The sequence below is a fragment of the Corynebacterium sp. H130 genome, assembly GCF_037572395.1.
Lineage (GTDB): Bacteria > Actinomycetota > Actinomycetes > Mycobacteriales > Mycobacteriaceae > Corynebacterium.
This window is the reverse complement of the sequence record NZ_JBBHLA010000002.1, coordinates 229,115-283,566: the sequence shown is the minus strand read 5'-3', so window position 1 is coordinate 283,566 and position 54,452 is coordinate 229,115. Positions and strand designations below refer to the sequence as shown.

The following is a 54,452-nucleotide window of genomic DNA, read 5'->3' as shown; positions in this document are numbered from 1 at the left end:
GTGGATCTACAAGGGTGACGTCGTAGGTGGCCGTCGCGAGTCCGAACTCAACGCACCAGCAGAGCGTCGCGGTCGCGGCGACCGTCGCGAGCGTCCACGCCGCGGTGGTCAGCGCCGTCAGCGTGCTGAGCAGAAGCAGGAGGGCTAAGAATGCTTATCCCTAAGCGCGTCAAGTACCGTCGCCAGCACCGTCCACACCGCACCGGTGTGTCCAAGGGCGGCAACCGCGTCACTTTCGGTGATTACGGCATCCAGGCTCTCGAGCCTGCCTACATCACCAACCGTCAGATCGAGTCCGCTCGTATCGCCATCAACCGCCACGTCAAGCGTGGTGGCAAGGTGTGGATCAACATCTTCCCAGACCGTCCACTGACCCAGAAGGCACTCGGTGTGCGTATGGGTTCCGGTAAGGGTGGCGTGGAGAAGTGGGTCGCCAACGTTAAGCCTGGCCGTATCCTCTTCGAAATGTCCTACCCAAATGAGGAGATCGCTTTCGAGGCCCTGCGTCGCGCAGGCCAGAAGCTGCCATGCAAGGTCCGCATCGTTCGTAAGGAGGACCAGTTCTAATGGCATCTGGTATCGCTGCACACGAGCTCCGCGAGCTCAGCGCTGAAGAGCTGACCACCCGTCTGAAGGAAGCCAAGGAAGAGCTGTTCAACCTGCGCTTCCAGATGGCTACCGGCCAGCTGACCAACAACCGCCGTCTGCGCGTGGTCAAGCAGGACATCGCCCGCATCTACACGATCATTCGTGAGCGCGAGCTGGGCCTGTCCGTTGTCCCGGGAGCTGAGGCTTAATCATGAGTGAGGCAACTGTGAACAACACCGCTAAGAAGGAAAAGGGCGCACGTAAGGTTCGTACCGGCTACGTCGTTTCCGACAAGATGAACAAGACCATTGTCGTCGAGTTGGAAGACCGTAAGCAGCACGCACTGTACGGCAAGACCATTCGTACCAACTCGAAGGTCAAGGCTCACGACGAGAACGAGATCGCTGGCATCGGCGACCTCGTCAAGATCGAGGAGACCCGCCCACTGTCTAAGGACAAGCACTTCCGTCTCGTCGAGATCGTCGAGAAGGCTAAGTAAGTCCTACGGAATATGCGGCTAGCCCGCAATTCCATCACAAAAGCCCCAGTCAATTTGGCTGGGGCTTTTTGCTGCGCTTGTCGACGCGCCAAAGGCTGCTTGTCGCTACCAGGAGGACAGCGGTGGGCGCTGTGGCGACTGGGCACCAGCAAGGAAGTCGTCGGGAAGCGTGCCCTCGGTGGCTACCTTCTCGCCGTCCCAACGGAAGGTGAGGGCGCCGGCGTACTTGCCAGGATCGGCATCGTTGTTCTTCCAGTAGTGGTAGTCGATGGTGAGTGAGGAGTCGTCGGCAACGCGGACGGTTTGGAAGTCGTAGCCCCGTTCGAGCGTGGTGCCGATGAACTGTCCTCGGTGGAAGAGCAAGTACTGCTTCTTTCCAGGGGTAGCCTTTGTTACTTCACGAAGCTCTGCGTAGCTGAGGTCTCGGCAGGGATTGAAGTTCGTTTCGCCAGTGAATTCCCAGCGCGTGAAGTCCGATGGTGGCGCGATCTGCTCGATGTAGGTAGCGAAGCCGTCCTCGAATCCCACGCCACAGTTCGGATCGTTGTCCACCGGGGAAGGAATGTTGCCAATTGGTGCTGGAGGCTGAGGTGATGGGATGATTCCGGAGCTGAGGTCTGGGAGGGTGAAGGCCTGAGCAGGGGAGGCAAGTCCCAGTGGGATGAGGGCTGCCAGGCCAATGGCGAAGCGACGAATGGTGCGGGTCATGTTGTCTTCCTTATTCCGTGTGTCCTGGGATGGTGCCGTGCATTTCAACGTGGCCGCCTACGAATTCGTAGGTCACCGGTTCGTGCCAAATGACGTCGGCATTGCTTTGGCCAGGGGTGCCGTACTCGACGGTGACGTAGTTATCGCCGAAGCCTACGATGCGCTGGTAGCCCACGTGGTGGATGGTGCCGGTGCCGAGGTATTGGCCGTAGTGGAACAGCATTAGTTGCTTCGGAGAGGATGCGGTGCCCATTTCCGTCTCGAGCACGACGTAGCTGAGCTCGCGGGTAGGCTCGAAGTTGGACTCCTGCTCGTCGACGATCCAGTCTGCGCCCTCAGCCGGCGCAGGAATGGTGTGGCTGGCTTCAACCACATATGGTGGAACTTCGTTGGCGCCAGCGGAAAGTGGAGATAGTGTTGCGGCTGCGACCGTAACCGAAGCCGCGAAGAGAGATAGCTTATTCACGGGGAAACTCCTTCGTGGGTAGGTGGCGGGGTTGCCATCTGTTTAATCGGTGTGGGCCCTGCCGCGTTGCAGCTAAAATTGCTGCACAAGTGCCAGAAATGGGCCAATTTGTGCGTCGAGCTGGCGCTATCAAGACTGAGACTCGTTTGAGTTATTATTGGAAACTAAATGAAAAATCGCAGCTAGAAGAAAGAATCATGAAGGACCCCACGAGAATCGCGCCGGTGATGTCTGCTCTGCAAGATCTGTGGGAGGCACTGCCGGACATGGAGTTCTCTGACATCCTCAGGCTTTTGGAAAGCGAAGGGTTTGAGAGCCTCGATGATCACGATGCGCTTCAGAAACTGCACGCGCTGAGTGGTCGTTTCCCGCGTACCTTGGGCTATGGTGTGCGATGCGCAACCGTGAGTGGCTGGCTCATCACCATGGATGACAGGAATGTCGCGGTGTGGCGCAGCTCCAAAAACCCAACTGTGCCCGTCGTGTGGCCCTACCAGGAGATCGTGAGCGGACAAGTGGGGTACCCCTTGCACGTTGTAGACACCGAAGATCAGCATCGGCGGTTTGGTCTCATCGAAGCGATCAGACCGGTGGACACCCGCAGCATGAGTATGGACAGCATGCCAACGCTTCACCGCGGGGACATCGGCGATGCAGTTTACTTGTTGACTTCCACCGAGGGGCAGAAGTTGCTCATCGGACGTAGCCTGCAACTTTTCGACGTCGGCCGCCGCGACACGGAATGCACAGTCATGGCGTGGCAAACCGTGTACGCAGCTGCAAAGGGGCAGGATGTGCGCATTGAGCTGGCGAATGGGGCGGGGCAGGTAGCGTACTCTGCAATAGAGGATATTTATCGACTGCGCTGAACAGGGGAACTGGGTGGAACAAGTATCGATCCTGGGCCTGCTCTGGGTGGCAGCTAAATTCTGGATCCTCCCAGCGCTCGTCATTGGTGGGCTGCCGATCCTGCTGGAATCGACGAGAAGAGATGATCCACCACGAAGGCACACGTCTCCCGGAGTGTATTACCTCGGAGCCACACTCATCGGACTGCTGGGTACGGGACTGTTTACATTCCTAGCCGCCCTACAGTCGGAACTTGTGGGTTGGGTTCTCCTCGTAATCGTGATTGTTGGTGCGCTGTGGATTGTGCTCATGAGCAGGAAAAAGACCTGGGATCCTTTTCTTGGCGCGTGGTGCACGCTCAACGGGGTCAGCGCATTCATGTTGGGCTTCAACATTTGGGAACGTCCGCTGGTGAAGGACTACATGTTTCCGGGTATTGAATACGTGGCAGCGTGGGGCTGGATCGGATTACCGCTGATAGCAGTAGCCCTAATCTACTGGCTTTTTTCAACCCAGTGGCGATCTGCAACAGCTCCCGAAACTCCGCGTAGCGATTCCGCACATCAAGCATCGGGGGAGTGATCTCGGCTGCCGATATCTCGGCCACTTCTCGTCGCAAAGCCCGAAGGGTGCCCTGGTTGGGTGGAGCGTGCTGGCATAGCTGGACTCGGTGATCAGCATCAGCCTTCGGGAGCAGGCCAAATAACAATTCCAAATATGACGGCCATATATCGATTGCACTGGCTATGGTGAGCGTATGCACCTGTACGGCGTTATCTCACTTTCGGCAATGGCGTGGCTGGTACCCACCTTGGTTTTCGTTGCCATGCTGTTCTTCCTGGAACCCACCTTTTGGAGTTTCCGCCGACCTCGGAGGTGGTGGTTCTACGTGGTGGCCCTACTGATCGGAGCAACATTAACTGCCGCACTGCCACCACTAGTGGAACGCCTCCACCTTGACGCCCTCGAGGCCTGGCCGATGATTACGGTGCCGATCGCTGCCCTGTGGATCATTCTTTATGGCACCAAGCGCAGTTTCGATCCCTTCTACGGTGCCCTCTGTGTGGTGTCGGGTGCCTGCCTGTTCGTCGCTATCGAAGCGCTCATCAGTGGCCCCGGAGACGGAACGGGACTCTGGAGCATCGGATTCGTATTCGCCTGGTGGTTCCTTGGGGGCCCGCTGGCGGTCATCGCAATCATTCAAACTATGGTCTGGGCGTACCGAAAATGATCGCTGCACTCAAATTCTGGCTTATCCCTGCTATTGCTTCCGGGGTTCTTCCTTGGCTCATGGAACTCAAGCGCGAAAAGAAATTGCCGCACCGCAAAATTCGCCCGCTGTGGTACTACCTCGGGGCGTTAATCCAAGGTCCCGTTGTCGTGGCTTTGGCGATTGCTGCCACTCGAGGTGGTGACAGTACTTTCCCGCTCGTTGCAGGGGCGACGATCGTCCTCGCAACCGTGTGGATCGGCGCGTTTAGTCGCCCTCACAGCTTTGATCCCTACCTCGGTGCGTGGTGTGTTGTCAACGGCATTTGTGCCACATTCACCGTTGCTAACCGGGACTGGGGAGACTTGGCTTGGCTCAGTCACCTGATGGTGTGGTTTTTTATCGGGCTACCGCTTGCGATGGTAGCCCTGGTGGTTGCTGCTATTTTGAACCAGTTGCCAACTGTAATTGCTCCCGAAATTCCGCGTAGCGATTCCGCACATCAAGCATCGGGGGAGTGATCTCGGCTGCCGACATTTCCGCCACTTCTCGTCGCAAAGCGCGGCGGGTGCGCGAGCGGATTCCGGAGCTGATCAGCCCACCAAACACGGCGGTGAGCAGACCAAGAACTATGCCCAGCAAAACGCCACCGAGGATGAGCAGGGTCGGGATCGGCCAGCCTTCGACATCCGGAGTCAGATCTTCGCCGAGCATCGGAACCAAGGCGCCCGGCAGGAATGCCACGAGCAGGTACCAGATGACACCGACGAGTGCCGCCAGCAGAGCCAGCCACTGAATGAACGTGAACACGCCCCACGCCTTGCTTGGCTGTGCAGGAAGGCGCGTGCCGGCTGCTGCGCGGTCAAGTTGCGCAGGAAGCTTCTCGACGACCCCTTCGGTCACATCGTGGAGTTCGTCAGCCCAACGGGCTGGCAGGCCTTCGGAAAGAACCTGGGCGTAGCCCCGCACGCCTTGGTTGGCGACTGCCTTTCGGGAGGCATCCAGTGGCGGCAGAGAGGTGCGGTGCACGCCCACTTCATCGGCTTCTTCCCGCAAACCGAGGCGGCGAAGTGGATCGGGGCGCAGGCGCAGCATCCATGAGGTGAGGAGCCAACCGGTGCTCTGCCCGAGGCGCTTGCGGTAGGCGGCTGCGGTTGCCTGGGAAATGTGGTCGGCGCCGGCGGCTTCTGCTAGCGCTGCATCCATGTCCTTTTTCGCGGAATCAGGGATCTTGGCGAGCTTTTCTGAGCCCAGCATCGAGGTGGTAGCAGAGGCAATGTCGGCCTCAAGGCGTGCGGTTTGAGCCTTGCGCGCGGAGGCAACCTTCGCGATGGCTGCGCGGATGTCATCGATGCCAGCGCCAGTCTTTGCGCTGGTTGCGACAACTTTGACCTTCTTTAAGCCGTCATCGACCAATAGTTGTTCGAGCGAATTCTTGACTGGGCCCAGGTCTTCAGGGCGGAGCTTATCGGACTTATTGAGCACCGCCAGCGTCACTGCGCTGTGTTCGGCGTGCGGGCGAATGAAGTGATCGTGAATTACGGTATCCGCATATTTTTCGGGGTCGGTGACCCACACCAAAACGTCCACTTGGCCGGCAAGACGGGTCGCGATTTCCCTGTTGGAAAGCTCAACGGAGTCAAAGTCCGGCAGATCCAGCAGGATCAACGGGCCCGCGTCCTTGGCAAAGTCGCCCGTGCGGTTACGTCGATCTTCTACCTCGAGCCAGTCCAACAATGCTTCGGAACCTTCTGGGTGCCAAATGGCAGCCAGCGGAGAAGACGTGGTGGGGCGCCTGGCAGCGGTCTTACCCAGATCCTCGCCGACAACGGCGTTGAACAACGACGTCTTGCCGGAACCGGTGGCACCAAAGAAACCTACGACGGTGTGCTCGGCGGACAGCGCACGACGCTCCGCCGCGCTGGCGATCACGCGCTCAATTGGGGCCAACTCTGTCGGGGAATACACGCCCTCCGCGAGCTCGGCGGCCTTTTCTAGCGCTTCCAAGCGCTGCGCGAGCGATGGCTTTGACTTGAACACTTAGGCACCTGCCTTTGCCACTGCGCGCAGCTCGTCGGAGTCGGTTCCAGCATCGAGAATGTCAGTGACATCTCGGTAGCGATCGCGCTCGCTGAGGAACAGAGTCTCGATCCGCTCATCCAGGTCAGCGCGGGCGTTCTTGGCCATCTTGCGTACTGCTTCTTCGCCAAAGATTGTCTCGAGCATCTTTTGTCCCAGCACCGCGGAACCACCAGCGATAGCAAGTTCGCCACCCGTCAGGCCCGCGGTGGAGGCGAAGACGACCAGCATCAACGCGACAGTGGCAACATTCAAACCGAAGGACATCAGACGTGCCTTCATGCGCTTGTCGCCGGCGTTTTCCTGAATGTTGGTGACGAGGCTTTCTTGCCAGTCGCGCACCAACTGGGCCGTAGCTTCGGAAATGTCTGTGCTTGCGTGCGCCAGGGCGGGGCTTGCCGACGCGCGAAGCTCCGGTGCCACGCTGCCGAGATGAGACCAGGAACGAGCAGCTGCGGATTGAGCTGCATCTACGATGACTGCGTGCAGGCCTGCTTCGATCTCCGTCTCTACCTCACGAACTGGGGCAGGCTTGCCGGTGAAGAAACTGCCAATGCGGTCGACAGCGAGCGAGTACCAGCGCTCCATAGTGCGGAATGCGTCCGAGGTGCCGACGTAGTCCTGCCAGCGTTGCAGAACTTCCTTGCGCAACAAATTGCCGTCCTGGGTTGCTGCGATCACTTCATCGCGGCCTCGAAGGTAAGCACCATCGATCGCCTCGTCGATTTGGTCCGCGAACTCTTCTTCTCGTTGCTTGACATCGGCCAGCGCGGCGACCTTCGTGCTGATCTGGGCAAGCACGCCATCCACCGTTTTCAACGCCATCTCGCGGCGGGCAGCTGCATCTCCCGCAATCTCGCCCAAGGTGTTCTTCAGGTCGCCAACCAATTCGGGCGCGAGCAGCCCGGAAAGATGCTCGACATAAGGGACCGTGATGAGCTTTGCATTTCCGAGGCCAGCCTCGGTCATCATGCGCTTGAGGTCATCAGGGACGGTCTTCATGGCTTCCTCGTCCACGCGGTTGAGAACCACGATGACTTCAATGTCGCGGCTGGCCGCATCGTGAAGGAAGTTCCATACCAGCTGGTCCGCATAACGAGCCGGGGTGGTGACGAAGATCCACAAGTCGGCTGCAGCGAGCAGCTGGGAAGCTAGAGCGCGATTGCCGTCGTCGATGGAGTCGAAGTCTGGGGCGTCGAGAAGCGCAAGACCTGGTTGGATGTGCTCGGTGGTGACGGTGCGCAGGGTGGTCGCGGTAGGGTTCGCGCCGGCTTCGCCACGTTCGCGAGCAAGGCCGGGGAGTACCTCGCTGGAGGCGAACCACTCCTCGTCCTGAGGATTCGTGACCAACACCGGCTGCCTGGTAGTGGGGCGAATAGCGCCGGAGAGGCTGACTTGCGAGCCCACGATCGCATTGACCAGTGTGGACTTGCCACTGCCTGTGGAGCCACCGATGACGGCGAGGAGCGGGGCATCGATGTTGGTGAGGCGGGGCAGGACGTAGTCGTCGATTTGCTGAGCAAGAGCTCGCGCCTTGGTTTCGGCCTCCGGCTCGAGGGTGAAGGAAGAAGCAGTCAAAAGGTCGCGGACCTCAGTGACGCTGGAGAGGGAATGCTCGATCATTCCTCTATTGTTTCATTAAATGCTGCGTTCATGTCAGCAGAGTTGAATTCAACCACCGCAGCGACGATTGAGCACAGTAAGGCAAGCAGAGCTGGACTGAACGGGGCCAGCAAGAATACGCCAGATACGATGGACAATGGTTTGGCGATGCTTTTCGTGCTGGAGCGCAGACCCATAGCAATCTGGGTTGCTCCGATGACGATCGGAGCCAACAAAGTCAGCCAAAACCCATCAGACCGTGCGGGGCCCGACAGGTCAATGTAAAAGACGTAGAAAAACGCCTCGTTTGCGAAGATGAGCAGTGCAAAAAGCCATGCCCAGGTGCGCCGGGATTCGTCTTTGCCCCCAAAGCCGGCGACAACTGCAGTGGCCACGGCGCATGCGGTGAGCGCCCATCCTACGACGCAGAGCAGCCCCGTGATGTTGATGACCGGGTCTCCCTTTTCCTCGAAGAGGGTGACCAGGATCCAGCTGGCCCACCCAATCATGCCCGCTAAACTACCGGCAAAGGCAAAGGTGCGGAATACGGGCTTCGGCCCGGCTTTGATTCCCGCTGCTACGACAAATGCGATGCCCACTAGGGAAGTAAAGCTCAGGGCGAGCCACCCGGCCTGCCAGCTCAGCGGAGTGTCGATTTTGGTGCCCAGCATCGCGAGAATCTGGATCGCCACCCCGATGGCCAGCAGTAGTCGATACATTATTCGCCTTCGTCGGAAACCAGCTTCTTGACCAAAGCGATGCGTTCCCGCACCTGCTCCGGAGTGCTCTCAGCGTTCAGGGACAGGCCCACCAAGAACGCAGACAACGGTGCACCAGGGCGTACGGCATTGTGTGCCACATCCTTGGTCAGGTCCAGCAGGTCATCCCGCACGGCCTTAATCAGCTCAGGGTCCGTGCCGAGCGTCTCGGAAACCTTATCCAGAAATTCATCAAGCTTCATTACAGTTCCACCTCTCCTGAATAGACGTTCATCCGGTTGCCCCTTGTAAAGCCAGTTAACAAGAGCCCCGATTCGCGGGCCAGGTCAACGGCAAGGGAAGTTGCCGCGGACACCGCGACTAGACCAGAAAAGCCAGCCAGCACGGCCTTTTGCACCAACTCAAACGAAGCGCGCGAACTCATCACCAGCAGCAGGTTCTCCGCCGGAAGTTTGTCTTCCTGCAGGAGCGCACCGATGACTTTGTCGGCAGCATTGTGGCGGCCCACATCCTCGCGGATCAGTAGAGCTTCTCCTTCGAGAGTGAACGTACCTGCCGCGTGGATGCCTCCGGTGCGTCGAAAAGCTTGTTGGTCTTGCTCCAGCCTGTCAGGCAGGTTCATGAGCAAGCTTGCCGACGGCCGGACCTGGGCAATCTCGTGGCGTTGCCGCTTCACGATCTGATCGATCGACGTCGTGCCACAGACTCCGCAAGCGGAAGTGGTGGTGACGTTGCGAATGAATTCTGGCTGCAAGGGGCCAGTTTTGGTCTGAACGTCGATGACGTTGTAGGTATTTTCCCCATTTGGCCCGGTGGCCCCAGCGCAATAGCGCATGGTGAGGAGATCTGAGGCCTTCGTGATGAGGCCTTCTGCGTGGAGCAGGCCAGTGACCAGCTCAAAATCGTGCCCAGGCGTGCGCATAGTGGTGGTCAGAGCAGTGCCGTTTACCCTGATCTCCAAAGGCTCCTCAACGGCGAGGGTGTCAGCCCGAGTGTCGGTGCTGAGGCCCTCGCCGTTGGAAACAATGCGGGTCACGCGGGCGTTGCGCGTAATCCGTCCCATTTAGACGTTGACGTTTACTTTCTCGACGTCTTCAGCGCGCTTGCCGAGTGGCTCGAGGCGAACAACCACGGACTTGGAGACCGGGGTGCGGGACTCGTCTGCGAAGGAATCGACAGGTACGAGGACGTTGGCCTCTGGGAAGTAGGCCGCAACGCAGTCCTTGGCCGTGGAGTACTCGACCACGCGGAAGTTAGGAGCGCGACGCTCTTCGTCCTTCCATACGGACACGATGTCCACCAGGTCGCCGTCCTTGAGGCCACGCTCGCGACAGTCCTCAGGGTTGACGAAGACCACGCGACGGCCACCTTTGATGCCACGGTAGCGGTCGTTGAGTCCGTAGATGGTGGAGTTGTACTGGTCGTGGGAACGAACCGTGTTGAGCAGCAGGTAGCCCTCTTCCAGTACGAGTGGCTCGAGCTTGTTGACGGATAGGTGAGCCTTGCCGTCTGGGGTGTTGAACACGCGCTCACGTGGGCCGTTAGGCAGCATGAATCCGCCTGGGTCCTTGATGCGACGGTTGAAGTCGTCGAAGCCTGGGATGGTTGCCTCGATGTGATCGCGGATCACGTCGTAGTTGTCAACCATTGGCTGCCAGAAATCGTCGCCGAACAGGCGCTTGCCGATCTCGCAGGTGATCCAGATTTCGGACTTCAGATCAAGGTCAAGGTTGGCCTTGCGGTCGCCGGTGGAAGCATGGACTGCGGATGCGGAGTCTTCCACGGTCACGGACTGTGGGCCGGATGCCTGCATGTCCAGGTCGGTACGAGCCAGAACTGGGAGGATCAGGGACTTCTTGCCTGGCCACAGGTGGGTGCCGTTGAGCTTGGTGTTCAGGTGAACGGTCAGGTTCTGCTTCTCCATGCCGACCTCAGCGCGGGTGGTGTCGCTGACCACGCGCACGTAGTTGCCACCCATGGACATGAAGACCTTGGAGCGACCTTCCCACATTGCCAAGGTTGCATCGACGGTGGAGTAGCCGTGCTCGCGTGGGGTTTCGAAACCGAAGTGGTTCTGCAGTGCGTCGGAGAACTTTTCTGCTGGAGCCTCGGAGATGCCCATGGTGCGGTCACCCTGAACGTTGGAGTGGCCACGCAGTGGGGCGGTGCCGGCGCCTGGCTTACCGATGTTGCCGGTGAGCAGCAGGAAGTTGGTCATCTCGCGGATGGTTGCAACAGCGTTCTTGTGCTGGGTGACACCCAAGGTCCAAGAAACGATTGCGGTGGCAGATTCTTCCACCATGTCAGCGACCTTCATGATCTCAGCCATGGTCAGGCCACAAGACATGAGGGCAGCTTCCTCATCAACGTTCTTGAGGTGCTCGATGGTCTCCTCAACGTTGGAGCAGAACTTGTCAAGGAAGACGTGGTCGATGGCGTCGCGACGGATCAGCTCGCGGTTCAGCAGCTGCATGAAGGCCATGTCGCCGTTCAAGCGGATCTGCAGGTAGACGTCGGCAAGCTTGGAAGCCTTACCCAGCAGGCCACCAGGGGTCTGTGGGTCCTTGAAGCCAAACAGGCCTGCTTCTGGCAATGGGTTGACGGCGATGATCTTGCCGCCGTTCTTCTTGCAGTTCTCCAGCGCCTTCAGCATGCGTGGGTGGTTGGTGCCAGGGTTGGAACCCATGGAGATCACAAGGTCGGTGTTGTAGAAGTCCTCGATGACAACGGAACCCTTGCCGAGGCCCACCGTGGAGCCCAGTGCCTTACCGGTGGAGTCGTGGCACATGTTTGCGCAGTCTGGCAGGTTGTTGGTGCCGAGGCGACGGGCCAGCAGCTGGTACACGTATGCGGACTCGTTGGAGGTACGGCCGGAGGTGTAGAAGATGGCGTCGTTAGGGTTGTCCAGGGTCTTGAGCTCATCGACGATGACGTCGATCGCTTCATCCCAGGAGATTGGGCGGTAGTGGTCGTCGCCCTGCTCGCAGTACATAGGCGTGGTGAGGCGACCCTGGCGACCAAGCCAGTAGTCGGTCTTGTTACGCAGCTCGGAGATGGAGTGCTCAGCAAAAAACTCAGGGCCAACGCGACGGCCGGTGGTCTCTTCTGCGATGGCCTTTGCGCCGTTTTCACAGAATTCAACAACGCCTTGATCCTGCTGTGCAGGGTCTGGCCAAGCACAGCCCGGGCAGTCGACGCCACCGTGGCGGTTCATCTTCCACAGGGACGCAAGGCCGTGTTCTTGCAGGCCATAGGACATGCCGATCAGCGCGCCAGGCAAGCCGACGGCGGAGGTTTCGCGCTTACCCACCTTCGGGTGGTCGAAACGGTTCGCGAGCTCGTTAACCGAGGAAACTTCAGTGCGAGAGTTAGTCATGGGTACTAGTCTATTGATTTCCTCGGAAAATGGAACCTGAGCCTGGTTTGGCCAGGAATTTTGTCGCATTCTGTCGGCGTGTTAGTCTATTCCAGTTGCAAATTCGGATGATATAGATCGTCCGCAACATTGACCGCGTGCGCTCGGGACGGAAATCCGGCGTACATCAAGATTCAACCAGGTCAGGAGACCCTAGTGATTCAGCAAGAATCGCGTCTGAAGGTTGCCGACAACACTGGTGCACGTGAAATCCTGTGCATCCGCGTTCTCGGTGGCTCTACTCGACGCTTTGCTGGCATTGGCGACGTCATCGTCGCTACTGTCAAGGAAGCTGCCCCAGGCGGCAACGTAAAGTCTGGCGACATCGTCAAGGCAGTTGTTGTTCGTGCGAAGAAGGAAACCCGTCGTCCAGACGGCTCTTACATCCGCTTCGACGAGAACGCAGCCGTCATCATCAAGAACGACAACGAGCCACGTGGCACCCGTATCTTCGGCCCAGTCGCTCGCGAGCTTCGTGACAAGAAGTTCATGAAGATCGTTTCTCTCGCACCGGAGGTGATCTAACTTATGAAGATCCATAAGGGCGATAACGTACTCGTCATCTCCGGCCCAGACAAGGGCGCTAAGGGCAAGGTTATCCAGGCTTTCCCTAAGACCAACAAGGTTCTTGTTGAGGGCGTTAACCGCATCAAGAAGCACGTTGCTAACTCCGCACCAGAGCGTGGCGCTGAGTCCGGCGGCATCGTAACTCAGGAAGCTCCAATCCACGTCTCCAACGTGATGGTTCTGGACTCCGACGGAAACCCAACCCGCGTTGGCTACCGTGTAGACGAGAACGGCAAGCGTGTCCGTATTTCTCGCAAGAACGGGAAGGACATCTAAAATGAGCGAAAACTACACCCCTCGTCTCAAGACCCGTTACCGCGAAGAGATCCGTACCAAGCTCAACGAAGAGTTCAAGTACGACAACGTTATGCAGATCCCAGGCCTGACCAAGATCGTGGTCAACATGGGTGTCGGCGACGCTGCTCGTGACTCCAAGCTCATCAACGGCGCTCTCGAGGACCTCACCGCAATCACCGGCCAGAAGCCAGAGCTTCGCCGTGCAAAGAAGTCCATCGCTAACTTCAAGCTCCGTGAAGGCATGCCAATCGGCGCCCGCGTTACCCTGCGTGGCGACCGTATGTGGGAATTCCTCGACCGTCTCCTGACTGTCGCTCTCCCACGTATTCGTGACTTCCGTGGTCTCTCTGACCAGCAGTTCGATGGCCACGGCAACTACACCTTCGGCCTCACCGAGCAGACCATGTTCTACGAAATCGACGTGGACAAGGTTGACCGCCCACGCGGTATGGACATCACCCTGGTGACCACTGCTACCAACAACGACGAAGGCCGCGCCCTGCTGCGCGAGCTGGGCTTCCCATTCAAGAAGCCAGGCCAGGCAGAGCACTAATTCTTTGCTTGTAGAACCCGGTTCTTCCAATTTGGAAGGGCCGGGCTTTTGCATGTTTAGGGCTGGGGTTGGCAGGGGATTTGCCCTAGTCGAAAAAATTCCTCCGGTCTGGCGTGGAGTTTTCCCTGTTCAAGGGGCCTCTGGGCGGGAGGAATCTGTTTGCGGTTGCAAGATTCCTCCGGGGAGGGCTTTGTATTCGCCAGGGGTGGGGGAAATTGCCTTAAACGGGAAAGTTCCTCCGGGCTAATGGTTAGAAACACCAGGAACTAGCCCGTCTAACCCGGAGATATCTGTTCATGGTCGCAAGTTCCTCCGGGCTCAGTCCTCGTACTGGGCTCGCTTGCGACGCTCAGAGTCAAAGCACTCGTCAATGACCCATTTGTACTCCCGGACAAGGTAGGGATGATATTCCTGCAGGTAGCGCTCGCCATGAATGGCAGTAGCGAAAAGGGGATGGGAAGTTCTCAAATTGGCTAGCTGGCGACTCAAAGAATAACCAGGGCCTGAAATTACGCCCGGGATTCCTACCAGCTCAAGCAGGGGATTCTGGGAGGCTTTCCACTGAGCATCGGTCACTGTCTTGAGGGGCTGAAAAAGCGGATAGAACAGCACGACCCACACCAACCAACCCAACGCCATCCCGGACAGGGACTCTGGGTTGAGGTTCAACCATTCGGTGCTCACTGTGAATGCGATGAGTAGCCACAGGGGTAAGAAGACAAGAAAGCTCAAGATACCTATGCCTTGACTGAATGCTAGGCAAATTCCCACTCGGCCAGGGACTTTGTGTGCAGACCGGTACCACAGTCCACAGCGCTCAAGCTCACCAACAGCTGCTGATACATCCGGGTTCCTCCTGGGCGTCCACTCAATGCCGTCAGCGTTTCCCTGGGAAAGGATCCGGCGGACAGTAGCTGTTTGAGGGCTTTTCATCAACATGACCCACAGAAGATTCGCTCGCCCACCACAGAGTATGGCTGTGGCCTCGGGAGATAGCTGCACTGCAGCGGGAGGAATGCGATTTTGTTTCTCCCAGGCACCGCGGGCAACGTGGAGCAATAGCATTGATGCTGCCGTGGCGAGTAGGTACCCAGTCAGGATGATGAGGGAAAGGGCGGTCAGCGGATTGTTGGTCATTAGACTGACCGGTTCTTGTCGGCACGAAGGGTTTCTTCGTACATCCAGTGGTGTACTGAGGCTAAATGAGGATAGTGCTGGGCGAGGAACTGAGGACCATAAATCGCGGCTTTGAATGCTTCAGCGGAGGTTGGTCCGAACTCGTTCCGCATGCGCTGAGCAAAATGGAAGCCACTGCCAGTCAACGATCCTTCGATATGTAAACAGGGAAGGGTTTTCCGTTGCTGCTGGATAGTTGTTTCAAAGCGAAAGATTACGAACAAAGAGGCTATGGACATCGTCATGGCAAGGAAGGCAAATACTGCCGCTGTGTCCTTAGAGCTTTCAATGTCGAGTTCGGGCCGGGCCCATTGATAGGCGCTGAAACCAGTCAGCAGAGTTATCAACACTGCACAGGTGCAATACGCGATGATGCCGTTTCGAAATTGTTTGTGCGCAGCTGCCAACGCAGGGCTGACAGAAGAAGAGCTCGTCGCCCACAACTTCGCAGCTTCCAGTTCTTGGAGAGCGTGGTCGAGGTCGGGGAATCTGTCGCGTCGCCACTCAAATGAGTCTGCGTTGCGGATGCGGGCAAGGTGAATAATGGCAGCCGCCATTGGTGCTGGTCGGTATTGTGATTGTAGATACAGAGACAATGCAATGACATGGCTTCTGCCTCCGGAGAGGATCGCAACTGCTAGCGGTGAGAGCGTCGGGGTGGCGAAGTATTGGCGACCGACTCGGTACTCTTCCTGCCAAGCCTTGTGGATCTTGTAGATAGCATGTGCTGAAAAAATTGCGCTTGCTAAGAAAACTGCCCACGCAATGGCGGTTGCAACGAATACCATGTGTTCTCCTACATGCTCAGCGAAGTTTGACTCAATTGTCTAATGGCGTGGGATGGCCAATTGTTCCAAATGAAAAGGAAACGCCATTAACCGCCCGTTAGGGGTAAACAACGTTTTCTTTCACAATTTATCTACCAATGTGAGCCAGCTCTCTCTAGTGTGTGTTGCAAGACACATTCCGAAAGAAGGAGAGCCTCATGGTTTACACAATTCCGCACTTTATTGGCGGCAAGAAGGTCGAAGGCAACCTCGGCAACACTGCAGACGTAATGAACCCATCCACCGGTCAGGTGCAAGGTCAGGTGCCCCTCGCGAGCACCGAGGAAGTGAACCAGGTTATCGCGAACGCACAAGAGGCCCAAAAGGGTTGGGCAAAGACGAACCCGCAGAAGCGCATCCGCATCATCATGAAGTGGATTGCCCTGATCAACGAGAACATCGACGAGATCGCTCGCACCCTGTCTCTCGAGCACGGCAAGACTTTCGAGGATGCTAAGGGCGACATCATCCGCGGTACCGACGTGCTGGAGTTCTCCTTGGGTGCGCCGCATCTCCTCAAGGGTGAATACACCACCTCCGCGGGCACCGGCATCGATGTCTACTCGATGCGCCAGCCACTCGGCGTGGTTGCGGGCATCACCCCGTTCAACTTCCCGGCGATGATTCCGCTGTGGAAAGCTGGTCCTGCTCTGGCCTGTGGTAACGCCTTCGTGCTCAAGCCTTCCGAGCGTGATCCATCCGTACCTATCCGACTGGCCGAGCTGTTCATTGAGGCTGGCGGCCCGGCGGGTGTGTTCAACGTGGTGCACGGTGACAAGACCGCGGTCGATGCCATCCTCGACTCCGAGGTCATCAAGGCTGTCGGTTTCGTTGGTTCCACCCCGATCGCTCAGTACATCTACGAGCGCTGCGCCGCTACCGGCAAACGCGCCCAGTGCTTCGGCGGCGCAAAGAACCATGCGCTCATCCTCCCCGATGCGGACATGGACCAGGTGGTGGATGCCATCATCGGCGCCGCATACGGCTCTGCCGGTGAGCGTTGCATGGCTATCTCCGTAGCCGTACCAGTGGGGGAGGAGACCGCCAACGAGTTGCGCAAGAAGCTCGAAGAGCGCATCCCATCTCTCAAGGTTGGCCACTGCCTGGACCCGAAGGCTGACTACGGCCCGGTCGTCGCGCAGTCCGCGCTGGATCGCATCAAGTCCTTGATTGACGAAGGTGAAAAGGCAGGCGCAGAACTCGTCATCGATGGCCGCGCGAAGGGCGCCACCGACCCCGAGTTCGAGGGTGACTCCCTGGAAGGCGGCTACTTCATCGCCCCAACACTGTTTGACCACGTCACCCCGGACATGAGCATCTACACCGAGGAAATCTTCGGTCCGGTTCTCACTATCGTGCGTGCGGAGAACTTCGAGGAAGCCATCAAGCTGCCTAACGAGCACGTGTACGGCAACGGCGTCGCGATCTTCACCCGCAACGGCGCAGCTGCTCGCGAGTTCGCCGAGCGCGTCCAGGTCGGCATGGTCGGCGTGAATGTCCCAATCCCGGTTCCAATCGCGTACCACACCTTCGGCGGCTGGAAGGCCTCCGGCTTCGGCGACCTCAACCAGCACGGCCCGGACTCCTTCCGCTTCTACACCAAGACCAAGACCGTCACCTCCCGCTGGCCGTCCGGCGCCGCCACCGGCGCAGACTTCTCGATGCCACAGATGGACTAAGGAGAAACAATGACCACCATTGCATTCATCGGACTCGGCAACATGGGTGGCCCAATGGCCGCCAACCTCGTCAAGGCGGGGCACACCGTCCGTGGCTTCGACGTCATGGAGGAAGCAAAGACTAAGGCCCGCGAAAACGGAATCGATGTGCAGGAAACTGCTGCTCAGGCGGTTGAAGGGGCAGACGTCATCATCACGATGCTCCCCAATGGCAAACTCGTCGACTCCGTGATGGCGGAGGTTCTACCGTCGGTAAGCGAAAACGCCCTCTTCATTGACAGCTCGACCATCGCTGTCGCTGAGGCGCGCGCAGCGGCTGACAAGGTTGCGCCCCACCGATTCCTCGATGCCCCGGTGTCCGGCGGCATCGTTGGTGCGCAGGCCGGCACCCTCGCGTTCATGGTCGGCGGTGAAAGCAGCGTGTTCGAAGCTGCCCGCCCGCTTTTCGACGCCATGGGCCGCTGCGCCACCCACTGCGGTGATGTCGGGGCAGGTCAGGCGGTGAAGATCTGCAACAACATGATCCTCGGTGTTCACCAGATCGCACTGGCGGAGGCGATGGTGCTCGGCGAGAGGTTGGGCCTGGACCCGCAGGCATTCTTCGATGTCGTGTCCAATTCCACTGGCGCGAGCTGGGCGCTGACCACAAACTGCCCTGTGCCGGGGCCGGTCCCGAATTCGCCGGCCAACAATGATTTCAAGCCTGGTTTTGCGAACGCGCTCATGAACAAGGACTTGAATCTGGCGAAGGCTGCGCTGGAAGAAACCGGCACGTCAGCAGTACTTGGCCAGGCAGCCGCGGCCTTCTACCAGGAAACCGTGGATGCGGGATTCGGGGACAAGGACTGCTCCTACGTTATTGAGCTGGTCCGTGACCGTTAAGAATCTGCTGGACTAGGTCGGCGTAATAGTCGGCGAGTGCGTCGGGTGGGAAATTCTGGAAGTCCGTATCTCCCACCCGGCGCATCAAAGATAGTCCCGTCAGTAGGGCCATGGCAGCCTGGGCTCGTAGCTTCGGCTCGGGCTCAGGGTGCGGTGCTTCCTCCTGGATGCGCCGCTCGAGTACTGACAAAATGTCGCGCTTGACTGCCTCACCAATTGCGCTGAGGGAGGTATCCGAGCCGTCCGTCACGGTCATCGTTCGAATGATCGAATAATGCGCAGTGGTCGGGGCCGAAAGCGTTTCCTTGATGCTGGTGTGCCCAAGCTGGTCGAAGGGGCCGTCGAAAAGAGCCTCTGCGCTGGTGGAGAAGTCGACGGTCTGTTGGAAGAGATTCTCCTTGGACTGGAAATGCTTGATGATCAGCGGTGCACTGACCCCGGCTGCCTCGGCGATTTCCTTCAGCGACACCTGCGCAAATGTCCGCTCGCTGAACAGCTGGCGGGAACATTCCAAAATCCTTGTTCGTGTATCGCTCATTGTGATCCTTTTTTGTTAAGAATCGGAGCCCCTCATGGTCATTCCTATGATTGGCATCTTCTTGTCGCTCATCGTACTCATTGTGTTGGCGTATCGGGGCCACTCTGTAGTTATCGCTGCGCCCATCGCGGCGCTGCTGGCGACTGCGTTGTCCGGTGCGCCGCTTCTGGCCACGTACACGCAGATCTTCATGCCGGCGCTGGGGAAATTCATCACTAACTACTTCCCGCTGTTCCTGACCGGCGCGATCTTTGGCCGGTTGATGACGGTTTCTGGTCTCGCACATGACCTAGCTCAGGGTATTTCCAAAGCCTTCGGCCCCAAACGCGCGATGGCGTCCACGGTTTTGGCCACTGCACTCCTTACATATGGTGGCGTGAGCGCATGGGTGGTCGCCTTCACGATCGTCCCGATCGCAACAGCATTGTTCCAGGAAGCAGAGATTCCGAAGCGCCTGATGCCGGCAGCCATTGCTTTCGGCACTATTACCTTTGCCATCGCCGCACTGCCGGGTAGCCCGCAGGTACACAACGTCATCCCGACCAAGTACTTTGGCACGACTTCCTACGCAGCTCCCGTTCTTGGACTGGCAGGCACGGCGATGATGCTGGTCATGGGCATGATCTGGTTGGAGTACCGTGTCCGGTCCCTGCACAAAGCGGGAGAGTTCTACGCTCCGGTGGACGGCTCTACTGATGGGGCTGCGGCCCTGAAGGAATTAGAAGATGCCGAGGGCGGGCATTCAGTGGTGCCAGCGCACCGCGGTCCAGGAAACGTTGCAGTCCGTGGCCTGCTCGGATTCATTCCGATCGCCGTAGTGGTGGCGATGAACTATGCCTTCATCTACGTGATCTCCAAGCAGATGGACTTTTCCTATCTCGCCGACAAGAAATTCGGTGGAGTGAAGCTCGAATCGGTCCTCGGCACCTGGTCAGTCACGGTTGCGCTCGCCACGGCAATCATCGTCATCTTCCTCATGCGACCAGGCCTCTTCGGGGTCTTCATCGAAGGCCTCGGTGACGGCGCCAAATCCGCTATCCTCCCCGTCTTCACCACCGCGTCCGAAGTGGGTTACGGTGCCGTGATCGGCTCGCTCGCCGCATTCACCGTGCTTCGCGACGGCGTGTTCTCTATCGCCGACAATGCACTCATCGTCGGGGTTGTCTCCACAGGCGTGATCGCGGGCATCACGGGATCATCGGCGGGTGGCCTATCCATGACCCTCGAAACGTTCGGCGCAGACCTAGCGCGCATGGCTGCTGAACAGGGCATATCGATGGAGTCCATGCACCGAATCATGGCTATGGCGTCGGTAAGCTTCGACTCCTTGCCGCACAACGGTGCGGTGCTCACCATGCTGCTGGTCTGCGGTATGACGCACAAGCAGTCCTACAAGGACGTCGCTGTGGTGACCGTTGTGATTCCGATCGTCACCGTGGCGACGCTGCTGGTGGGGACGGCTGTCTTTTAGCCGATCCAGCACCTAATCCATTGAGTGTGAGGCGCGCCAGGCTCGCCGTTCGGATCTGGGATCGTCGTGCAGCCGCCATCCATACCCATGATTCGGGACGACGTCTGAATAAGCATCATGGAAGACGTGTAGCCAACGGATGGAACTTGCAGGTCAATTGTCTGGGAGGCATGAGCAGTGGCCGGTGTCATTAGAAAGGCGCAGGTGGCAGCGGAGGCCAGGAACTTCTTCATTTGGAATCCTTTGATAGGTGGGAGTTAGTTTCCTCGTCGAAGTTAATCGAAATAAATTCCTGCTAGAAGGGGTGTGACTGAACTGTTTTCTTGTTGTGCCTTTCTCGTGAACAGCTTCTAATAGGAAGCATGAAAAAGATTGCTGGGCTGCTCATTGCACTTTGCATGGTTTTCAGTGTGGTGTCCTGCGGATTCGGGCCAAGCAACAAACGGGTCAACGCGCTCATTGCGGAACTGGAGCAATGGGCAGGACAGTACTCAGAACTCCAGAACGTAGAGTTTCGAAATCCAAAGTCATACCGGAACCACGACTACATCACTGCCAGCATCGAGGCAGATGAAATGAGTCCAGAACAGTTTGTAAGAGCTCTTTCCTTGATGTCGGAAGCCAAGCAAATTGTTCAAAGGCGGAAGGTTACTGATCTGGAGGCCTTCATAAAAGCAGAAGTTGAAGGCACGGAGCTGGAGCTTTCTGGAGTGGCTGGTGACTATGAAAAGAGCGCGCAGCGGACTGTAGCTGCACTGTCGCCAGAACTCGAACGGCTCCACGTCGATGGATCGAATGTGTACCTTACGCTTCGGGCAGGCATTGAAAATCTGACAATCTTCGACAGCCAGGCCCTTGCCGGACTGGCTGCTGGTTATCCTCGCCGGGCCGGGGCGAGCTCAGGACAGAATTTCAGTGTCAAGATTCGAGACCGCAATTTGTTTGCACCCACCCTCGAAGAACTGAAGGGCCACTGGAGAGCAGACCGATTGCTATCAAAGCACTTGGAGGTTGCGGAACTATACAGTGTGAAATACGCAGGCTCGAAAATTAGCCAGATCTCGTTTCGATGTCTTCCAAATTCTGCCTGCGACACCCCACACGCCCTAATGAAGCTGGAGGGAATCAGAAATTTCTTAGTCGGAAACAACATGTCCGTGACTGAGAATTTCGAGGTCATAGTTAACAGGCAAGGAATGAGCCAGCTCGTATTCCATTGGAACGGTTCTCAAATAGGGAGGATTGAGGGCCTAGATTCGCATCGTGGCAAGGAATACTGATCCTCATGAGTGGTCGGGCCTAGTGGTTTTTGGCTGGAGCCCGGAGGAAGTTGAGGACGGGTGAAGATTTCCCCGGGTTTCCCAAAGGTTTTCCCTGCAAGCAAATCTGCTATCCGGGAGGAATTTGTCTATGGCGCCAAAATTCCTCCGGCTAGCCCGGGCGATGGTCTTCCTGGGGGTTCATCGGTGGTGATTAGGCTAGTGGTCCTGGCTGGGCCCGGAGGAAGTTGAGGACGGGTGAAGATTTCCCCGGGTTTCCCAAAGGTTTTCCCTGCAAGCAAATCTGCTATCCGGGAGGAATTTGTCTATGGCTCCAAAATTCCTCCGGCTAGCCCGGGTGATGGTCTTCCTGGGGGTTCATCGGTAGTGATTAGGCTAGTGGTCTTGGCTGGGGCCCGGAGGAAGTTGAGGACGGGTGAAGATTTCCCCGGGTTTCCCAAAGGTTTTCCCTGCAAGTTGATCTGCTACCTCGGGGAAATCTTACGAGTGGGGCAAGTTCCCCCGGTCCTTCCCGAAAATCTACGAAGGACCTCGCAAATCTTCGACCTCGTAAAGCTTCTGGATCCATGCCAACGCGGTTGCCCCAAACGCCGGGTCCACTTTCAGTACGTATTCGCCGCCATACAGTGCAGCATTGACCGCCGGCTCGAACTGGGGAACCTCGCGAAGCTGGTCTACCAGGGCGAGTGCCAGTGGGGAAGTGGTGCCGGCGACCGCGAAGGCGTGATTGTGCACCTTTCCAAATACCCATCGCTTGGTTTGTCGGGAGGGTCCGGCAAAGAGATATCCGAATAGGGCGGCGAACGCCAGAACACGGCCCACAACTGTTAGTTCGCCTGCTTTTCCATCCAAGAGCCAGTCCGCGACGACCACTGCATCACCAATTACTGAGGTGAATAGGGATGCGAAACCGACGCCGACAGCAGCAAATGCGAGGCCGCGCAATCCTTTAGTAGCTGGACTCGGGTCGGCAGATTTCTGCCACAGGCCCTTGGCCTCCAAAACATCCGCGGTTTCTTGAAGCAGAGGACAGTTGCGACTGAAATATACAGAGTCAATGCTCGCACCCCGCTCGACAATGTTGAGCAGCTCGGCCTGACTCCTACCCAAAACCTCACCACCTCGATGGACTGCAAACATGCCATCTGTTTGCACAGTGAGCGCCCCGGCGTCGCGCAATTGCACAAACTGAGCCCACACATAGTTGTCGAAACCACCGGCCAAGAACCCGAGCTCCGGCGGCTCCACAGCGGGAAAACCAGCAACGCGCGCCTTTTCGACGGCCGACTCCCACGCATCCCGTCCCGTTGCGGATGCGTAAAACATGAATCCGATACAAACGAGGAGGAGAAAGTTGGCTGCTGCGACGAAAATATAAAAAGCCATGGCGCGCTTCTTTTCCCAAGGTGAGCTGTGCTTTTCATGCTACTCCGCAAGGCTGCAAATGTGCTCGGCGAAGCGGCCGTCGATAAGCGTGCGCAGCTATTTTGTTTCGGGCGGTGGATGCGGTAGTGTTGCTGGCTGGACTTGAATCTTCGAGTGCCACCTTGTACATTTTCCCTACTTTGTTGTAGGCCCCCCGCCCAATGCGTCCAGCATATTTTTAAGGCAGCGAGCTCCCTAACTATTGAGTGAGGTGAGCGGCAGTGGCCGGTAGAAATGCTGATAACGCCGGGTGGGTAAGGGAACCGCAACGAGAAAGGTTCTAGGTCACCTATGACCATGACTGACCCTATTGCAGACATGCTGTCGCGCGTGCGCAACGCTAACCATGCGTACCACGACTCCGTGTCTATGCCTTCTTCTAAGTTGAAGGTAAACATTGCCGAAATCCTCAAGCAGGAAGGCTACATCGCCAACTACGCCGTCTCCGAGGAGAAGGTTGGCAAGACCCTCAAGCTGGACCTGAAGTACGGTCCTTCCCGTGAGCGTTCCATCTCTGGTGTTCGTCGCGTGTCCAAGCCGGGCCTGCGCGTTTACGCCAAGGCAAACAACCTGCCAGAGGTTCTGGGCGGCCTGGGCGTGGCTATCATCTCCACGTCTCAGGGTCTCCTGACCGACCGTCAGGCTACCGAGAAGGGTGTAGGCGGAGAAGTTCTCGCCTACGTCTGGTAAGGGAGGATTGACACATGTCGCGTATTGGTAAGAACCCTATCGCTATTCCTTCTGGCGTTGAGACCAAGATCAACGGCCAGAACGTTGAGGTAAAGGGCCCTAAGGGCACCCTGTCCGTCGACGTTCCAGCACCGATCACCGTTGCTGTTGAAGATGGCCAGATCGTTGTCTCCCGTCCGGACGACAACCGCAAGAACCGCGCTCTGCACGGTCTCTCCCGCTCCCTGGTGAACAACCTGGTAGAGGGCGTTACCAAGGGCTACACCATCAAGATGGAAATCTTCGGTGTTGGTTACCGTGTACAGCTCAAGGGCAAGGACCTCGAGTTCTCCCTGGGCTACTCCCACCCAGTTCTGATCGAAGCTCCTGAAGGCATCAAGTTCGCTGTTGATGGCAACACGAAGCTCTCGATCGAGGGTATTGACAAGCAGAAGGTCGGACAGATCGCTGCAATCATCCGTCGTTTGCGTAAGGATGACCCATACAAGGGTAAGGGCATCCGCTACGAGGGTGAGCAGGTCCGCCGCAAGGTCGGAAAGACGGGTAAGTAATGAGCAACGAAAGCACTGCAAACAAGCGCCTGCCAATTGGCAAGGACATCTCCACGCGTCGTCGTCAGGCTCGTGCCCGCCGTCACTTCCGCATCCGCAAGAACCTGCGTGGCACCGCAGAAATGCCACGTCTCGTCGTTCACCGCACTTCTCGCCACATGCACGTGCAGATCATCGACGACCTCGCTGGTCGTACCCTGGCTGCCGCTTCCACCATGGAAGATGCAATCCGCGCATTCGAGGGCGACAAGAAGGCTCGTGGCGCCGAGGTTGGCAAGCTCATCGCTGAGCGCGCTAAGGCTGCTGGTATCGAGGCTGTGGTCTTCGACCGCGGTGGCTACCAGTACCACGGTCGCGTCGCCGCTCTGGCTGACGCCGCACGTGAAGGTGGTCTGAAGTTCTAATGATCACCGCAACCATGAACATCAACGGAAGGATCGCGTAATGCCGGGACGTGAACGGCGTAACGGCGGACGCTCCGCCGACGAAAACAACAACAACGAGCGCAACGAGCGCCGCGGTCGCGGCCGTGATCGTGACGATCGCCGCAACCAGCAGCAGGACGAGCGTTCTCAGTACATCGAGCGCGTTGTAACCATCAACCGCGTGTCCAAGGTCGTTAAGGGTGGTCGTCGCTTCAGCTTCACCGCTCTCGTCATCGTTGGCGACGGCCAGGGCATGGTCGGCGTTGGCTACGGCAAGGCTAAGGAAGTTCCAGCAGCAATCCAGAAGGGTGCAGAAGAGGCTCGCAAGAACTTCTTCCGCGTACCAATGGTTGCCGGCACCATCACCCACCCAGTTCAGGGTGAGGCTGCAGCAGGCATCGTGATGCTTCGCCCAGCAGCTCCTGGTACCGGTGTTATCGCTGGTGGCGCTGCACGTCCAGTTCTGGAATGTGCAGGCGTTCAGGACGTTCTGTCCAAGTCTCTCGGCTCTGACAACGCCATCAACGTTGTGCACGCAACCGTTGACGCGCTCAAGCAGCTGGTTCGCCCTGAAGAGGTCGCTGCCCGTCGTGGCAAGACCCTCGAAGAGGTCACCCCAGCCCGTATCCTGCGCGCTCGCGCAGCACAGGAGGCTTAAACCATGGCGCTTAAGATCACTCAGGTTAAGGGCATCGTTGGTGCCAAGCAGAACCAGAAGGACTCGATGCAGACCCTCGGCCTTCGTAAGATCCACCAGTCCGTCGTACGCCCTGACAATCCTCAGGTTCGCGGTCTGATCAACGTGGTTCGTCACTTGGTCGTCGTCGAAGAAGTATCGGGGGAGTAGGTAAACAATGAGCGAACCAATTAAGCTCCACGATTTGCGCCCAGCACCGGGCTCAAACAAGGCTAAGACCCGCGTTGGCCGCGGTGAAGCGTCCAAGGGTAAGACTGCAGGTCGCGGTACCAAGGGTACCAAGGCTCGCAAGCAGGTCTCTGCTGCATTCGAAGGTGGCCAGATGCCACTGCAGATGCGTCTGCCAAAGCTGAAGGGCTTCAAGAACCCTAACCGCGTCGTTTTCCAGGTGGTTAACGTTGCGGATCTGGAGAAGGCCTTCCCTAAGGGCGGCGAAGTCGCAATTGCTGACATCGTCGCAGCTGGCCTGGCTCGCAAGAACCAGCCAGTGAAGATCCTGGGCAACGGCGACCTGGGCGTTAAGCTCAACGTCACCGCAACCAAGTTCTCCAAGTCTGCCAAGGAAAAGATCGAAGCCGCTGGCGGCTCAGTCACCGAGGCCTAAGACTTAACTCGCATTAAAAGCCCGTCCCTTTAAACAAGGGGCGGGCTTTTCGCATGCTGTCAACCCTGCGGACACAGCAGCGACCTAAAACTGTGGATAACTCCAGTTGTCCACAAGCAGCGCAGAAAAGTGCTTTCGAAACAATTGCGTGTGTGTTCTTCTCTTGGCATATCCCAAGCGAAAGGACCAAATCATGAGTGAAAGCATCAAACAGCGAATCCGAAAACTTCTAGTTCAAGCCGAAGATCAAGTCGGTACTCCCGAAGGGGACGCCTTTCAGGCAAAGGCCTTTGACCTCATGGCGCGATATGGCATGACAATGCGTGATATCCCCTGTGACGACTCCTGCCACGAACTCCGAATTGAGTTCACCGGTCACTACTCCGATATGCAGGCCTATCTACTAGCCAATATCGCGAGTGCACTAAGTTGCGTCACCATTGCCATCGGCCGGTCTCGCAGTACCAAGGTGTCGGAAATGATGGTATTTGGCCTGCCACATCACCTTGAGCGGGTCGAGTTCCTCTTCCAATTACTCAATCTCTCCATGCTCAGCGCCGCCCGCAACGTGAATCGACAATTTAGCGTGGTCACCGCCCGTCGCTCCTTCATGATGGGCTTCGCCTGGGGAGTCGCACAGCGGTTAGCGACGGCGGAGCAGAACATTGCCCAAGAGTATGCAGTGGCGCTTGTCGACGACCTATCCCACGCACACTCTGCCCGTGAAGAATACGAACAGCGCAACAACATGAGAGCACAGCGGAAGCGAAGTTCCTATGGAATTGATCCAGAAGCGGTAGCAGCAGGAGAGTCTGCCGCGCATGGGGTGGACATTGGTCAATCGCGACTCCGTAGCCGGAAAGCACTGTTCTAGCACTGCGTCCAACGTCCCTTTGATAAATGTATAAGTGAGCGGATAATGGGAGGTAGGAGAGGAAAAGGAGGAAAGACAATGTTGCGTCGAAAAGCAACGGCCTCGGTTATTGCCGGGGTGCTGGCGATGACACTCGGTGTGGTTCCTGCTAACGCCGACATCGCCACGGAAGGTGAAAACCTTCGGATAATGTATGAAGAAGAGCGAATGGCTCATGATCTATATGTGGCGCTCGCCGACATGTGGGGGCCACAGAAGTTCTCCAACATCGCGCGGGCGGAAACTCGCCACCAAAACATCATGGGGGCGCAGCTAGATCGGATCGGAGTCGCCCGACCCGATGGTCAAACGCCCGGTGAGTATGAGTTTGAGGAACTGAACAAGCTCTACGCGGACTGGCTTGCGCGAGGCGGTGAATCTCAGCAAGCGGCCTTTGAAGTAGGTGCAGAGCTGGAACGCCGCGATATTGCAGATCTGCAAAAGGTTAAGGGCGAAACCGATGATCCACAGCTCATCGGGGCGTGCGACAAGCTCATCGCGGGCTCGGAGCGTCACCTTGCCGCTTTTGAAGGAAAGCAGGGTGACCGGCCAGGCAAGAAGATGAAGCAAGGGAAAGGAGAGCGAAAGGGGCGTATGGAGCGTTCCAATTGTGTCAACGGATGACGGGCAAACCGTCGAGTTGACTGGCAGGGCAAGTAATCTTCCCCAGGAATTTCTTAACTTGGCATTACCTGGTAAAGTTGCCGTGTTGTATCTCTATCGTGTGTAACACGCGCGCGAACCCACGAACTTTAGATTACCGCGCCCTGCCACTGCTTCCTTTAGAAGCGGGGAGGGTGCCAGGAGGATATGTGTCCGCCCTTATCTCAGCGTTTAAGGACGTCGATCTTCGTAAGAAGATCCTCTTCACTCTTGCAATGATTATCCTGTACCGCATCGGTGCACAGATTCCATCGCCGGGTGTGGATTACTCATCAATCGCCGGACGTCTGCGTCAGCTGACCCAGGATCAGGGCAGTGTCTACTCGCTCATCAACCTGTTCTCCGGTGGCGCGCTCTTGCAGCTGTCGATCTTCGCCATCGGCATCATGCCGTACATTACGGCGTCGATTATCGTGCAGTTGCTCACTGTTGTGATTCCACACTTTGAGGAGCTGAAGAAGGAAGGCCAGTCCGGCCAGACCAAGATGACGCAGTACACGCGTTACCTCACGGTTGGTTTGGCACTGCTGCAGTCTTCCGGCATTGTGGCCTTGGCTGACCGCCAGCAGCTGCTCGGCCAAGGTGTTGAGGTGCTGAAGGCTGACCGCAACATCTTCGATCTGATCATCCTCGTTGTCACCATGACCGCAGGCGCTGTGCTGGTCATGTGGATCGGCGAGCTTATGACGGACCGTGGCATCGGCAACGGCATGTCCCTACTGATCTTTGCTGGCATTGCGACCCGCCTCCCAGCAGACGGAATGAACATCTACCGCTCCTCCGGCGTGATGACCTTCTCCCTCGTCTTGGTTGCAGTTGTGATCCTGGTCGTGGGCGTCATCTTCATTGAGCAGGGCCAGCGCCGTATCCCGGTGCAGTACGCAAAGCGTATGGTTGGTCGCCGTCAGTACGGCGGTACTTCCACCTACCTGCCACTGAAGGTCAACCAGGCCGGCGTTATCCCGGTGATCTTCGCGTCCTCCCTGATGTACGTTCCAGTGCTGATTACGCAGATCATCAACTCCAGCTCTCCAACGGTTCCGGACAACTGGTGGCAGCGCAACGTTATTCAGTACCTGCAGGCACCATCCTCCTGGCAGTACATCGTTGGCTACTTCGCGCTCATCATCTTCTTCTCCTACTTCTACGTTTCGGTTCAGTACGATCCGAACGAGCAAGCGGACAATATGAAGAAGTACGGTGGCTTTATTCCGGGTATTCGTCCGGGTCGTCCGACCGCCGAGTACCTTGGATATGTGATGAACCGCCTTCTGTTCGTTGGTTCCCTGTACCTGGGTATCATCGCGGTTCTTCCAAACATCATGATGGATCTTGGCGTGAGCTCCGGCGCTGCAAATGCAACGCCATTCGGTGGCACTGCCATCCTGATTCTCGTGTCTGTTGCACTGACCACGGTGAAGCAGATCGAAAGCCAGCTCCTCCAAAGCAACTACGAAGGATTCCTTAAATGAGACTCGTACTCCTCGGCCCTCCGGGCGCAGGCAAGGGCACCCAAGCCGCAATTCTCTCCGAGAAGCTGGGTATCCCACACATCTCCACCGGCGACCTGTTCCGTGCCAACATTGGCCAGGGCACTCCACTCGGTGTAGAGGCAAAGTCTTACATCGATGCCGGCAAGCTCGTTCCAACCGACGTCACCGCACGCATGGTTGAAGACCGTTTGAGCCAGGACGATGCCAAGGATGGCTTCCTCCTCGATGGCTTCCCACGCACCGTGGAGCAGGCCGACATCCTGGAAGAGCTTCTTGCCAAGACCGGCGACAAGCTCGACGGCGTCGTCAACTTCAAGGTATCCGAGGACGTCGTTGTTGAGCGCATGCTGGCCCGCGGCCGTGCAGACGACAACGAGGAAACCATCCGCACCCGCCTTGGCGTCTACCGCGACGAGACTGCACCACTGATCGACCACTACGGCGACCAGATCATCACCATCGAGGCAGAGGGCTCTGTTGAGGACATCAACGCCCGCACGATGGAAGCACTCGGAAAGTAAAACTTTTCCGCACCAAGAACCGGCTGACGATACCTCGCAGCCGGTTTTGCACTTTTAAGAGGAACAATGGGATTTCGCAAAAAGAACAAAGTCATCGCCGCCAAGACCCCAGGCGAGCTGGACGCCATGCAAGCTGCCGGTGAAATTGTGGGCCGCACGCTCCAAGCCGTAAAGGCGGCTGCGAAGCCGGGCATGAGCACACTCGAATTGGATGCCATCGCTGAGCAGACGATTCGAGAAGCGGGCGCCATCCCAACCTTCCTTGGCTACAACGGTTTCCCGGGCTCCATTTGCGCGTCCGTCAATGACGTGATCGTCCACGGGATCCCAAACAAGGAAACAGTTCTCCAAGAAGGCGACCTCGTCTCCATCGACTGTGGCGCCACGTTTGACGGCTGGGTCGGTGACTCGGCTTGGTCCTTCGGCATTGGTGAGCTTGACGAGGACGTCGACAAGCTCAACCGAGCCACCGAATGGGTGCTCATGGAGGGCCTGAAAGCCATGCAACCAGGCAACCGTCTCACCGACGTCTCCCACGCGCTCGAGGTGGCGACGCGGAAAGCCGAGCAGCTTTTCGACGTGCACCTCGGCATTGTCGACGGCTATGGCGGGCACGGCATCGGCCGTAGCATGCACGAGGACCCTTACCTGGCTAACGAGGGCAAGCCAGGTCGCGGACCGATCATCCAGGAAGGCTCTGTTTTGGCGATTGAGCCAATGCTGACGCTGGGTACCGAAGATTCTGCAGTGCTGGAAGATGACTGGACTGTCGTGACTCTTGATGGTTCCTTTGCTGCGCACTGGGAGCACACTGTGGCCGCTACCGCTGGTGGTCCACGAATCTTGACGCCTCGCAAGTAAACTCCCTGGCTATTTTTAGAACAGTTGCATATAATCCGCATTCGTGGCGAAAACGAATTCTGGCAACGGGGCAGTGATGGTAGCTGGCTACCTCACCGCGGGATCTATCCTGCTTACCAGTCTTTTTGGCATGAATTCCCCGGAGCCAGAACCAGCACAAATCGTTACGGTTGCGGAAGATGCAGTCACGAGCGTTGCTCCGCCACCTACTACACAGGCGACCCCGGAGCCGGAGTATCACAAGTGCCCACCAACAGCGAGGGCATGCGTTGACATCAGCGCGAAGAAATCATGGCTGCAAAAAGACGGGGTAGTGGACTATGGCCCCGTCTCCATCAATACCGGGCAACCGGGGTGGGAAACTCCCCCCGGTGAATTCCACGTAATGAGGCACGTCAAAGATGAGGTGTCCTACGAATTTGGTCTCGAACCAATGCCGTGGTCGACCTACTTTAGCCCGAAGGGAATTGCCTTCCACGAAGGCGATTTGGCTGAAATGTCGCATGGGTGCGTGCACCTAAGCCCTCAAGACGCAGAGCACTACTTCAATACCCTGAAAGTGCTCGACAACGTAGTGATTTTTACTTAAAAGTACAGCTACTTTTCCTCAAAAGTAGCTGTAAATGTGGGAAATGCCTTATACTGCTGAACCATGAGTAAGCACCGTAAGCCATCCGCCTTTAAGCGTCGCGCCTCGATCGCTGCTTCTGCTGCCGTTGCCGCAGTTGCAGTCATGAGCCAGCCAGCGCTTGCGGCTACCAACGGATCCTCCGAATTCCAGGCTGGTTCTAGCGACTTCGCCGCAGAGGCCGCATGGAACGCACGCAACGCTGTCTACAATTCCACTGCTGGTCTGCCACCAGCGCAGCGCGACGCGCTGCGCAAGGCAGCCGATGACAATCTGCGATTCCACTTCCCAGGCCTGCTTGAGTCCAAGCTGCCTGCGCCAGCGCCTGCGCCGGCACCAGCTCCAGAGCCAGCACCTGCGCCGACACCAGCTCCTGAAATCGATCGTGGCTCCTGCCCGCCTCAGGCTCGCGCTTGCCTCGACAAGGCAGGCAACCGCGCATGGCTACAGCACGGTGGCGAGATCACCTACGGCCCTGTACCTGTATCCCACGGCGCCCCAGGCTGGGAGACCCCGAGCGGTACGTTCTACGTCACCCGCAAGGTCAAGGACGAGATCTCTTACGAGTTCAACAATGCGCCAATGCCGAACTCTGTGTACTTCACCAATAACGGCATCGCATTCCACGCTGGACGCATTGACTGGCTGTCTCATGGCTGCGTCCACCTGCAGTACGATGACTCCGCTGCGTTCTTCAACGACCTGCAGCTCGGCGAAATGGTTTACGTTTACTAGAAACGTGTCGCTAAAGCACTTAAGACCGCTCCCTGTGGTAGGGGGCGGTCTTGCTTTTTCTGTGCACTAGCCGGTAGTCTTATCCGTTGGTGTGCGTACACGTGCGTGCACCCGCCGATGCACAACACGCAACGGTGACATCTACCAGGCATTTTGTACTTGGGAATGCCAGGGAAAGTGGAGGATATGGCTAAAGAAGGCGCTATTGAGGTTGAAGGCAAGATCATCGAGCCTTTGCCGAATGCAATGTTCCGTGTCGAGCTCGACAACGGGCACAAGGTACTTGCTCACATCTCGGGCAAGATGCGTCAGCACTACATCCGTATTCTCCCTGAGGATCGCGTCGTTGTGGAGCTGTCTCCTTACGACCTGACCCGCGGTCGCATTGTCTACCGCTACAAGTAAATAATTCATTCGCCTTCACATTCCAGGCGCTGAGCACTTAGCAGCGCTTCTCTTACCTCTGGCTACGGTGGCCGGAGCCCTGTGATTGCGTAGCCCACTATCCGGCCTCTCCGTCCGGGTGAAGCGCTATGAGACAGGGATGAATGTGGAGAAAACCACCGCAACAACCGGAAAGGCACGTACCACTATGGCACGTCTAGCTGGTGTTGACCTCCCTCGCAACAAGCGCATGGAAGTCGCACTTACCTACATCTACGGCATCGGCCCAGCCCGTGCTGCCAAGCTGCTCGAAGAGACCGGCATCTCTCCTGACCTGCGCACCGACAACCTCACCGACGAGCAGATCGCTGCTCTTCGTGACGTTATCGAAGCAACCTGGAAGGTTGAGGGTGACCTCCGCCGCCAGGTCGCAGCCGACATTCGTCGCAAGATCGAAATCGGCTCCTACCAGGGTCTGCGCCACCGTCGTGGCCTGCCTGTTCGTGGTCAGCGCACCAAGACCAACGCTCGTACGCGTAAGGGTCCTAAGAAGACGATCGCCGGAAAGAAGAAGTAAAAAATGCCTCCTAAAGCACGCTCTGGCGCGCGCCGCACTGGCCGTCGCGTCGTAAAGAAGAATGTGGCGCAGGGCGCCGCATACATCAAGTCCACTTTTAACAACACCATCGTGTCCATCACGGACCCTAACGGTGCTGTCATCTCTTGGGCATCCTCCGGCCACGTCGGATTCAAGGGTTCCCGTAAGTCCACCCCATTCGCCGCACAGCTGGCTGCAGAGTCCGCTGCTCGCAAGGCAATGGAGCACGGCATGAAGAAGGTTGACGTCTACGTCAAGGGCCCAGGCTCCGGTCGCGAGACTGCCATCCGTTCCCTGTCCACCGCGGGTCTCGAGGTCGGTTCCATCACCGACGTCACCCCACAGCCACACAATGGCTGCCGTCCGCCTAAGCGCCGTCGCGTTTAATCAGGGAAAGGAAGAGTAACAACAATGGCTCGTTATACCGGCCCTGTAACCCGTAAGTCCCGCCGCCTCCGTGTCGACCTCGTCGGCGGAGACATGGCTTTTGAGCGTCGCCCATACCCTCCAGGACAGGCTGGCCGCGCTCGCATCAAGGAGTCTGAGTACCTCCTCCAGCTGCAGGAGAAGCAGAAGGCTCGCTTCACCTACGGCGTCATGGAGAAGCAGTTCCGTCGCTACTACGCTGAGGCTAACCGTCGCCCAGGCAAGACCGGTGACAACCTGGTCATCATGCTTGAGGCTCGCCTCGACAACGTTATCTACCGCGCAGGCCTCGCACGCACCCGTCGTCAGGCTCGCCAGCTTGTCTCCCACGGTCACTTCACCGTGAACGGCAAGAAGGTAAACGTTCCTTCCTTCCAGGTTTCTCAGTACGACATCATCGATGTTCGTGAGAAGTCTCGCAAGATGATCTGGTTCGAAGAGGCTCAGGACAACCTCGTCGACGCAGTCGTGCCAGCATGGCTGCAGGTCGTTCCGTCCACCCTGCGCATTCTCGTGCACCAGCTGCCAGAGCGCGCTCAGATCGACGTTCCAATCAACGAACAGCTGATCGTCGAGTTCTACTCGAAGTAATCCGACCTTTCGCCACGTACACTTGTGGCGAAAGATCACAAAGTCAAAGATTTTGCCTACAGGCGTCAAATAGCGGGCGTCACACAAGGAGAAGTTCATGCTCATTTCACAGCGTCCAACGCTTACCGAGGAATACGTCGACGAGGCTCGTTCTCGCTTCATCATCGAGCCACTCGAGCCAGGTTTCGGCTACACCCTGGGTAACTCGCTGCGTCGTACCCTGCTGTCCTCCATTCCGGGTGCAGCAGTCACCAGCGTCAAGATCGACGGTGTGCTCCACGAGTTCACCACGATCAACGGTGTCAAGGAAGATGTTTCCGACATCATCCTGAACATCAAGGGCATTGTGCTGTCCTCTGACTCTGACGAGCCAGTGGTCATGTACCTGAGCAAGACCGGCGAAGGCGTTGTCACCGCTGGTGACATCCAGCCTCCAGCTGGTGTGGAGATTCACAACCCGGATCTGCACATCGCTACCCTCAACGAGCAGGGTCGCCTGGACATCGAACTCGTTGTTGAGCGTGGCCGCGGCTACGTCCCAGCAACCCTGAACGCTGGCGGTGGCGAGATCGGTCGCATCCCTGTTGACCAGATCTACTCCCCAGTGCTCAAGGTCAGCTACAAGGTGGAAGCTACTCGTGTTGAGCAGCGCACCGACTTTGACAAGCTGATCATCGATGTTGAGACCAAGAACTCCATCACCGCGCGTGACGCACTCGCATCCGCAGGCAAGACTCTGGTTGAACTGTTCGGTCTCGCTCGCGAGCTGAACACCGCAGCCGAAGGCATCGAGATCGGGCCATCCCCACAGGAGACCCAGCACATCGCCGCCTACGGCATGGCAATTGAGGACCTGAACTTCTCCGTTCGTTCCTACAACTGCCTGAAGCGTCAGGAAATCCACACCGTTGGTGAGCTCGCAGAGTGCACCGAATCGGACCTGCTGGATATCCGCAACTTCGGCCAGAAGTCCATCAACGAGGTCAAGATCAAGCTCGCAGGGCTTGGCCTGACCCTCAAGGATGCGCCTGAAGACTTCGACCCAACCCAGATCGAAGGCTACGACGCTGAGACCGGCGAATTCATCGACTTTGATCCGGAAGATTCTGAGTAAAACGCCCTAGGGCTCTTTTCCCAAAGAGCCTGCGCTCACTTACCTGTACACGAGGAGTACATCAATGCCTACCCCTAAGAAGGGCGCCCGTCTCGGCGGTTCGGCTACCAACCAGCGGAAGATTCTGTCCAACCTGGCTGCTCAGCTGATCGAGCACGGCGCAATTAAGACCACCGATGCCAAGGCAAAGGTTCTGCGTCCATACGTAGAGAAGATCATCACCAAGGCTAAGTCCGGCACCGTTGCAGATCGTCGCAACGTTGCTGCACTGATCCCGAACAAGGACGTTGTTGCGTACCTGTTCAACGAGCTTGCTCCAAAGTTCGAGAACCGCGCTGGTGGCTACACCCGCATCATCAAGATCGAGAACCGTCGCGGCGACAACGCTCCGATGTCTCAGATCTCCCTCGTTCTCGAGGAGACCGTCTCCGCAGAGGCAACCCGCGCCACCCGCGCAGCTGCTTCCAAGAAGGCTGAAGAAGAGACCGCTGTAGTCGAAGAGGCTCCGGAGGTTGAGGCTGACGAGGCTACCGACGCAGCTGCTGAGGCAGAGGCAAAGGAAGCTGAAGCTGAGGAGAAGGCTGAAGAAGCCAAGGACGAGAAGTAAATTCTCTCGTTAACGAAAAGACCCATCTGGACTGCCAGGTGGGTCTTTTTCGCGCGCAACTATAAACTGTGAACATTATGGCCACAATCAGAATTCGACTCGACATCGCCTACGACGGCACCAAATTCCACGGCTGGGCTCGCCAGGAAGGTGACATACGCACCGTCCAGCAGTCGATCGAAGACGTGCTTAGCATGGTGCTGCGCCAGGAGATCCAGCTAACCGTGGCGGGACGCACTGACGCCGGTGTCCACGCACGTGGCCAGGTCGCTCACTTCGATGTGGAAGAGTCGGCATTCGATCAGCGCACCATCGACGGGGATCCGGGCCGGCTGGTTCGTCGACTAGCCCGCTTGCTGCCGGATGACATCCGGGTTAGCGACTGCCGCGAGGTACCGAAAGACTTTGACGCGCGGTTTTCCGCACTCCGGCGCCACTACATTTACCGAATTAGCAACGACCCAGCCGGGGTGCTGCCCACTCGCGCAATGGACACGGCGCACTGGGCTAAGCCGGTGGACATCGCGAAGATGCAGCAGGCTGCGGATCAGCTTGTCGGCCTGCACGACTTCGCCGCCCTGTGCAAATACAAGCCAAACGCGACCACTGTTCGGGACCTTGAGCGGTTTGAGTGGATCGACGCCTCGACTCCCGATGAACCGAGGCTGTACGAAGCTCACGTGACCGCTGATGCCTTCTGCTGGTCGATGGTGCGCTCGCTCGTCGGCGCCTGCCTGGCAGTGGGGGAGGGAAGGCGCCCGACGGAATTCGCTGGAAAACTGCTGCACCTGAAGGAGCGGTGTTCCGAGGTGCCCGTCGCACCAGCTAACGGCCTGTCTTTGGTGGGAGTTGACTACCCATCAGATGATCAGTTGGCGGCGCGAGCTGAGGCTACCCGAGGGATGCGAGTGCTAGATACTTCCATCTAGGCGCGCCATGGCCCCCAGCCGTCGCTCGTAGCCTATGCTTATTGGGTCTATTGGGCTCGATTTTAAGGTGGTCGCTACATGGGGATGGTCAGCGCGGCAGCACTTGCCGTTGCAGTGTTTACCGTACCTGGATTGATCGTTGCTTGGCTGTCGGGAGCCCGTGGCCAATGGGCGATCGCAGCGTCCGTCCCAGCCACGTTCGGCATCTACGGCCTTGCCGGTTGGCTCTTCGGACTCACCGACATCCGCTTCGGCGTCACGACCGTCGCCTGGTTCACCGCTGGCATAGCGCTCCTCGCCATCATCTGGAACGCCGCATTTTTTGCTTTGCGACGCCGCAAGCGCCGCCGCTCCGAATCCCTAGCGGAGCCAGTGGAAGACGGTGAAGACGTTGGCGTGGCGAAGCCCGTCGAGAAGCGTTGGCGGGATAGCACCCTCCTTGACCCAAGCTGGTTGATCCCAGGTGCGGGCATGGCGGCTGGTATCGCCTACCTCATGACTCGTTCCCTGGATCTGCTGAGGCGAGCCTCCCAAGGCATTAACAACATCTTCCAGGGCTGGGATGTGCACTGGCACGCGTCAGTGGTGCGCCTTGCCATGGACGAGGGACTGGTGTCTTCCACTCGCATGGGCGAGCTGCAGAATACCGAGACTCAAGCCAAGATGTACTACCCAACGGCGTGGCACGCAGGTGCCGCTCTGCTGGGCGACCTGGGGAACATGTCGCCGATCGCGGCCACTAACCTGACTGGACTGATCGTTCCGGCGATTGCCTTCCCGATTTCTGCTGGCCTCATTGCGTACCGGCTCATCGGTAAGCAGGGACTGACGGGACAGCTTGCTGCGGCTCTGGCCCCGATGATCGTGGGTGGCCTGCCGGTGCTGTACTGGATCGGTTTGTACGTTGGCGCCTGGCCATACGTGGCAGCCATCGCGGTGAGTGGCATTGTGCTGGCGCTGTTCATGTCCATTCCGCATGAGCCGATTCGATGCTTCCTCGCAGCGCTGGCGTTCATTGGCATGGTGCAGCTGCATCCTTCCTCGGCAACCGTTGTCGTTATTGCCTTGGCGCTGTGGTGGCTGCTGTACCTGCTGTGGGTTCCAAGCCGCAAGCCTGAAAGCATCAAGGGGCACTTCGGTTGGCGACTCCGTGATGTCGGCATTCTCGGCGCGACCGGACTTGTCGGTGTGCTGGCTTTGCTCCCACAGATCCTCAGTGGCGCGGAGCAAAGCGAAGAGGTCAAGTCCTTCACCGCAACTGAAGATCTGTCGCTGAACGAGGCCATCCAAAACGCCATTTTCATGCGTACCCGCCACACGGAATCCTTCCACCTCAACGTGGAGACCTGGGTCTGGATCGCAGCGGCCGGCGCAATTCTGTTGCTACTGTGGCGACGCAACCTGTGGGCGCCACTATTCTGGGCGTTCAACGTTGCTGTCACCGCCAATGCGTTGCACCCCATGTCCGAGCCGTGGGGCAAGTGGTACGAGACCGTCGGCGCGCTGCACTACAACACCGCGCACCGCTTGGTGATGCCGGCCGCCATGTTCGTTGCGGCAGGAGCGGCCGTAGCCATCGCTATCCTGATCAGGCTGCTCACCGGTGGCCCGCTGAAGAAGTACGTTGCGGTCACCAGCTCCCTCGCGGTCGTGGCGACGGCTGGCGCTGGCTACGTCATTCACAACCAAGTTCGTGATGGCCTCGAGCGCGGTTCTGCCTGGGCAATTAACTCCGGACGCGATGGTCGCCTGGTGAACGAGCGTGACCTCAAGGCCTTCGATTGGCTGGCGAAACAGCCAAAGGCCTACGAAGGCAACGTCTTCTCCAACCCGGACGAAGGCTCCGGTTGGATGTACGCCTACAACCAGCTGCCTGCCCTGTACAAGCACTACCTCTGGCCAACCACCACCGTGGAATCGGACACCAATAGCCTGTTCTTCCACCCGATGCGCCTCGGCCAGGGCAACTTCGACAACGCTGACGAGGTGAACCGCGTGGATGAAGCCGCCCGCAACCTGGGCGTGAAGTACATCTACATTTCGCCACCGAACTTCTGGGCCTTCCAGTGGATCCGCCCTGACTTTGAGACCGGCCTGATCACCACCCCTGGTGTGACACCGGTGTACAAGGATCACCAGGTGATTATTTACGCCGTGAACGCAGAATTCACGGACGAGGAGATCATGAAGATGCGCGAGCCAGGCAACTCGCCGGAAGAGCTGCCACCGCTGCGCACCAAGGCAGAGGTTGCTGCCACGATGAATCCAGAGATGAATTCGAAGCTCGTGGAACAGATCATGGACGGCACCATCAGCTACGAAGAGTCGCAGCAGCCGTACATCCACCGCCCAAGTGTTCCGAACCGTGGCCGCGACTCCCACTTCGAGTGGCTGGTAGAGCGCGACAAGATCAAGGAAATGGGCGAAGAAGGCGTGAAGACCGGCGACTCCCTAGCCGCGGAGCAACAAGAGGGGCAGCGTCAGTAGCGCTGCGTCTTTGCGCCACGCCGGGTACTCTGTGGGGCACAGCATGCATTCGGGGGATTGCATGAACCATTTCCAGGGGGACATTCATGGGTTCTGTGCTCACGTCAACTACCAAGGCCCAGGTCAGCGGCCATAAGTTTCTCGCCCGCCGCGTCGAACATGGCGTGGTGCTTGGCGACGTCAGAATGATTTCCGATCCCTTGGGAGCCCGCCGGCGTGCTGTGCTCTTTGGGCTGATCGGAACCGCAATCATTTCCGCAGGAGCCGGACTCCTGGCGGTGTTTTCTCCCGCGACTGATCCGGGAGATGCGAGCATCATTCAATTGGACAGTGGCGCGTTGTATGTGCGGTTGGAGCAGGGAGAGTCTGCTGTGTTGCATCCGGTGGCGAATGAGGCGTCGGCGCGCCTCATTGTCGGTAAACCGGAGAAGGCTGCGAAGGCCTCGCCCGCGGTGCTGAATGGGCGGACTCGAGGGGTGCCCGTCGGTATCACGGATGCTCCGGGAATCATTGCCACCCATCCGCAGCCGGAGCACCAGTGGCACGCGGTACACGATAGCGATGGGGTCATGATTGTTGCTGGCCAGGCCCCGGAGACGCTGTCGCTAGGGCAGGGAATTCTTGCTCGGGTCGACGGGCGCCTGTGGGTGATTACTGCCGTCGGCAGGGCGGAGCTGCCACCTGAAGACGATGCGCTTGGACGCAGCATTCGTCGTAGGTTGGGGATCACAGTGGATACGCCGGTGTGGGAGCCTCCGGCGAGATTGCTGTCAGCCGTCGTTGAGCTGCCTCCGTATCGCGCAGTAAGCGGGAAGGTCCTGGACACCGGTGAGGAGTACTGGCTCGAACACGAAGGGGCGCTGAGCCCATTGAGTGAGCTGCAGGCGCAGATCGCTGGGGATATTGGGGTGCCGGTGATTAAAGCTCCAGCGCGGGAGGTTAATGAGTTCCCTGTTGCAGTCCGTCACGTGCCTGAATTGCCATTTGAGGCCGTGGAGTGGCAAGTACCCGACCGGGTCTGGGTATTGGACAGTGGCAAGGTTGCTGTGGGCGGGGATACGCCCGCTGGTATCGATGTTCAAGGTGCTGCCGTCGCGGAGCGCTATGCAGGGCCGAGCGAAGGCGCGATCGGAGTGGATACCGGGCACGGCTTGGTGGTGGTCACGGACTACGGCGCCGTGCATCGCCTTGGCAGCGCTGAGGATGCGGAGGCTTTGGGAATCATCTCGCCCCAGCGCGCTTCTTGGCCGATTCTCTCCCTGCTACCGGAGGGAAAGGAGCTGTCCAGAAAACAGGCCCTTAACGCCCAGTAGCCCTGCGTCGCGCACTCGCTCCGAGCGTGATCAGGGCAGCGAAGCAACCCATCGCAACGAGAAGAATGTCCCCGGATTCGTGCTGGATCCGAGTAGATCGGGGAGCAGGCGCGCTCACCGCAACATGATGCACTGGCGTTGCGCCGCCAAGCTGGGCTAAGGCTTCCTCCGGGTTGATATGGCCGGTGCCAGGACTCGCGGCCGCAGTGATGCGCGTGCGCAGGCTGGCAGCGGAATCGTTGGGGTAGCGCTGCTTCACGAGCGCGGCAATCCCCGACACCACGGGCGCTGCAAAACTCGTTCCGGTAAAAGGACGAGTACCTTGCGGGGTCGACATCGCCGACGCGAAGCCTTCCCCAGAAGGACTTAGCGCGACCGGGACGGTACCAGGTGCGGACAGCATGGGCTTGTCGACGGCCAAGGAATAACTCGCCAGTTCATGAGAGTTTTCCGATGCCGACACTGCCAGAACCGTCGGCGATGCTGCTGGGTAGGAGACAGAATGCGCATCGCATGATGAACCGATATTGCCTGCAGCAGCCACCACCACAATTCCTTGGCCTTCTGCGCGAATCAATGCCTCGTCGAGCACAGCGGTATCCAGTGATTCCGCGACATCCCTTGGGACGCAGGAAGCTAGGGACACGTTGATCACGTGGGCGCCTAGGTCGATGGCGCGGTGAATGGCGTCGGCAAGCGTTGCCATCGTGCCGGCAGTTTCATCAGGCCTGTGTGGGGAGCGCAGCACGGAACTGGTTTGGCGGATCGCAATGATTTCCGCATCCGGGGCGACCCCGATGAAGGGATCTCGATAGTCGGGAGCCGGGCGGGCTGCGATAATGCCGGCGACGATGGTGCCGTGGCCATCGCAATCCTGTAATGACTTGTCCGCGCCTTGTCCCATGATGAAATCCGCGCCAGGGTGAACCGTTCCAAGGCGTGGGTGGGGTGCAACGCCGGTGTCAATAACAGCTACTTTGATGCCGGCGCCAGTAGCGAAGCGGTGGCTCATGACAAGACTAGGATCAGTTGTCCCGCCAGGAGCCGGTGTTTGGATTGGGGAGAGGCACGGCTGGGAAGAGTCCTGGGCGTGAGCGGGCATGGCCAGTCCGCAACTTGCACTCAAGATGAGCAAGGAGAAAGTGAGCGCGCGTTTCATGGGTTAGAGGCTCCGGATGGCGTCGAAAAGCCCAGCTAAATGGGCGGCGAGCGGCAGGGCGGTGGCCAGGGCGAGTGCTTCCAGCTTTTCCAACCAGTTGAGCGTGGTCGGCGGGAGATGCCGCACCTGTGCTGCCCATAGCGGAGCTGATACCGCGATAGCCCCAGCTAACAGCGAGACGAGAACGCCTCCCGCACCTGCGCTCAGGCCAGCGATGCTGGCGCCGAGAACCCCTGCGCACGTCCACACCCACAAGCCCCACATTGCGCCTGTGCTGCGGTGGCGCGCAGCATGCATGGCGATGGCCATGGAGTTCGCGACGCACAACGCGGTAGTAAAACCGGGCTGCGCTGCATGTATGCCCTGGTAAATGAGGGCGACTGAAGCGCAAAGCCCAATGCCGATGCACAGGCCGTCCAGCAGCGAGGTAGCGCGCACAGCTTTGGCGTCCGGATCGGAAATCGTGTGGTCAGCTACCTTGAGATCCTGGCCCGCGGCAGGAAGCGGGGGAACGCTCAAACCAGCCAAAGTAGTGGCAAGATTCGGTGCGAGCAGCAAGAACACACAGGCGACAAAGATTAAGACGGCTGCAGCGTTGAGCTGGGTGCGCACGATGAGCAACGCGACTGCGAACACGGTGGCCAGCACGCTGGCGCTTCCGACCCCGGCCACGCAGGCCCACGACAGACCAGTCACCCATGTGAGGAACGCGAACACACCGATGAGCGCGCTGAGGGATGCGAGAAGTATCCAACCTCGCTGAGCCCAATCCGTTGGAATCGTGGGGCCCGCTACGAGCATCCACACGCTCGTGCCAGCCATCACCGAACTGCCCACAGCCAGCACATTTTTCGCCAACACTTCGCCGGGGGCGGTGAAACGAAGCCAGGCTGTCACAGCGATCAGACCCAATGCGAGCAGAAGAAACAGGGCAAAGTGCGGAACGTTCGGTAGTCCAGATCGGCCAGCCAACAAAGTGAGAGCAGCTAGCCCAACCACTGTGGACGCCGCCGCCAAGCCGCGCGCGTCCAGTTCGGAGCCGAGGTCGCTGAGTGCTTCTGCGGAGTTTTTGCTTATCGACGGCGCAGCTTCCTCCACCGGGGTGAAGAAGATGATGTCTCCGTGAGACACCCCGCTTAAAGACAGTGGCTCAGACATCGAGATGTCAGTTCCACCCGCGGTACGAGCCTGCCATGGAACAGAAATGATCGGGGCTCCGGCTGCCTCCTCTAGTTCTTCCAGGGCGTCGGCAAGCGAGGCCGCCGCCGGCACGCAGACATCTGCACTGGTGGAGCCCTGTTTCAAAGCGGAATCACCAGCATTGAAGCTGACGGTGATGCGAAGTGAATGAGCTAATTGCTGAAAAGACGTGGTCAAAATTCTTCCCCCTTCGCGAGCGCCCGGCCAACCCCCTTGGCCTCAACGGCGTCGCAATTGTGACTGCGGACACCGTCAGCATGACCTAAACTGTGCTCCGTGTCCACTCGAAAACCTCGGGGGAGGGGAGTTGGACAACACAAACAACTACAGGGGGAAATATGACACTTGCGTCCTTGGACGTGGACTCTCGAGCCACGACTGCATCGGGAGACATCATCGTTGCACCGCTCGCGACAGCAGAACGCGAGGTAGCTCCGCCCATTCCAACCGGGACTCTCAACGCGGAAAAGGTTCCGCCAGCTGCAAAACCTCAGCCGGTCCCGCTGCTGAGGATCCTCATGCCGGTGATGATGCTGGTCATCGTGGGAGGAATGTTGGCGCTCATGCTCACGGTTGGCGGCCCACCGCACCCTATGGTTCTCATGTTCCCGGTGATGATCTTGTTGAGCATGGCCACCATGTTTTCTGGGCCTCCCGGCGATGACATCGACGAAACTCGGCGCACCTACCTTCGCCACCTGGGAGCTCTGCGCGACACAGCACTGGCTAATGCTAAACAGCAGCGCAGTGCCGAAATCCACAAGCATCCAGATCCTGCGCACCTCATCAGCTTCGTCGGCAGCCACAGAATGTGGGAACGGCACGGCGACGCGCCAGATGTGCTTGAGGTACGCATCGGCACAGGAACCACGGCCCTGTGCACACCGGTCGTCGTTGCCGATTCCGGAGCACCAGAGGACCTGGACCCGGTGTGCGCCGTCGCGCTGCGCCACACCGTGAAATCCATCGGCTCGGTTCCAGAAATGCCCATCGCTGTACAACTCCAGGCCTTCAGATATGTGAGCCTTGGCGGGCCGTTTGCCGAGGATATGGCCCGTGCGCTGCTCCTCCAGCTCGCCTTCCACCACGGTACAGACACTGTCGGGATCGAGGTACGAGGTCGTAGCATGCCCTGGACGAAGTGGTTACCCCACACCCGAGACGTCTCCGAGGCGCAGCACCAGATACTTTTCGTCTGCGATGATGCGATAGACATCAGCCGGGAGCTAGACGACTCACGATGGACAACCATCATCGGCATCGGCGTTCCAGAAGCAAGCGAGCTAGGGGAGTTGGCGCTTAGCGAAGGCCTAGCATTGACCATCAGCGCCGATGGTAGCCACACCATCACTGTGCACACCGAAGGCGGGCTCGAAGACATCGGCACCGCCGACACAATGACCGCCACAGCTGCGGAGCAGTGTGCGCGTCGGATGACCGCTTATCGACGCCCCAAGCAAGGCTCACGAAAGAACCTGGATTTCCTCGGGCTGCACGGAATAGCGGATGTGGCGTCGATAAGCCCTGCGCAGCTGTGGTCGCACCCTAGGCAGCTCACCCAACAACTCAACGTGCCCATCGGGGTGAGCGAGTCGGGCGAGCCGGTGATGCTGGATATCAAGGAGGCGGCGCATGGTGGCGTTGGCCCACACGGGCTGTGCATCGGCGCAACGGGATCGGGAAAATCAGAGACACTTAGAACGTTTGTTCTATCCTTGGCGCTGACGCATTCGCCAGATGATCTCAATTTTGTGCTGGTCGACTTCAAGGGTGGCGCCACGTTCCTGGGGTTGGAGAATCTTCCGCATACTTCTGCGGTGATCACGAACCTGGCGGAGGAAGCAAGCCTGGTGGAACGCATGCATGATGCGATTAGCGGTGAACTGAATCGCCGTCAGGAGGCGCTGCGCGCGGCAGGCAACTTTGCCAATGTTTTGGAATATCGGCAGGCGAGAGCCACGACGATGCCTCATCTGCCACCGATGCCGTCACTAGTGATCGTCCTCGATGAGTTCTCCGAACTCCTTGGGCAGCATCCGGATTTTGCTGACTTGTTCGTTGCGGTTGGACGCCTGGGGCGCTCGCTGCACATGCACCTGTTGCTGGCGAGCCAACGCCTGGAAGAAGGAAGGCTGCGGGGACTCGATTCGCATTTGTCTTATCGCATCGGACTAAAGACATTTTCTCCTTCGGAATCTCGCCAGGTACTGGGGATCGTGGACGCGTATCATCTGCCATCCCAGCCCGGCGCGGGCTTCCTGAAGACTGATGCAGCCGATGTGACCAGATTTCAGGCCAGCTACGTCTCTGGGCCGGTGCCGGTGGTGGTGCAGGAGCACAGTCAGCAGATGACTGGGGTGAGGTTGTTTGAGTCTTGGGATGTGGAAGACGCCGAGGCTGTGCGCTATGAGATGGATGATTCGCGCACTGTCCTGGAATCCGTGGCGGGCATCATCATGGACGCTGGCACCTTGGGGCGCTATCAAGCTCACCAATTGTGGTTGCCACCCTTGCCAGATGAGTTGCCACTAGCAGGTGTTGCCGATCAAGTTGGGCCCAACTGCGCCGCGATCGGCATGGTGGATCGCCCGTTCATTCAACGCCAGGACCCCTATGTTGTTGATTTAAGCGCGGGCGCAGGCCACGTCATTGTGTGTGGTGGCCCTCGATCGGGAAAGACAAATGCGCTGCGCACCTTGGTGTTGTCCCTAGCTGCGACGCACTCGACCGATGACGTGCGCTTTTACGTTCTCGATTTGGCGGGTCAAGAATTGTGCGCCCTGGAGGCGGTGCCCCACGTGGCCGGTGTGGCACACAAGGGGCAGACGGAGAAGGTGCGCCGGATCGTGGACGAGGTGGCTTCGCTGGTGGAGCAGCCAGAAGCCCGCCACACCTATCTCATCGTTGACGGCTGGCACACCATCACGGCCGACTTTGAGGACCTGTATGATTCCTTCGTCGCCATCGCCGCCGATGGTCTTGCTTCTCGGGTTCATCTGATGATCAGCACCCCGCGGTGGACACAAGTGCGCCCGGCGATCCGTGACTTGCTGGGCACCCGCATTGAACTGAAGTTGGGTGAGGCGATGGATTCGGTGGTGGATAGGAAAGCGCAGCAGAAACTGCCGGATAAACCGGGTCGAGGCCTGTCCTCAGATGGCGAGTCGATCCTGATCGCACGGTCAACAAACCAGGATGTTGGTCACGTCATTGTGGCGTCGCAGCGCGCCGGGATGCAGCCGGTTCCTCGTTTGAAGGAGCTGCCCGCACGTCTCACCCTTGGCGAGGTCGGCCAGTGCCCGGGAATACCGCTCGGCATCGGCGGCCCTACTTTGGGCGCGTTCGGTTGGGAGCCGGAACGCTCGCCACATCTGCTGTGCATCGGCGGTCAGGGCGCCGGTAAGTCCACCCTCATCCGCACCGTGGCAGCTGGAATTGTGGCGCGAGGTCGGGAGCAGGCACGACTGGTGGTCGTCGATCCGCGGCGCAGCCACCTCGATGCGTTTCCCACAGACATGGTGGCAGCCTACGGTGCCACGGCGGACAGCATCAGCTCAGCGCTCGCCAGCACCGCGATCACCCTGCGCGGCAGACTGCCCGGACCGGATGTCACCGCAGAGCAGCTGAGAAGTCGGTCGTGGTGGGAGGGCCCGGACATCTTTGTGCTTATCGACGACGCAGAGCTGATATCCGATGTGGCAGTGCAGCCTCTGGTGGAGCTCATCCCGCATGCGCGAGACATTGGGCTGCATATTGTGCTGACTCGTAAGGCCGGTGGCATCGGGCGGGCGCTATATGCCCAGTTCATGGCGGCAATTAAGGACAATTCGCCGAGCGTGCTGTTGCTCGATGCGGATGCTGACGAAGGCCGGATTCTTGGCATGAAGCCGATGAAGCAGATTCCGGGTCGAGGGCTGTGGCAGGTGGCAGGAACCACCATTGGAACGTGTCATGTTGCTTCTGGTTGTGGGGAGGAACGATGAAGCTGATCAAGGTGGAAATCCTGGAAAGCGCCACCATTTTTGACGCGGGGGAGCAGATCCACCGGTTTGATCTTCCGGCCTCGGGGATTCTAGCGGGCTGGGCAGTGGCTGCGGTGATAGATCAAATCAAGGTCATCGCCGATGGTGAGTGGCCTGAGGTTGAAGTTGCTGTCATTGGACCTGATCGGGCGGTCGAAGTGATTACGCGGACGCTGCTGAACAAGGGAGTGGCGGCTTACAACGCGGAGGAGGCAGCCGAGGACGTCGGCAAGCCTGCGCCCATGCCACTGCTTCGACGACCGACGCGGGGCAAGACGAAGACCGCGATGCCTGTCCCGACCATGTTTCACGTTGCGATTGCAGCGGTGATCGTGACGGTGCTGGCTTTGAGCTGGTGGGGGATCGATTCTGCACCGAGCACTGCCGCCAGTCCCGAACGCAGTCTGCCGCCGAGTTCGTCAGCAGCTCCCACGCCGACCTCCAGCAGCGTGGTGGTGGAGTACGACCGGGTGCGACTCGAACTGCCCGTTGGTTTCACGATGGCGCCACGCGAAGACGGGCTGTTGGTCGCGACGGGCAAGGACCCTGAACTGCGCATCATTGTGGCTGTGGATCCTGTCTATGGTGTGGATGCGACGGCGATTAGGACGGAGATCGCGGCAATGGTCGCTGAGGATCCTGCGCTGGCGGAGCAACCCGATCGCAAGCTGCGACCGAGCGAACCCACCATTGAGTACCTTGAGCAGCCAGGGGATGGCTCCCAAGTGCATTGGGTGGCCTGGGTGAACAAGGACCATCAGTTCAGCGTGGGATGCCACACCAAGTCGGCCACCTCGCTGTCGCATCGAGCTGCGTGCCGCATGGCGGTAGAAACTTTGGACTTTTCCTAAAGAATTTTTGGAACCGATGGAACCTTTTGGGGCACTTTCGGAGTCTAAACATAATGAGGGGCAAAAATTTTTCGCTCCCTCAGACATCATTTTCACTCTCGGGGAGGACAACAATGACGCAAATCTTCAGGACTGAAGCCGACGTAATGGTGGCGGCCGCCGGCCGCGTCGAAACCACCAACACCGAGGTGCAGGGCGAGCTGACCCGCCTGCGTGGCGTGGTCGACGGCCTGCGCGGAGTCTGGACTGGTGAAGCTCAGACGAGCTTCGACGGCCTGATGGGACGCTGGAATACGTCGGCAAGCGAGCTGCAGGAAGCGCTCCTGGCCATCGCCGACAACATCCGCGCCAACGCCAAGAACTTTGAAGGAATGGAGGCACAGAACGCCGACTCCTTCAAGACCATCGACTCTCAGGGCCTCGCGCTCTAACCACAAGACAACAGGGGGACCACAATGCAATCCGTAATCAAGTACCAGTTCGGCGACATCGAAGCCGCCGCCACCGACATCAACACCACCGCCGGCCGCATCAACGGGCTTCTCGACGACCTAAAGACCGGCCTTCAGCCAATGGTCGCATCGTGGGAAGGTGAATCGGCTCAGGCCTACAACGAGGCCCAGGCAAAGTGGGACAAGGCTGCAGCCGAGCTCAACATGATCCTGGAGACCATCTCCAAGACCGTGCGCGATGGCAACAACCGCATGGGTGAAATCAACCGCATGGCCGCCACCAGCTGGGGCTAACGCTAGTTAAGTAAACAAAACGGGGTCTACAAATCGCGTCGACGTCGCTGGCAATACAACTCGTTGTGGAAGGCGGGTGCTGGTGGAGGTCGACGCGATTTTTGTTTTCGGCAGGTCATGGCTTATTGTTGGTTGTCTGTGTGTGTCGCCCATTGGGCAACGCTGATTCGGGTCCCCACCGGCCGCCGAGTTTCTAAGTGTTTGGCACACGCGTGATTGGCTGGCAGTTCTAGACAGACTTATAAGGAGTCATTTTGTCTACTTTTCACCCAAAGAGCGGTGACGTAACCCGCAAGTGGTACGTTATCGACGCCACTGACGTGGTGCTGGGTCGCCTGGCAGTTACCGCTGCTGACCTGCTCCGCGGCAAGCGCAAGCCATACTTTGCGCCAAACGTTGACTGCGGTGACCACGTCATCATCATCAACGCCGACAAGGTTCACATTTCCGCTAACAAGCGCAACACCGAGTTCCGCTACCGTCACTCTGGGTACCCAGGTGGCCTGACGACTCTTTCCCTGGGTCGCTCCATGGAACTGCACCCAGAGCGCGTTGTCTTCGAGGCAATCGAGGGCATGATGCCGCACAACAAGCTGACCCGTGCGTCCGTTAAGAAGCTGCACGTGTTCGCCGGCTCCGAGCACCCATACGCTGCTCAGAAGCCTGAGACCTTCGAGATCAAGCAGGTGGCACAGTAATGACCGAACAGAACGTAACCGAAAACGCTGAGCTCCAGGCTGACGCTGCAGACATCGCTGCTGCAACCGCTGCTACCGAAGAGTTCACCAACACCATCGGCGACATCGTTGCTCCTGAGGCTTCCGAAGAGGCTGCCCCAGCTGCTCCAATCGAGTTCGACGGCCCAATCCAGACCGTTGGTCGCCGTAAGCGCGCCATCGTTCGCGTTCGCATGGTGCCAGGCACCGGCGAGTTCAAGTGCAACGGCCGCACCCTGGAAGAGTACTTCCCGAACAAGCTGCACCAGCAGCTGATCAAGGCTCCACTGGTCCTGATCGACCGTGAGGGTCAGTTCGACATCGTCGCTAACCTCACCGGTGGCGGCCCAACCGGCCAGGCTGGCGCAATGCGTCTCGCAATCGCTCGTGCTCTGAACAAGTACAACCCAGCCGACCGCCCAGCCCTCAAGAAGGCAGGCTTCCTTACCCGTGACGCTCGTGCAGTCGAGCGCAAGAAGGCTGGTCTCCACAAGGCACGTCGCGCACCTCAGTACTCCAAGCGTTAATCGCAGTTGTACTTGGTGGCTTTCGCGCCATCTGCTTCACAAAACCGCCCTGTTCACCTTTTGGTGGGCAGGGCGGTTTTGCTGTGGGAAGACTGGTATCAAACGATTGACGAGGCTTGGATCAGATGCCCGTTGTCACGCGAAAGCCAAAGATGCCAAATGCGACAAACATGATGACGATATCAATCCATGGTGCGAGGAAGGCGAGGAGCGCTATCGTAACCTGCCGATTTTTGAGCAGGACAATCACGCCTAATATGCCGAGGATTGCAGCCGAGACAGCGCGGAACATGTTGTCTGCCTGAAACTCGTCCGCCGAAACGAGCGCAGCAACGATAAATGCGCCTACCAGCGTGATTCGGCTCAAGATATCGATTCGATTTGTCATTACGAGCTAGCTCCCTAGATCAGTTTTCCTGAGCAGACGGACGGAGGATTGTCGACTCGACAGTGGTCCTTTGCCCAGCCGATAGCTCTCTTCATAGCGTGTAGGTATGCAATATCGTCTCATGAATATGCTCCTGAATTTGAGTCCAGTTCGCGTTGAGTAGCCTCGACTAGTGCTTGGTCGCACCCCTTCTTGGCTTCGTTGTCGGCTGCGTTTCGGAGGCAAATGTCATGATTCATGCAAGCTTCATCGGCCGGCTTGCCTACCTGAGGCGGTCCAGGCTGTGAGTTGTTTGGTCCGCAGTAGCGCCACTTATTCATGAAGCCATCCAAACTCCTTGATTGGGAACCGGAACTGAAGCCGTTGATGTATTCACCGGAGCGAATGGCGGTTTCTGACGCATGGTCTTCTTGAGCGGCTGCAATGTCAAATTTCAAGACGTCGTTGCTGTCTCGATAGGTATATCTGTCGATCTCCGCATCCAGGTTTGAGGGGGTCGATTCAGTATTGGGCATGGTTGTAGCCGGGAATTCTTGTGCAATTGCGTCCAGTCCGAAAGTGGAAGTCGTTGTCAAGAGCGCAAGAGATAGCAAAGCATTCCGCAAGTATTGAGGTTTCTTTGGGGGTAGTCCCATAATGAAGACCTTTTTGTGTCGGGAGGTGCTGGCGTTAGTGATTATAATTATCAATTTGAGTGGTGGGGTCCTTGTGGTCAGAGTATTGGGAAATCGTTTTCCTCTTGTGATACTGCCCTGTTTGCCTTTGAATTGTGACTGTTTGATTGAGGGGCATTAGTGATGGGGCTCCTTGAGGTGGGTGGGTCTATGCAACGTTGTCGTGTGTTTTCGGCAGATGAAGAGAAGTGGCTTGTGGCAAGTTGTGTATCGCAAGGTGATGGCGTCTCAAGTGGCCGTTTCTTCTTTCGGGCGGTGTCTCTCTTGCAGTGATTGCTAACCCGAACAAGCTGCACCAGCAGCTGATCAAGGCTCCACTGGTCCTGATCGACCGTGAGGGTCAGTTCGACATCGTCGCTAACCTCACCGGTGGCGGCCCAACCGGCCAGGCTGGCGCAATGCGTCTCGCAATCGCTCGTGCTCTGAACAAGTACAACCCAGCCGACCGCCCAGCCCTCAAGAAGGCAGGCTTCCTTACCCGCGACGCTCGTGCAGTCGAGCGCAAGAAGGCCGGTCTCCACAAGGCACGTCGCGCACCTCAGTACTCCAAGCGTTAATCACTTATCGCTTCGCGCACAAGCTGCTTCCACATTGTGTGGTGGCGGCTTTGCCGTTTCTTAGGGCGCCGAATCCGGATGCGGTGATCGTCAGCCGGGTGTTCGAGACTGCCTAAGCAGGCTGGGCCATAATGCCGGCCGGGCGACGAAGAAAGGAGTGTTCGCGGTTCTCCACCCAACTTTGCAACAGCACAGCAGCGCGACGGACGGGCCAGCATTGTGGAGACGACCACCAGCGCCGAGGAAAAGGCCGGTGCCGATTGCGGAGCCAATGGCGATCATGCGAAGCTGGCGCGGGCTCAGACCCTGCTCCAAGCCTTCCATTTCGGCGCTAAACGGGTCGTGTGTCGCGGTCATGAGAGACATCCTTAGCTACGTGTCCACAAAATGTGCTTTTCCAGTAGTCCTGCTAATTGCTCATTACGTAGCCTTAACCTGCGATTTATTCAGTTCCTTAACAAACCATTTGAATTGTGGGTGCAGGCGAGTTGTCGATGATTTGTCACCACCGCACGTTGCATAATGAAAGTTATGACTCGACTTTTTGGTACGGACGGCGTACGCGGACTCGCGAATGAAACTCTGACGGTAAATCTGGCTCTTCGTCTGGGGCAGGCAGCAGCCGAAGTTCTGACGAGGGAAAACCGTACGTCTAAGCGACGCCCAACCGCAGTGGTCGGCCGTGACCCGCGCGTCTCCGGCGAAATGCTCGCAGCAGCACTGTCTGCTGGCATGGCGTCCCGTGGTGTCGACGTGTTGCGTGTTGGCGTGCTGCCAACCCCTGCGGTTGCTTTCCTTACCGACGACTACGGCGCCGACATGGGCGTCATGATCTCCGCCAGCCACAACCCAATGCCAGACAACGGCATTAAGTTCTTCGCTGCCGGTGGACACAAGCTTGCCGACGAAGTCGAAGACGAAATCGAGCGCGTCATGAACTCCATGGAAGATCAGGGCCCAACCGGACACGGGGTTGGCCGTGTGATCGAGGAAGCACCTGATGCCCAGGAGCGCTACCTGAACCACCTCGGCCAGGCCTTCAAGACTGATCTCTCCGGCATCAAGGTCGTGGTGGACTGCGCCAACGGCGCCGCCTCTGAGGTCGCTCCACTGGCATATGCCGCAGCTGGCGCTGAGGTCGTGGCAATCCACAATGCACCCAATGCGTACAACATCAATGAGGATTGCGGTTCCACCCACATTGAGCAGATCCAGAAGGCCGTCGTGAAGCATGGCGCTGACCTCGGCCTGTCCCACGACGGTGACGCTGACCGTTGCCTCGCTGTTGATGCTGAAGGCAACGTGGTTGACGGTGACCAGATCATGGCGATCCTGGCTATCGCGATGAAGGAGGGCGGCGCGCTGCGCAAGAACACCCTCGTTGCGACTGTCATGTCCAACCTCGGACTCATGCTGGCCATGAAGGAAGCAGGCATCGAGGTCAAGACCACCAAGGTCGGCGACCGCTACGTGCTTGAGGAGCTACGCGAGTCCGACCTGTCCCTCGGCGGCGAGCAGTCCGGTCACGTGGTCATCCCTGACTACGGCACCACCGGCGACGGCACCCTGACCGGCCTGGCGATCATGTCCCGCATGGCGGAAACTGGCCTGTCTCTGAAGGTCCTTTCCCAGGCGATGACGGTCCTGCCTCAGAAGCTCATCAACGTGCCTGTCACCGACAAGCGCATCATCATGGATGACGTCCGCGTCCTCGCCGCCATTGAAGCCGCCGAAGACGAGCTCGGCGAAACCGGCCGCGTCCTGCTGCGACCATCTGGCACGGAAGAAATCTTCCGCGTCATGGTCGAGGCTGCCGATGCCGACACCGCCGTAAGAATCGCAGGTCAGCTCGCTGCAGTGGTAGCTGCCGTATAAATTTTTCGCCAAAAGGGAACCTTTTGCCCCCTTTTGACAGTCAAAACTATTGAAGGGGTTTTTACTCCTGACTGTCTACAAAGGGGGATTTTTCATGTTCAATTTGGACATCGACACCGCGCTCAGCAGGGGGCTTTTGCGCGAGCTTGTCGACGACACCGAAGCCGAAATCACTCGGCACCACACCATTTCCGCAGGATTTGACTCCGCAGCTGCCGGTCGCGATTTTCATGCCTATGGTGCAGCTCTTGACCACGTCTTTCAGGCACTTCATCAGCGCAATCTGACGCTAATGCAGCGGGCAGTGAGCGTATCGTCCGCCGCTCATGATGACGTCAACCGCATCGAGGCTGCCGACCAGGCTACGCATGGCCTGCTGAACGCGGTGAAGGAGCAGGCGTGGGAAAGCTAAAAGGGAAGAGCAAGGGGAAGTCCCCTTCGCCAGCAGGGAAAGACAACGCCTTCGACAAAGCGAAGGAGCTGTACCGCGATGCTGTCGATGCGCTGTCTAGCGTGGCAGGCGGTGACTGGCTGGGGCCAAAGCATTCTCCGGAGAAGGTTGCCGACGCATTGGACAGCACCAAGGGGATCAACACCGATGGGCTCCGGAAGACATCTAAAGACATTGCCGATTCGGGGCGTCCAACTTCCCTGAAGGAAAAGGGGCTCTTTGAGAAGGCATCCACCGCGCTGCTGGGCGTAGTGGGTGGTTTCATCGCGGATCAACTTCTGGAGAAGGCGTGGGAATGGTGGCGCAGCGACGAAAAATCCCAGGAATTCGGCAAAGACGTATCCGATGCGGCAGACAACATTGACTCCGCACAGGAAGATGCGGGCGAGCAAGCCCGCGAGATGTGTTCGAAGACGAAAGACGAGGTAGATGGGCTCGCTGCGCTCCTTGCGATAATAGACAAGACGGAGTTTCCAGCGCAGTATCAGGCGGTGCTGGAAGCTGCCGATCGCTTGATCAATGAATGTGGTTCTGGAGTCATCGACTTAGCTTCCGCCCGCGATGACTGTGTATGTGCGCACTACGATTGCCTCATCGAACGAGGTACTGAGATTTGCGAGGAACCAGTCTCCGAGTTGCCGAAAGCTTGCCAAACCACGCCACAGTGCGTGGAGCCTGCGCCGGCACCGCAGTGCCCACCGGCATCGCCACCGCCCACTGTTGGGCCTCCTGCGCCAGCTCCAGCACCACCCCCGGCACCAGCACCGACGCCACCTCCACAACCAGCACCCGGGACACCGCAAGCGCCCGTGCCAGTGGAACCTGCAACTAAGGAATGTCCGCCCGAAAAACCTGCTCCACCAGCTCCAAAGGAATGCCCACCAGAAAAGCCTGATGTACCAGCGCCGAAAAAGTGCCCGCCAGAGAAACCTCCCGTAACAGAACCTGTGACCGTCGAGCCGGAAAAGCCGTGCGAGGACAAGGACTTCGAGATCATCGGAGAAGCAAAACCCGCAGAAGATTGCTCCTCTGGGATCGTCACGATCATCGGCATTGGGGTTGCCATCGCCATCATCGGCGCCCTGATTACCGCAGCAGAAGAATTCCTGACCCCGCCGGAAGTTCCTGCTCCGGAACCGCCGCCGGAGCCTACTCCAGTCGAGCCTCCTCCGCCTCCAAAGCAAGTGGTTCCTGAACCATCACCGGTAGAGCCACCACCTCCACCG

The 54,452-nt window shown here is 58.4% G+C and carries 64 protein-coding genes and 1 pseudogene (2 of these 65 running past the window's edge); 47 read left to right on the top strand and 18 right to left on the bottom strand.

The window, feature by feature from the left end; genetic code table 11:
- The 4 genes in view from rpsC to rpsQ are tightly spaced (at most 2 nt apart) and all read left to right on the top strand, a layout consistent with a single transcriptional unit that may run on beyond the window.
- Positions 1 to 148 carry the final stretch of a 30S ribosomal protein S3 gene (gene rpsC, locus WG939_RS04960; RefSeq protein WP_339983300.1) on the top strand. It extends 599 nt beyond the left edge of the window, so 148 of the gene's 747 nt are visible here — the last part of the coding sequence; its start codon lies off the left edge, out of view; its stop codon occupies positions 146 to 148.
- Between the two features lie 2 nt (positions 149 to 150).
- Positions 151 to 567 (top strand): 50S ribosomal protein L16, encoded by a 417-nt coding sequence (gene rplP, locus WG939_RS04955; RefSeq protein WP_339983298.1) that lies wholly within the window; start codon positions 151 to 153, stop codon positions 565 to 567.
- A complete protein-coding gene (gene rpmC / locus WG939_RS04950) occupies positions 567 to 797 on the top strand; it encodes a 50S ribosomal protein L29 (protein WP_339983296.1) in 231 nt (76 codons plus the stop codon). Before rplP ends, rpmC begins: the two co-directional genes overlap by 1 nt.
- Before the next feature lie 2 nt (positions 798 to 799).
- Positions 800 to 1,087 (top strand): 30S ribosomal protein S17, encoded by a 288-nt coding sequence (gene rpsQ / locus WG939_RS04945; RefSeq protein WP_339983294.1) that lies wholly within the window; start codon positions 800 to 802, stop codon positions 1,085 to 1,087.
- A 105-nt stretch (positions 1,088 to 1,192) separates the two neighbouring features.
- On the opposite strand, the gene WG939_RS04940 is transcribed toward rpsQ, so the two are convergent.
- Both WG939_RS04940 and WG939_RS04935 read right to left on the bottom strand, forming a co-directional pair.
- On the bottom strand, positions 1,193 to 1,795 hold the full coding sequence (locus tag WG939_RS04940) for an LppP/LprE family lipoprotein (RefSeq protein WP_339983292.1): 603 nt from the start codon (positions 1,793 to 1,795) through the stop codon (positions 1,193 to 1,195).
- A 10-nt stretch (positions 1,796 to 1,805) separates the two neighbouring features.
- On the bottom strand, positions 1,806 to 2,261 hold the full coding sequence (locus tag WG939_RS04935; protein WP_339983290.1) for an LppP/LprE family lipoprotein: 456 nt from the start codon (positions 2,259 to 2,261) through the stop codon (positions 1,806 to 1,808).
- A 197-nt stretch (positions 2,262 to 2,458) separates the two neighbouring features.
- Here WG939_RS04935 and WG939_RS04930 point away from each other — a divergent pair, with 197 nt between their 5' ends.
- The 4 genes from WG939_RS04930 to WG939_RS04915 all read left to right on the top strand — a co-directional run bounded on the left by WG939_RS04930 (position 2,459) and on the right by WG939_RS04915 (position 4,841).
- A complete protein-coding gene (locus WG939_RS04930) occupies positions 2,459 to 3,130 on the top strand; it encodes a hypothetical protein (RefSeq protein WP_339983288.1) in 672 nt (223 codons plus the stop codon).
- A 13-nt stretch (positions 3,131 to 3,143) separates the two neighbouring features.
- Positions 3,144 to 3,692 carry a hypothetical protein gene (locus tag WG939_RS04925; protein ID WP_339983286.1) on the top strand — a complete coding sequence of 183 codons (549 nt, stop codon included), beginning with the start codon at positions 3,144 to 3,146 and terminating at the stop codon, positions 3,690 to 3,692.
- Between the two features lie 175 nt (positions 3,693 to 3,867).
- Positions 3,868 to 4,341 (top strand): hypothetical protein, encoded by a 474-nt coding sequence (locus tag WG939_RS04920; RefSeq protein WP_339983284.1) that lies wholly within the window; start codon positions 3,868 to 3,870, stop codon positions 4,339 to 4,341.
- Positions 4,338 to 4,841: a hypothetical protein gene (locus tag WG939_RS04915; protein WP_339983282.1), complete on the top strand. Its 504-nt coding sequence runs from the start codon at positions 4,338 to 4,340 to the stop codon at positions 4,839 to 4,841. Before WG939_RS04920 ends, WG939_RS04915 begins: the two co-directional genes overlap by 4 nt.
- Here WG939_RS04915 and WG939_RS04910 read toward each other — a convergent pair.
- From WG939_RS04910 to WG939_RS04885, 6 genes are read right to left on the bottom strand one after another with little or no spacing between them, the layout of a single operon-like run.
- Positions 4,762 to 6,360 carry a GTPase family protein gene (locus WG939_RS04910; RefSeq protein ID WP_339983280.1) on the bottom strand — a complete coding sequence of 533 codons (1,599 nt, stop codon included), beginning with the start codon at positions 6,358 to 6,360 and terminating at the stop codon, positions 4,762 to 4,764. The two genes, WG939_RS04915 and WG939_RS04910, sit on opposite strands and share 80 nt — an antisense overlap.
- Positions 6,361 to 8,022, bottom strand: a complete 1,662-nt coding sequence (locus WG939_RS04905; protein ID WP_339983278.1) for a dynamin family protein — start codon at positions 8,020 to 8,022, stop codon at positions 6,361 to 6,363.
- A complete protein-coding gene (locus tag WG939_RS04900) occupies positions 8,019 to 8,720 on the bottom strand; it encodes a hypothetical protein (protein WP_339983276.1) in 702 nt (233 codons plus the stop codon). Before WG939_RS04900 ends, WG939_RS04905 begins: the two co-directional genes overlap by 4 nt.
- Positions 8,720 to 8,962 carry a DUF6457 domain-containing protein gene (locus tag WG939_RS04895; RefSeq protein ID WP_339983274.1) on the bottom strand — a complete coding sequence of 81 codons (243 nt, stop codon included), beginning with the start codon at positions 8,960 to 8,962 and terminating at the stop codon, positions 8,720 to 8,722. Before WG939_RS04895 ends, WG939_RS04900 begins: the two co-directional genes overlap by 1 nt.
- Complete coding sequence (gene fdhD, locus WG939_RS04890; protein WP_339983272.1) at positions 8,962 to 9,783, bottom strand: formate dehydrogenase accessory sulfurtransferase FdhD; 822 nt, start codon at positions 9,781 to 9,783, stop codon at positions 8,962 to 8,964. Before fdhD ends, WG939_RS04895 begins: the two co-directional genes overlap by 1 nt.
- Complete coding sequence (locus tag WG939_RS04885) at positions 9,784 to 12,096, bottom strand: FdhF/YdeP family oxidoreductase (protein WP_339983270.1); 2,313 nt, start codon at positions 12,094 to 12,096, stop codon at positions 9,784 to 9,786.
- Positions 12,097 to 12,291: 195 nt separating this feature from the next.
- Between WG939_RS04885 and rplN the strand changes: the two genes are divergently transcribed.
- From rplN to rplE, 3 genes are read left to right on the top strand one after another with little or no spacing between them, the layout of a single operon-like run.
- A complete protein-coding gene (gene rplN / locus WG939_RS04880) occupies positions 12,292 to 12,660 on the top strand; it encodes a 50S ribosomal protein L14 (RefSeq protein WP_339983268.1) in 369 nt (122 codons plus the stop codon).
- 3 nt (positions 12,661 to 12,663) lie between these two features.
- Positions 12,664 to 12,978 carry a 50S ribosomal protein L24 gene (gene rplX / locus WG939_RS04875; protein ID WP_339983266.1) on the top strand — a complete coding sequence of 105 codons (315 nt, stop codon included), beginning with the start codon at positions 12,664 to 12,666 and terminating at the stop codon, positions 12,976 to 12,978.
- 1 nt (position 12,979) lies between these two features.
- Entirely contained in the window at positions 12,980 to 13,552 is a 573-nt protein-coding gene (rplE, locus tag WG939_RS04870; protein ID WP_339983264.1) for a 50S ribosomal protein L5, read from the top strand.
- Between the two features lie 318 nt (positions 13,553 to 13,870).
- Here the strand turns inward: rplE and WG939_RS04865 are convergent, their stop codons facing one another.
- Positions 13,871 to 14,284: a hypothetical protein gene (locus WG939_RS04865; protein ID WP_339983262.1), complete on the bottom strand. Its 414-nt coding sequence runs from the start codon at positions 14,282 to 14,284 to the stop codon at positions 13,871 to 13,873.
- Positions 14,285 to 14,688: 404 nt separating this feature from the next.
- Positions 14,689 to 15,516 carry a hypothetical protein gene (locus WG939_RS04860; RefSeq protein ID WP_339983260.1) on the bottom strand — a complete coding sequence of 276 codons (828 nt, stop codon included), beginning with the start codon at positions 15,514 to 15,516 and terminating at the stop codon, positions 14,689 to 14,691.
- Between the two features lie 197 nt (positions 15,517 to 15,713).
- On the opposite strand from WG939_RS04860, the gene WG939_RS04855 reads away from it, so the two are divergent.
- Entirely contained in the window at positions 15,714 to 17,234 is a 1,521-nt protein-coding gene (locus tag WG939_RS04855; RefSeq protein WP_339983258.1) for a CoA-acylating methylmalonate-semialdehyde dehydrogenase, read from the top strand.
- Positions 17,235 to 17,243: 9 nt separating this feature from the next.
- The gene (mmsB, locus tag WG939_RS04850) at positions 17,244 to 18,116 is read left to right on the top strand and encodes a 3-hydroxyisobutyrate dehydrogenase (RefSeq protein WP_339983256.1); all 873 of its coding nucleotides are present in this window, start codon (positions 17,244 to 17,246) and stop codon (positions 18,114 to 18,116) included.
- On the opposite strand, the gene WG939_RS04845 is transcribed toward mmsB, so the two are convergent.
- Positions 18,091 to 18,654 (bottom strand): TetR family transcriptional regulator, encoded by a 564-nt coding sequence (locus tag WG939_RS04845; RefSeq protein WP_339983254.1) that lies wholly within the window; start codon positions 18,652 to 18,654, stop codon positions 18,091 to 18,093. The genes mmsB and WG939_RS04845 overlap by 26 nt on opposite strands.
- A 34-nt stretch (positions 18,655 to 18,688) precedes the next feature.
- Between WG939_RS04845 and WG939_RS04840 the strand changes: the two genes are divergently transcribed.
- Positions 18,689 to 20,125 (top strand): GntP family permease, encoded by a 1,437-nt coding sequence (locus WG939_RS04840; RefSeq protein ID WP_339983252.1) that lies wholly within the window; start codon positions 18,689 to 18,691, stop codon positions 20,123 to 20,125.
- On the opposite strand, the gene WG939_RS04835 is transcribed toward WG939_RS04840, so the two are convergent.
- A complete protein-coding gene (locus tag WG939_RS04835; protein WP_339983250.1) occupies positions 20,122 to 20,358 on the bottom strand; it encodes a hypothetical protein in 237 nt (78 codons plus the stop codon). The two genes, WG939_RS04840 and WG939_RS04835, sit on opposite strands and share 4 nt — an antisense overlap.
- Positions 20,359 to 20,487: 129 nt before the next feature.
- Between WG939_RS04835 and WG939_RS04830 the strand changes: the two genes are divergently transcribed.
- Entirely contained in the window at positions 20,488 to 21,405 is a 918-nt protein-coding gene (locus WG939_RS04830; RefSeq protein WP_339983248.1) for a hypothetical protein, read from the top strand.
- 519 nt (positions 21,406 to 21,924) lie between these two features.
- Here WG939_RS04830 and WG939_RS04825 read toward each other — a convergent pair.
- Positions 21,925 to 22,791, bottom strand: coding sequence for a hypothetical protein (locus WG939_RS04825; protein ID WP_339983246.1), 867 nt, complete (start codon positions 22,789 to 22,791; stop codon positions 21,925 to 21,927).
- A 330-nt stretch (positions 22,792 to 23,121) separates the two neighbouring features.
- Here WG939_RS04825 and rpsH point away from each other — a divergent pair, with 330 nt between their 5' ends.
- The 22 genes from rpsH to eccB all read left to right on the top strand — a co-directional run bounded on the left by rpsH (position 23,122) and on the right by eccB (position 40,060).
- Entirely contained in the window at positions 23,122 to 23,520 is a 399-nt protein-coding gene (gene rpsH / locus WG939_RS04820; RefSeq protein ID WP_339983244.1) for a 30S ribosomal protein S8, read from the top strand.
- Between the two features lie 14 nt (positions 23,521 to 23,534).
- Positions 23,535 to 24,071: a 50S ribosomal protein L6 gene (gene rplF, locus WG939_RS04815; protein WP_339983242.1), complete on the top strand. Its 537-nt coding sequence runs from the start codon at positions 23,535 to 23,537 to the stop codon at positions 24,069 to 24,071.
- The gene (gene rplR / locus WG939_RS04810) at positions 24,071 to 24,475 is read left to right on the top strand and encodes a 50S ribosomal protein L18 (protein ID WP_339983240.1); all 405 of its coding nucleotides are present in this window, start codon (positions 24,071 to 24,073) and stop codon (positions 24,473 to 24,475) included. Before rplF ends, rplR begins: the two co-directional genes overlap by 1 nt.
- 40 nt (positions 24,476 to 24,515) lie before the next feature.
- The gene (gene rpsE, locus WG939_RS04805; protein ID WP_339983238.1) at positions 24,516 to 25,154 is read left to right on the top strand and encodes a 30S ribosomal protein S5; all 639 of its coding nucleotides are present in this window, start codon (positions 24,516 to 24,518) and stop codon (positions 25,152 to 25,154) included.
- A gap of 3 nt (positions 25,155 to 25,157) precedes the next feature.
- Entirely contained in the window at positions 25,158 to 25,343 is a 186-nt protein-coding gene (gene rpmD / locus WG939_RS04800; protein ID WP_339983236.1) for a 50S ribosomal protein L30, read from the top strand.
- Positions 25,344 to 25,350: 7 nt separating this feature from the next.
- Entirely contained in the window at positions 25,351 to 25,797 is a 447-nt protein-coding gene (gene rplO, locus WG939_RS04795; RefSeq protein ID WP_339983234.1) for a 50S ribosomal protein L15, read from the top strand.
- A gap of 193 nt (positions 25,798 to 25,990) precedes the next feature.
- On the top strand, positions 25,991 to 26,671 hold the full coding sequence (locus WG939_RS04790) for a DUF2786 domain-containing protein (protein WP_339983232.1): 681 nt from the start codon (positions 25,991 to 25,993) through the stop codon (positions 26,669 to 26,671).
- 78 nt (positions 26,672 to 26,749) lie between these two features.
- Positions 26,750 to 27,334, top strand: a complete 585-nt coding sequence (locus WG939_RS04785; RefSeq protein ID WP_339983230.1) for a DUF2202 domain-containing protein — start codon at positions 26,750 to 26,752, stop codon at positions 27,332 to 27,334.
- Between the two features lie 188 nt (positions 27,335 to 27,522).
- Complete coding sequence (secY, locus tag WG939_RS04780; RefSeq protein WP_339983228.1) at positions 27,523 to 28,845, top strand: preprotein translocase subunit SecY; 1,323 nt, start codon at positions 27,523 to 27,525, stop codon at positions 28,843 to 28,845.
- Positions 28,842 to 29,387: an adenylate kinase gene (locus WG939_RS04775; protein ID WP_339983226.1), complete on the top strand. Its 546-nt coding sequence runs from the start codon at positions 28,842 to 28,844 to the stop codon at positions 29,385 to 29,387. Before secY ends, WG939_RS04775 begins: the two co-directional genes overlap by 4 nt.
- A gap of 66 nt (positions 29,388 to 29,453) precedes the next feature.
- Positions 29,454 to 30,248, top strand: a complete 795-nt coding sequence (gene map, locus WG939_RS04770; protein WP_339983224.1) for a type I methionyl aminopeptidase — start codon at positions 29,454 to 29,456, stop codon at positions 30,246 to 30,248.
- 43 nt (positions 30,249 to 30,291) lie between these two features.
- Positions 30,292 to 30,837, top strand: a complete 546-nt coding sequence (locus WG939_RS04765; RefSeq protein WP_339983222.1) for a L,D-transpeptidase — start codon at positions 30,292 to 30,294, stop codon at positions 30,835 to 30,837.
- Between the two features lie 63 nt (positions 30,838 to 30,900).
- A complete protein-coding gene (locus WG939_RS04760; protein WP_339983220.1) occupies positions 30,901 to 31,611 on the top strand; it encodes a L,D-transpeptidase in 711 nt (236 codons plus the stop codon).
- A 186-nt stretch (positions 31,612 to 31,797) separates the two neighbouring features.
- On the top strand, positions 31,798 to 32,016 hold the full coding sequence (gene infA, locus WG939_RS04755; RefSeq protein WP_025251938.1) for a translation initiation factor IF-1: 219 nt from the start codon (positions 31,798 to 31,800) through the stop codon (positions 32,014 to 32,016).
- 187 nt (positions 32,017 to 32,203) lie between these two features.
- Positions 32,204 to 32,572: a 30S ribosomal protein S13 gene (rpsM, locus tag WG939_RS04750; protein ID WP_156193765.1), complete on the top strand. Its 369-nt coding sequence runs from the start codon at positions 32,204 to 32,206 to the stop codon at positions 32,570 to 32,572.
- A 3-nt stretch (positions 32,573 to 32,575) separates the two neighbouring features.
- Complete coding sequence (gene rpsK, locus WG939_RS04745; RefSeq protein ID WP_339983211.1) at positions 32,576 to 32,980, top strand: 30S ribosomal protein S11; 405 nt, start codon at positions 32,576 to 32,578, stop codon at positions 32,978 to 32,980.
- A 24-nt stretch (positions 32,981 to 33,004) separates the two neighbouring features.
- Positions 33,005 to 33,610, top strand: a complete 606-nt coding sequence (gene rpsD, locus WG939_RS04740) for a 30S ribosomal protein S4 (protein ID WP_339983209.1) — start codon at positions 33,005 to 33,007, stop codon at positions 33,608 to 33,610.
- A 97-nt stretch (positions 33,611 to 33,707) separates the two neighbouring features.
- A complete protein-coding gene (locus tag WG939_RS04735) occupies positions 33,708 to 34,724 on the top strand; it encodes a DNA-directed RNA polymerase subunit alpha (protein WP_339983207.1) in 1,017 nt (338 codons plus the stop codon).
- A gap of 64 nt (positions 34,725 to 34,788) precedes the next feature.
- A complete protein-coding gene (rplQ, locus tag WG939_RS04730; RefSeq protein ID WP_339983205.1) occupies positions 34,789 to 35,331 on the top strand; it encodes a 50S ribosomal protein L17 in 543 nt (180 codons plus the stop codon).
- A gap of 77 nt (positions 35,332 to 35,408) precedes the next feature.
- Positions 35,409 to 36,260: a tRNA pseudouridine(38-40) synthase TruA gene (truA, locus tag WG939_RS04725; protein ID WP_339983203.1), complete on the top strand. Its 852-nt coding sequence runs from the start codon at positions 35,409 to 35,411 to the stop codon at positions 36,258 to 36,260.
- A 78-nt stretch (positions 36,261 to 36,338) separates the two neighbouring features.
- The gene (locus tag WG939_RS04720) at positions 36,339 to 38,747 is read left to right on the top strand and encodes a DUF6541 family protein (RefSeq protein ID WP_339983201.1); all 2,409 of its coding nucleotides are present in this window, start codon (positions 36,339 to 36,341) and stop codon (positions 38,745 to 38,747) included.
- Between the two features lie 86 nt (positions 38,748 to 38,833).
- On the top strand, positions 38,834 to 40,060 hold the full coding sequence (eccB, locus tag WG939_RS04715; protein WP_339983199.1) for a type VII secretion protein EccB: 1,227 nt from the start codon (positions 38,834 to 38,836) through the stop codon (positions 40,058 to 40,060).
- On the opposite strand, the gene mycP is transcribed toward eccB, so the two are convergent.
- Together mycP and eccD are read right to left on the bottom strand one after the other, a co-directional pair.
- A complete protein-coding gene (mycP, locus tag WG939_RS04710) occupies positions 40,047 to 41,219 on the bottom strand; it encodes a type VII secretion-associated serine protease mycosin (RefSeq protein WP_339983197.1) in 1,173 nt (390 codons plus the stop codon). The genes eccB and mycP overlap by 14 nt on opposite strands.
- A gap of 3 nt (positions 41,220 to 41,222) precedes the next feature.
- Positions 41,223 to 42,596: a type VII secretion integral membrane protein EccD gene (gene eccD, locus WG939_RS04705; RefSeq protein WP_339983195.1), complete on the bottom strand. Its 1,374-nt coding sequence runs from the start codon at positions 42,594 to 42,596 to the stop codon at positions 41,223 to 41,225.
- Positions 42,597 to 42,757: 161 nt separating this feature from the next.
- On the opposite strand from eccD, the gene eccCa reads away from it, so the two are divergent.
- From eccCa to rpsI (WG939_RS04675), 6 genes are all read left to right on the top strand, one after another.
- Entirely contained in the window at positions 42,758 to 46,402 is a 3,645-nt protein-coding gene (gene eccCa, locus WG939_RS04700) for a type VII secretion protein EccCa (protein WP_339983193.1), read from the top strand.
- Positions 46,399 to 47,292 carry a type VII secretion-associated protein gene (locus tag WG939_RS04695; protein WP_339983191.1) on the top strand — a complete coding sequence of 298 codons (894 nt, stop codon included), beginning with the start codon at positions 46,399 to 46,401 and terminating at the stop codon, positions 47,290 to 47,292. Before eccCa ends, WG939_RS04695 begins: the two co-directional genes overlap by 4 nt.
- A 113-nt stretch (positions 47,293 to 47,405) precedes the next feature.
- Positions 47,406 to 47,723, top strand: a complete 318-nt coding sequence (locus WG939_RS04690; protein WP_339983189.1) for a WXG100 family type VII secretion target — start codon at positions 47,406 to 47,408, stop codon at positions 47,721 to 47,723.
- A 24-nt stretch (positions 47,724 to 47,747) separates the two neighbouring features.
- On the top strand, positions 47,748 to 48,038 hold the full coding sequence (locus WG939_RS04685; RefSeq protein ID WP_339983187.1) for a WXG100 family type VII secretion target: 291 nt from the start codon (positions 47,748 to 47,750) through the stop codon (positions 48,036 to 48,038).
- A 254-nt stretch (positions 48,039 to 48,292) separates the two neighbouring features.
- On the top strand, positions 48,293 to 48,736 hold the full coding sequence (rplM, locus tag WG939_RS04680; RefSeq protein WP_339983185.1) for a 50S ribosomal protein L13: 444 nt from the start codon (positions 48,293 to 48,295) through the stop codon (positions 48,734 to 48,736).
- Positions 48,736 to 49,281 (top strand): 30S ribosomal protein S9, encoded by a 546-nt coding sequence (gene rpsI / locus WG939_RS04675; RefSeq protein WP_339983183.1) that lies wholly within the window; start codon positions 48,736 to 48,738, stop codon positions 49,279 to 49,281. Before rplM ends, rpsI (WG939_RS04675) begins: the two co-directional genes overlap by 1 nt.
- 121 nt (positions 49,282 to 49,402) lie before the next feature.
- Here the strand turns inward: rpsI (WG939_RS04675) and WG939_RS04670 are convergent, their stop codons facing one another.
- Positions 49,403 to 49,669, bottom strand: a complete 267-nt coding sequence (locus WG939_RS04670; RefSeq protein WP_339983181.1) for a hypothetical protein — start codon at positions 49,667 to 49,669, stop codon at positions 49,403 to 49,405.
- Between the two features lie 119 nt (positions 49,670 to 49,788).
- The gene (locus WG939_RS04665; RefSeq protein WP_339983179.1) at positions 49,789 to 50,244 is read right to left on the bottom strand and encodes a hypothetical protein; all 456 of its coding nucleotides are present in this window, start codon (positions 50,242 to 50,244) and stop codon (positions 49,789 to 49,791) included.
- A 380-nt stretch (positions 50,245 to 50,624) separates the two neighbouring features.
- Between WG939_RS04665 and rpsI (WG939_RS04660) the strand changes: the two are divergent.
- Positions 50,625 to 50,900: pseudogene (rpsI, locus tag WG939_RS04660) on the top strand (30S ribosomal protein S9); the annotation flags it as partial.
- Positions 50,901 to 50,990: 90 nt separating this feature from the next.
- On the opposite strand, the gene WG939_RS04655 reads toward rpsI (WG939_RS04660), so the two are convergent.
- Positions 50,991 to 51,257: a hypothetical protein gene (locus WG939_RS04655; protein WP_339983177.1), complete on the bottom strand. Its 267-nt coding sequence runs from the start codon at positions 51,255 to 51,257 to the stop codon at positions 50,991 to 50,993.
- A 174-nt stretch (positions 51,258 to 51,431) separates the two neighbouring features.
- Here WG939_RS04655 and glmM point away from each other — a divergent pair, with 174 nt between their 5' ends.
- From glmM to WG939_RS04640, 3 genes are all read left to right on the top strand, one after another.
- Positions 51,432 to 52,775, top strand: coding sequence for a phosphoglucosamine mutase (gene glmM, locus WG939_RS04650; protein ID WP_339983175.1), 1,344 nt, complete (start codon positions 51,432 to 51,434; stop codon positions 52,773 to 52,775).
- A gap of 94 nt (positions 52,776 to 52,869) precedes the next feature.
- On the top strand, positions 52,870 to 53,187 hold the full coding sequence (locus WG939_RS04645; RefSeq protein ID WP_339983173.1) for a hypothetical protein: 318 nt from the start codon (positions 52,870 to 52,872) through the stop codon (positions 53,185 to 53,187).
- Positions 53,175 to 54,452, top strand: the 5' portion of a protein-coding gene (locus WG939_RS04640) for a hypothetical protein (protein ID WP_339983171.1). It continues 147 nt past the right edge of the window; 1,278 of the gene's 1,425 nt are visible here — the first part of the coding sequence; it begins with the start codon at positions 53,175 to 53,177; the stop codon falls past the right edge of the window. The genes WG939_RS04645 and WG939_RS04640 overlap by 13 nt, the downstream gene beginning before the upstream one ends.

Bases quoted from the DNA above. Each gene is read 5' to 3' on its own strand.
- rplP (WP_339983298.1), top strand. From the start codon at position 151: ATGCTTATCCCTAAGCGCGTCAAGTACCGTCGCCAGCACCGTCCACAC.
- rpmC (WP_339983296.1), top strand. From the start codon at position 567: ATGGCATCTGGTATCGCTGCACACGAGCTCCGCGAGCTCAGCGCTGAA.
- rpsQ (WP_339983294.1), top strand. From the start codon at position 800: ATGAGTGAGGCAACTGTGAACAACACCGCTAAGAAGGAAAAGGGCGCA.
- WG939_RS04940 (WP_339983292.1), bottom strand. From the start codon at position 1,795: ATGACCCGCACCATTCGTCGCTTCGCCATTGGCCTGGCAGCCCTCATC.
- WG939_RS04930 (WP_339983288.1), top strand. From the start codon at position 2,459: ATGAAGGACCCCACGAGAATCGCGCCGGTGATGTCTGCTCTGCAAGAT.
- WG939_RS04920 (WP_339983284.1), top strand. From the start codon at position 3,868: ATGCACCTGTACGGCGTTATCTCACTTTCGGCAATGGCGTGGCTGGTA.
- WG939_RS04915 (WP_339983282.1), top strand. From the start codon at position 4,338: ATGATCGCTGCACTCAAATTCTGGCTTATCCCTGCTATTGCTTCCGGG.
- WG939_RS04905 (WP_339983278.1), bottom strand. From the start codon at position 8,022: ATGATCGAGCATTCCCTCTCCAGCGTCACTGAGGTCCGCGACCTTTTG.
- WG939_RS04900 (WP_339983276.1), bottom strand. From the start codon at position 8,720: ATGTATCGACTACTGCTGGCCATCGGGGTGGCGATCCAGATTCTCGCG.
- WG939_RS04895 (WP_339983274.1), bottom strand. From the start codon at position 8,962: ATGAAGCTTGATGAATTTCTGGATAAGGTTTCCGAGACGCTCGGCACG.
- fdhD (WP_339983272.1), bottom strand. From the start codon at position 9,783: ATGGGACGGATTACGCGCAACGCCCGCGTGACCCGCATTGTTTCCAAC.
- WG939_RS04885 (WP_339983270.1), bottom strand. From the start codon at position 12,096: ATGACTAACTCTCGCACTGAAGTTTCCTCGGTTAACGAGCTCGCGAAC.
- rplX (WP_339983266.1), top strand. From the start codon at position 12,664: ATGAAGATCCATAAGGGCGATAACGTACTCGTCATCTCCGGCCCAGAC.
- rplE (WP_339983264.1), top strand. From the start codon at position 12,980: ATGAGCGAAAACTACACCCCTCGTCTCAAGACCCGTTACCGCGAAGAG.
- WG939_RS04860 (WP_339983260.1), bottom strand. From the start codon at position 15,516: ATGGTATTCGTTGCAACCGCCATTGCGTGGGCAGTTTTCTTAGCAAGC.
- WG939_RS04855 (WP_339983258.1), top strand. From the start codon at position 15,714: ATGGTTTACACAATTCCGCACTTTATTGGCGGCAAGAAGGTCGAAGGC.
- mmsB (WP_339983256.1), top strand. From the start codon at position 17,244: ATGACCACCATTGCATTCATCGGACTCGGCAACATGGGTGGCCCAATG.
- WG939_RS04845 (WP_339983254.1), bottom strand. From the start codon at position 18,654: ATGAGCGATACACGAACAAGGATTTTGGAATGTTCCCGCCAGCTGTTC.
- WG939_RS04840 (WP_339983252.1), top strand. From the start codon at position 18,689: ATGGTCATTCCTATGATTGGCATCTTCTTGTCGCTCATCGTACTCATT.
- WG939_RS04835 (WP_339983250.1), bottom strand. From the start codon at position 20,358: ATGAAGAAGTTCCTGGCCTCCGCTGCCACCTGCGCCTTTCTAATGACA.
- WG939_RS04830 (WP_339983248.1), top strand. From the start codon at position 20,488: ATGAAAAAGATTGCTGGGCTGCTCATTGCACTTTGCATGGTTTTCAGT.
- WG939_RS04825 (WP_339983246.1), bottom strand. From the start codon at position 22,791: ATGGCTTTTTATATTTTCGTCGCAGCAGCCAACTTTCTCCTCCTCGTT.
- rpsH (WP_339983244.1), top strand. From the start codon at position 23,122: ATGACCATGACTGACCCTATTGCAGACATGCTGTCGCGCGTGCGCAAC.
- rplF (WP_339983242.1), top strand. From the start codon at position 23,535: ATGTCGCGTATTGGTAAGAACCCTATCGCTATTCCTTCTGGCGTTGAG.
- rplR (WP_339983240.1), top strand. From the start codon at position 24,071: ATGAGCAACGAAAGCACTGCAAACAAGCGCCTGCCAATTGGCAAGGAC.
- rpsE (WP_339983238.1), top strand. From the start codon at position 24,516: ATGCCGGGACGTGAACGGCGTAACGGCGGACGCTCCGCCGACGAAAAC.
- rpmD (WP_339983236.1), top strand. From the start codon at position 25,158: ATGGCGCTTAAGATCACTCAGGTTAAGGGCATCGTTGGTGCCAAGCAG.
- rplO (WP_339983234.1), top strand. From the start codon at position 25,351: ATGAGCGAACCAATTAAGCTCCACGATTTGCGCCCAGCACCGGGCTCA.
- WG939_RS04790 (WP_339983232.1), top strand. From the start codon at position 25,991: ATGAGTGAAAGCATCAAACAGCGAATCCGAAAACTTCTAGTTCAAGCC.
- WG939_RS04785 (WP_339983230.1), top strand. From the start codon at position 26,750: ATGTTGCGTCGAAAAGCAACGGCCTCGGTTATTGCCGGGGTGCTGGCG.
- WG939_RS04775 (WP_339983226.1), top strand. From the start codon at position 28,842: ATGAGACTCGTACTCCTCGGCCCTCCGGGCGCAGGCAAGGGCACCCAA.
- map (WP_339983224.1), top strand. From the start codon at position 29,454: ATGGGATTTCGCAAAAAGAACAAAGTCATCGCCGCCAAGACCCCAGGC.
- WG939_RS04760 (WP_339983220.1), top strand. From the start codon at position 30,901: ATGAGTAAGCACCGTAAGCCATCCGCCTTTAAGCGTCGCGCCTCGATC.
- infA (WP_025251938.1), top strand. From the start codon at position 31,798: ATGGCTAAAGAAGGCGCTATTGAGGTTGAAGGCAAGATCATCGAGCCT.
- rpsM (WP_156193765.1), top strand. From the start codon at position 32,204: ATGGCACGTCTAGCTGGTGTTGACCTCCCTCGCAACAAGCGCATGGAA.
- rpsK (WP_339983211.1), top strand. From the start codon at position 32,576: ATGCCTCCTAAAGCACGCTCTGGCGCGCGCCGCACTGGCCGTCGCGTC.
- rpsD (WP_339983209.1), top strand. From the start codon at position 33,005: ATGGCTCGTTATACCGGCCCTGTAACCCGTAAGTCCCGCCGCCTCCGT.
- WG939_RS04735 (WP_339983207.1), top strand. From the start codon at position 33,708: ATGCTCATTTCACAGCGTCCAACGCTTACCGAGGAATACGTCGACGAG.
- rplQ (WP_339983205.1), top strand. From the start codon at position 34,789: ATGCCTACCCCTAAGAAGGGCGCCCGTCTCGGCGGTTCGGCTACCAAC.
- truA (WP_339983203.1), top strand. From the start codon at position 35,409: ATGGCCACAATCAGAATTCGACTCGACATCGCCTACGACGGCACCAAA.
- WG939_RS04720 (WP_339983201.1), top strand. From the start codon at position 36,339: ATGGGGATGGTCAGCGCGGCAGCACTTGCCGTTGCAGTGTTTACCGTA.
- eccB (WP_339983199.1), top strand. From the start codon at position 38,834: ATGGGTTCTGTGCTCACGTCAACTACCAAGGCCCAGGTCAGCGGCCAT.
- mycP (WP_339983197.1), bottom strand. From the start codon at position 41,219: ATGAAACGCGCGCTCACTTTCTCCTTGCTCATCTTGAGTGCAAGTTGC.
- eccCa (WP_339983193.1), top strand. From the start codon at position 42,758: ATGACACTTGCGTCCTTGGACGTGGACTCTCGAGCCACGACTGCATCG.
- WG939_RS04695 (WP_339983191.1), top strand. From the start codon at position 46,399: ATGAAGCTGATCAAGGTGGAAATCCTGGAAAGCGCCACCATTTTTGAC.
- WG939_RS04690 (WP_339983189.1), top strand. From the start codon at position 47,406: ATGACGCAAATCTTCAGGACTGAAGCCGACGTAATGGTGGCGGCCGCC.
- WG939_RS04685 (WP_339983187.1), top strand. From the start codon at position 47,748: ATGCAATCCGTAATCAAGTACCAGTTCGGCGACATCGAAGCCGCCGCC.
- rpsI (WP_339983183.1), top strand. From the start codon at position 48,736: ATGACCGAACAGAACGTAACCGAAAACGCTGAGCTCCAGGCTGACGCT.
- WG939_RS04670 (WP_339983181.1), bottom strand. From the start codon at position 49,669: ATGACAAATCGAATCGATATCTTGAGCCGAATCACGCTGGTAGGCGCA.
- WG939_RS04655 (WP_339983177.1), bottom strand. From the start codon at position 51,257: ATGACCGCGACACACGACCCGTTTAGCGCCGAAATGGAAGGCTTGGAG.
- glmM (WP_339983175.1), top strand. From the start codon at position 51,432: ATGACTCGACTTTTTGGTACGGACGGCGTACGCGGACTCGCGAATGAA.
- WG939_RS04645 (WP_339983173.1), top strand. From the start codon at position 52,870: ATGTTCAATTTGGACATCGACACCGCGCTCAGCAGGGGGCTTTTGCGC.